Origin of the sequence: Vibrio wakamikoensis, from assembly GCF_050337275.1 — a bacterium.
GTDB lineage: Bacteria > Pseudomonadota > Gammaproteobacteria > Enterobacterales > Vibrionaceae > Vibrio > Vibrio chaetopteri.
Window position 1 is genome coordinate 1 of record NZ_JAKJST010000031.1, and the last position, 57,671, is coordinate 57,671.

The window sequence follows — 57,671 nt, forward strand, 5'->3', positions numbered from 1 at the left end:
ACATCGCTGTAGCTGAAGCTGAGCGTTTGGTTGTTGTCTTCATCGGTGGTGAGGGTCGACGCCACTGTGATACTCGGCTCATCGTTCACGCTTGAGACCGTCACGGTGATGGTTTTATCCACCGTGTAGCCGCTGCCATCGGTCAAGGTAATGGTGAAGCTATCGCTGCCGTTGTAGTTGGCCGTTGGCGTGTAGACGATATCCGTGCCGTTGATGACTATCGCACCATGACTCGGCGCTGACTTCTCGGTTGCGGTCACCGTATCGCCATCGACATCGCTGTAGCTGAAGCTGAGCGTTTGGTTGTTGTCTTCATCGGTGGTGAGGGTCGACGCCACCGTGATGCTCGGCTCATCGTTCACGCTGGAGACCGTCACAGTGATGGTTTTATCCACCGTATAGCCGCTGCCATCGGTCAAGGTAATGGTGAAGCTGTCATTACCGTTGTAGTTGGCGGTTGGCGTGTAGACGATGTCCGTGCCGTTGATGGCTATCTCGCCATGACTTGGTGCGGATTTCTCCGCTGCTGTCACCGTATCGCCATCCACATCGCTGTAGCTGAAGCTGAGCGTTTGGTTGTGGTCTTCATCGGTGGTGAGGGTCGACGCCACCGTGATACTTGGTTCATCGTTCACGCTTGAGACCGTTACGGTGATGGTTTTATCCACCGTATAGCCGCTGCCATCGGTCAAGGTAATGGTGAAGCTGTCATTACCGTTGTAGTTGGCCGTCGGCGTGTAGACGATGTCCGTGCCGTTGATGACTATCGCACCATGGCTTGGTGCGGATTTCTCCGTTGCGGTGACCGTATCGCCATCCACATCGCTGTAGCTGAAGCTGAGCGTTTGGTTGTTGTCTTCATCGGTAGATAAAGTAGACGCAATAGTAATAGTCGGGGCATCATTCACTCCCTCGACACTGACAGTAGAAGCTATAGATAGGTTAGTACTTAGATTTTCAGTTCCGGTTTCTGATATTTCGGTAATAGTGACAATGCGATTCGTCGTACTAGGTGCGTTATCTGTGTTTTCATAACTGATGCTGTCAACAAGCGTCTGCAGTTCGCTAACACTTAGAGAGCCTCCGGTTAAACTTACTGTCGCCGTAGTCCCCGCCAAAGACACCGAATAGTTAAGACTATGTCCGCTCGTAGTGCCACTTTCACCATTCTCCAGTACGACAGATGTACCATCAATAGTAAGCTTTTCGCTAACACCATCAGTCACATTAGTCACGGTCAGGGTCAGTCCATAAATTTGTTGACTAGCCTCAATAGTATCGGCCTCAGCAGTACTGAACAAAGTAACCGAGCTATTTCCTTCTGTAAATGTTGGATTCTGACTGGTTGCCGTCAAAGTCGGCGAATCATTAACCGCACTGATAGTCACATTGACTGTAATGCTGTCACTGCCTCCGGCACCGTCCGAGACTTGAACTGTAAAGCTGTCACTACCTGTTTCATTGTAAGAAGGTGTATAGGTTAAACCGGAAGGCGTAATCGCGTTTGTTCCAGAGTTCTCTGTAGCATTAAAGCCACTGACGCTGCCTTTGGTTGGAGCAGCTACAACCGACCATGTTAGAGTTTGACCAGCACTGGTATCACTCACAGAAAGCAAATTATTAATAGCGGTCGAGCTTGCATCTTCGGATATAACTAAACTATTTGTCTCGCCACCATTAAAACTTGGAGCAACATTGTCCGTAGCTACGGCTGTCCCATTAATCGAACTTTCCACAGACGAGCCAAACGCAGCACCATCGTTAGGCGTCACCTCAAAACTGATATATTTGTCCAGTTCACTGGTTGTTAGTGTATACGTGCTGCTTGTTGCACCACTAATCGCTGTTTTATTTGCCCCAGAGACATTGTCACTCGCATACCACTTGAAAGTAGTGCCACTTTCAGCATCGGACTCAATATCCGAATAACTATAACTTCCCGTTAGTAACTCACCAACTTTCAAAATACCGCTAAACGCCACATTACTTGCTATTGGTGCATCATTCTCAGGAGTTATAGTGACATTTACCGTAATAGAAGCCGTTCCACCAACGCCATCACTCACCTGAATCGTGAAACTGTCACTCCCTGATACATTTGCTGTCGGAGTATAAGTTAAATTGGTTGGTGTAATATTGGTCGAACCTGAACTCGCTGTCGTCGTGAAGCCGCTCAAGCTTCCTTTTGACGGTGCTGACGTTACAGACCAAGTGAGCGTTTGCCCGTTACTCGTATCACTCACATCAAGTAGGTCGTTAATTGCAACTAAACTATCATCCTCTGTGATAACGAGAGATACGCTTGTACCATCATTGAAACTAGGTGATACGTTATCGGTCACCACTGCCGTGTTATTAATGGAGCTTTCGACCGCAATCCCCGCTGTTTGGGCATCACTTGGGGTCACCTCAAAGCTGATGTACTTACCTAACTCATCCGCCGTTAATGTATAAGTACTTGACGTCGCCCCTGTTATCGCAGCCTTATTTGCGCCAGAAGTATTTTCACTGGTATACCACTTATAAGTAGTGCCACTTTCTGTATCAGACTCAGCGTCAGCATAGTCATAGCTACCAGTAAGTAACTGTCCGACTTGCAGTGTCCCACTAAAGCTAACATTACTCGCCGTTGGTGCAGTATTGGTCGTAACGTCTAAATAAACCGTTGAGATCGTCGAATCATCAGTACCATCATTTGCTTTCAAGGTAAAAGAGGCGGCATTATCACCGCTAACGTTGGCAGGGCTGGTGTACTGAATATTACTGGCTGTATCTAAATAGGTATTTAAGTTTGCTGATGTCCCGCTCAACGTGATCGTTCCCGCTGAGCTTCCATTTGGGCTCGCAGTCACCCCGCCAGCAGAACTCGCGGTGAAAGTACCCGTCGAAGCTGCCAACGTTAGAGTAATCGTATCCCCATCTCCGTCTGCCACAGTGGCCGCACTTAGATCAACATTTGAAGCTAAACTTTGCCTAACCGAAATATCGGTAGGCGTATTGGATAATGTCGGCGCAGAATTACTTGATGGGAGCACGTGATCTGCTGTAGAAATTTTAACCAGGTTGTTAAACAAAACATTGTTGCAGCCACTGTAGTCTATTTTAAATGAGCTTAAGTTTAAGTTCGATATCTCAGAGACATCGACAGACTTAGTCTCATTCGCTGGTAAAGAAACTGGGCTTGTCGAACTCGCCCCTCCCGCATAATACCCCGTTACAGAAACACTGCTACAAAGGTTTTGCGCACCATAAGATTGAAACTCCAGTCCAGTTAATCGAAATGTATCAAGGTAAGTGGAATTCGCCGTGACGGTGAGCGAGCCGGAAGTTTGCCCGTCAGCATCCAAGTATATCAAACCCGTATATGCATACACATCAGCAGAACCACTCAGTTGTAGCTTATTATCACTAGAGGTATGCGTCGATTTCGAAGATACGCAAGCAGCGTTACAAAAGCTCGCACTAGTGTACTCCTCACTAGACAACACAGCAGTGAAACGGCTAAGCGATTTAGCATCAAATAGCTGCGTCACCGCCAAATCACCAGTACGAACCTCCAGTTCCCAATCTCCCCCGTCTGAACGATGACCAGTGAGATCATTCGAGGCGGCAACATCAACATTAGCCCTCTTTGATAGCAGCTCGAGAAACTCTTCACCCTCAGAAGTTTTAGCGACATCACAGCCGTACAACATGACATCGGCACCATCAACTAAAGCACTGTCCATCACCGCCAGAACATGGAGATTATTTTCTAGCGCAGCTCTATCTACCTTGCTATTTCCGAGTAATAGCGTCCCGTCTTCACCGTGAGACACGATATGCAATGCTTCTAGATTATGGTATTGCTGCAAGGTTGCCGTTAGTTGAGCGAGTCCATCTTCGTCTGACACAAACTCTACGATGTCTACGCCAGGTTTGAGTTGTTGGTAGAAAAGATGTTTATCTGGCACGTTGGCATCAATAATGACGAGTTCGCGAATAGCTAAGCCGCTACTCAGCACCAAATGTTCATCAGCATGGTTAACCGATATCTCTCTGTCCGTTTCAGGGGGCAACTGTAACGGAGAGAATTGCGATGCCAGCAGCTCAAGAGAGTCCGATGGAATGTCTTGCTGTTGTGCCCACAGGGTTTTGCTGCTCATCAAACGCTTACCCTGCGCATCGTCTTCATGAGGTAACAATTCATTTATTGAGCGAAGATTTGACTTAGGAAGGAGGTGGCTTTCATGCGATATTCGCGACGAACTATCTGTTTGCTGCCAGGTCGAAACCTTTGACATGAGATAGTTTGCTTGCCGACCACGATTGCCACTATTCATGTAACCATAAATGAATCGACTTTGATAACTGCCGCTTGCTTGTGCATTTCCTGTGAACGCCCCCAATGGAACACACAAGGCTGCCAACGTTCGCATTGCACTATTCATTGTGCTTCACTCCAATTCCGTATGTTTTAATCCGCTAACTTACGCGGCGCTATAATACTTGCCTCAGTACCGGTATTGTCATTCCAAAAGGCCATATCGCTATACTGCTGAAATAGATCCGGTGGTAAAATGCTGCGTCTTGGTGTGAACTGGACTTTCTTCTTAACAGTATGGAGCCCTGATACCCCCAAATGGGCGTCAAACTCGCCAGCTTGATACTCCACGTCGTCAAAATCGTGTCTAAAAGTTGGTAGACCAAGAAAGTCGTAGACGAGCTGCATACTGCGTTGAGGATGCTGAGTCAGTAAATCGTAATCCAAGAGCAGCAGCCGATGGGAATGCTCGCTATAATAAGCCTCTTTTAACGCCGTCCATGCACTGCCCATGGCACCACTGACATTCGCAATCGCGTCACATCGCGTATAAACAGTTTGACGCGATTGTGCTGAATACATCCGGCTGTATTCAAAGGGGTTCTTTCGGTAAATCACTTCAAAGCTGTCCATGATCCAAGCTGGATTGCGAACACAGCAAATCACTTTAAAATCGCCAAACATCTCCACTAACTGGTGAAGGCGAGCCGTCCAATGGCGATTGGTATCAAAAATGACCTGTTTGTCACTTTGCTCTTCGTAGTAGCTGTCGAACAGCGCTCGACAAATTGATTGTCTTTTCGTGTCGTCGAAGAAACTTGCGAACTCGGTCCCCGTTCCCATTTGCTCCAAACTACCTTGGATCAAGTTAGCAACAGGGCTGCTCATAGCAGCATGAAACTGATGATTTTGACGCAATATGCCTGCCAGTAGCGTCGAACCTGAACGAGGCAAACCAGATATAAAATGTACGGTGCTCATAAAACTCTTCACCCTCAATTACGTGACGGGTACGTACCATCTGAACAAATCAAATAATTCACAGCAAGTGAGGGTTGATACATGGAGAATGAATTCGACTGCCCTGTGGCTGAGTTCGTCACTGTTCCCCCCGTGATACCGCCACTACCGCCACTCACTTCAATTCCTCCTAACTTAACGACATCACCTGGGTTTGATGAGTAAATGAGCTCTGGTTGATCCTTGCCTCCTGATGGAGGTTTCGCTTGGGCTAAATAAGCACCAGTTGAAGGCGTTTCTGAAGTACCAACCGCCGTTGTCGCTTCTATTGTCACGGAAATAGGCGTACTTGCTCCACCACCAATCGGATTAAATGTCGCTGTGTGTGTATGTTGAGGCATATGAGCCTGTGTTAGAGTTTGAACTGCAGAACCACCCTGTATACCAATGCGAGGAAAAAACGAGGTCGACGGAGAGCCCCCCCAGCCAACAGGCGCTGTACCGCGCAGATCGGGGAGCTGAAAACTGACCCTGCCATCTCCACCAAAGGTGGTACCCAATAATGAAAAGAGCGCTTGATCATTCGAGATGGAAACGTGTCCACCTTGAGCTGAATAAAATTGTCGTGGAATAAAGTTAAAGCCAGCGGCTTGGATCATTCCGATATACTGATTGTCCATAGACGAATCCTTGAGTTGGTGCGATCAGTTTCTAGAGGGGAACAATCCTTCTATGCAGAGAATAAAATTCACAGCTAAAGAAGGTTGGTACATAGAAAAAGGGAGAGAACCACCAGCAGTGTCATTGGTCACGGTACCACCAGTAATACCGCCCCCACTACCTGTGACCGTTACGCCCCCTAGTGGTACTATGCTGCCTGACGACGGATCTGAGGTATAGATCATCTCTGGCTGATCCTTACCTCCGGATGGAGGTTTAGCCTGTGCTAAATATGCACCTACCATAGGTGTGGCTGAGTTACCTTCTGCGGTCGTTGCATGTAGTTCAACATTTAATGCTGAACCACCCGGAGAGCTTATTGGTGAAAACGTTGCATTATGAGTGTGTGTCGGAAGCTCTAGGATAGATAAAACTCTCTCTGGAACACCATCTCTCTCACCTATCGAGTAGTAAGGGAGCCCAGGGCCTTGCCCCATCCCAATTGGAGTGCGTCCACGAAGATCTGGAACCCTAAAAGAAGTGCGACCATCACCACCAAAAAAGGTACCAATTAAAGCAAACAAGGCATTAAACTCACTGATAGCGAGCAACTGACCTTGTGCTACAGCAAAACCTCTAGGGGCAAATTGAAAACCTACACTTTGTATTGCGCCAAGGTATTGACCATCCATTTATCATTTCCCTTTGTAATGTGATGGAACACGAATAAGCATTCCAATGCTTATTTGGAATCGTCGGGCAAAATTTACGCCGCTGTATACGCCGTCATCACAAGCAACAACGCTTAAACGCACAGCTTCTCCGTTCAAAGCCATCACCAACCCGTCTTGTAGCCCAATGGCGAGGATTGTTCCCGCCTTACAACCATGTACTAATGTATCTGATTCATTTGCCTCTATTAGTTGGAAACATACTTTCTCAGCGAACAGTTCCACTGGAAATGCCGTCCCAGCGCTCGCTCGGCATAATGCAGCTAACTCGTCAGAACGAATCAGGTTTAAATCAATATCGGAATTGCGCTTTGTGGGCTTTGGTGCCCATATTCGGCTCTGTGCTTCGACAGTGGCTTTACTTTGATTGCCATTCACTGATTGGGGCACATTGGTAAGACTTGAGCTGTTTGCTTGCGGCACTCCAAGCTCAGCTTTACCCGTTGTTTCCAGACGCTGTGCCAAAGCTAAAACGATTTGACTCGATACTTGAGACATTTGATTGCTAAGTCCCAGCCCTGTAATGCAGGGGGCAATGGAGATGGGTTGCTGCACAACAATATTACCGCTGTCTAACTCGCTAGTGACACAGTGCAATGTAACGGCAGCTTCACGTTCTTGATTGCGAATTTGCCAATACACAGGAGCAGCCCCCTTGTAATATGGCAAGGCAGAGCCATGGATGTTGTAGACACCCAAATCGAAATAAGCCAATAAATCACTCGGTATAAGATATGGAAAGGTTGCTAGAACAGCTGCCCGAGCTTGCCAGCGATCAAACTCCCGAGATAATTCAGGCAATTTAGCTGCACAGCAAAAATGGTAAGGAACCTTGTTGTGTTGCAATAACGCCGCCAACTGCTGCACCTGTAGAGCCTGCTCATCAACCTCCGCTGGATCAGGCAAAATGACACCACCTAAATACCCCGCTTGCAAAAGCAGTTCAATAGAAGGCAAAGCAAATGAGCTAGAAGCAAAGATGACTAACTTAGTCGTTTGCATCATGCGCCTCCTCTTGAGGTACTACTAAGAACCCGGGCATACCATTAACTCGGTAATAAAAACGCACGCTATCCCCCGAGCTCAGTAGCACATCACCCTCTTGTTCTTCAGCCGGCACAAAATTTATGCACGCATGTAAATCTGGCAGAGGGTGTGTGATACCTGATTGATATTGTGTGAGATGTTCATCAGAAAAGGTGGTTAACTCCGCCATGACTAACAACGTCTGCTTAGTCGCATTTTCCGCAAGCTCTGGTATGTTAAGCCGATTGCACGCAGCCACTTTAGTGTTGTTATCTAACTCCCGCCACTGCATACGTTTCAAAAAATCTAAGTTGATGTTTGCAACTTCACCAACATCTGTCCGCTTTGTACGAACATGAATCTGTCTTTCCAATTGCTCATCCGCTGAAAGATCTCTATCCCATTGCTCGCAAAATTCCAGCTGTGGTATCGCCAATAAAGCGCGAATTGAGATCGACTCAGGAATCATAACGGAGTCTTGAGACATTATATCGGCAAAGTGCTTTGCTATTGGTAAGTGCGCTTCTCGGGTAAAACCGTGCTGCATCGCCTCCAACACTAAAATATCGATGTCACCCTCTGGTTGATAATCAAGTGCATCTAAAAGTCTAATTTCCTTAATAAAGTCTTCGACCTCCAACTCTTCAACAGCCGCATTCAACATTTTCACCGCACCAGGCTGAATATCAATAAGAGTAACCTTCAACTGCTCACTGGTTACGCTGCTCTGCTGACGAAAATAACTAAGAAGTGGCAAAACCAAAGGGGCTAGTGGGCCACAGGCTGGATAAACAAGATGTATTGGTGAGGGCGTGCTCATTAAGGAGAGTCGTTCAGAGATCGCTTGCTCAATACCTCGAGTAAACGCCGCAACACGATATGTATCTTTTATAGTGGTCAAACAGTGCTCTGGAGACATCACCAACCCCGTCGCCGATATATACTGTCGCGTCCTGAGATCGATACTTACATCGAGGTTTTCAAAGATGACCTGAAAGCGTTGGTAGAGCTCATCCAGTTTTTGAGCGATCTTACTGGCTGGTTCAGATTTAAGCATAGAATCAACCGCTTCATGAGCTATTCTAGCGGTCGTCTGAGGCACCTGAGATAGACATTGGCCTGCCAATTGTTCGCGAATTTGCTGATCAAGCTTTCCTTGAACTTGCTTGTAGTCGAATTGATCCCATGTCGTTGAGGAGACCGCTTGGATTGGTTTCTTCAGTGCTTTCTTCATCTCTGGTTGCTGAGCTAAACGCCCATGTTCTTTTCGTGACTCCAAGTCGTTTTTCCTTACGTTGTTATCCATTTCTATCGCAATCCATTTCTAAAGCGATGAATACTCAGGCGCTCCCTCATCACATTGAACACCTCTTACTTGTGCTTGTGAGATCTGACGCCTTAGCCAATCATTAACCTCACAATCGATAACCAAATGAATCCTTTCCACTGAGCCAAAGTTCTCAACTTGATGAATCTCATTCGCGTTAACGTACCAAAGCTGCCCCGCCTCCATAGGGACTTGATGACCGTCAACCAAGAACTTCACCTGCTCAGCGCCTTTAATGGGAAGATGCAGCCTCGCTGCGCCATATTCATGGCATAGCCCTGCATCTCTATGTGGCAAAATGATTGATTTCGAGTGCAAGCGCATAAGCCGAACTGACTGCAACGGCGTGTCTATCCACTTCAACACCGATGCAATGAGCGGAAGATTTTCAAGCCTCGGTAGATCGACCCATACATCTGCTTGCTCAATGGCAAAGCACTGTAAAACCTTATGTGAGTCAACATGTTGAGCGGCAACCCTAAGCGGCATAACATCCCAACATCCATGGTAAGCATTTTGATTGACATGTGCTGACCAGCCCTCTGCGGGTAGTTTTTCACACTCTCTTTTAAGCTCAGTGTTATCGACGCCAAAAGGCAAACGCGCAAACAAATCCATCTGAGTACAATTCTCATCCTTGATTTCCAACTGAGTACAGAGTAAAAAGCACACCTAGTCGAAGGCATTAGTGCACATGGACACTATTAAACCTTATGCATTAGAGTTATAGTCTCTGATTGGCAGGAGTCAACTTTTGTTTTTTGTGTTTTTCATCGTGAAATGTGGTGAATGAGGTGGGTTCACTACTTCTAATCGACCTTAGAAGCTCTGATTTTATGGTATGAAGTCCCTTTACTAGCTAAACTTTAGTATTAATTTATGAATTGTATACATCTAAAGTCCAGTAACATGCCGACAAGAGAAGCAGATTAAGAGCCACTTGCGCCAATTGTGACAGATATCACACTGAATAAATGGAGCCATCCGTAAACTTGTTTTGGCGCTTGGTCTTAGTTCAAGCTCTAGAAGTGAGAAAAGATGAATTCGACTCTTTGGTATAAAGTAACCAAGCCTCAAACTCGTCAAATGATGGCTGATATTCACAAACATAGCTCAGCGCTAGGTGATAACTAACATCAAATTTCTCTAGTAGCGCGATATCCGTCAGTATCTCGCGCTCAACAAACGCCTCTCCATGACGGCCGTCACGTATCAATCTCGCTCTATGCCAAAAGCGCTTAATACCCTGTACAGCTATCGCCCCTAGTTCTGTTTTTTCTGGTAAAACAGACGACATGGACTCAACCGGAAACGTAAACTCAAATTTTGGCAACGCCGTCATTCTGTAACAAAATTTTATACTCCCACCAGGTTCAAGTTTTAAGCCCGCATAGTCGATCGATAAATTCAGACTGCACTGACCGAACGTTAACCAGTGTGCTCGGTAAATCTGTATGTCGGTGCGAAAAGAGAGATGTTGGTAGTCAATACTTGAGAATGAACGCGGCAAGACAATCTCGCCAGTGAAACCATCCTGATGCCCTTTGGCCAGACTCCTCACCAGCTCTCTATTCAACTCGAAAAACTGACCTAACGGGATATCAGGCAAATTGGCGCTTTCATATGGCACTAAGACAGCAGAAAGGGACACTTTTTCGGGGATCAATACTCCATCATCCGCTAAAAACTGTTGTAAATGTGCAAAAATCGCCACCTGCGGCTCCCTTCCAAGTAATGCGGTCATGGTTTCTGATATTACAATATCAAACTGCACTGAACTCTTTGGTGACCACGTTGTCGCATCTGCACACTCAATTGAGGTTATCTGATGACCAATTCCAAGGTGTTCAACAATACGTTGAATTGACTCCGTGTTGTCTTTATGAATATCAATCAAGCTTACTCGAATAGGTGCATTCGGCATCAAAGCTAGAAGGGGCAACAACAAACAGCCATATGGACCGGTGCCCGCGTAAACAACATTCACAGTGTGTTTCTGAGACAACTTTTCAAGCAAGCACTGGTAAATACCTTTAATAAACATTTGTGTGCGCAGAGTTTCCTCCAAACATTTTGCCGCTTGTATTGGATTAATTGCGACCCCACTATCTAGCTCAACATTATCCCAGTCATTGATGTTTTCATCTGAGGAAATACCTCCTACCTTGGCATACAACTGTGATAATTCACGTGTAATTTCGTGGTCACGTCCAATATTACAGTCTCTATTAAGTAGTAACTTGGTGTTGGCAATGATTCCGGCCTTTGGTGTTAGTTGGCCTAAAGGTTTTGGTGTTGTCACGCACTGTCCCATCCATATTAGATTGAATGGGATACATATAGTTGCACATGGAAATTTTGCCAGATAATGCGCCGACCCTGTGAACTTGTTCTCGATTTTCCTTTGTTCACAACTCCAAAACTAACAATTCTCGTTAGAGCTAATACAATCAACGAATTATCTACATTTTTTGCAAGCAACCATGTATGAGGCACCATAACCACTTGACTCAATCTCAGAACATTAATGATTCATTAGATAAAATAGTTAATTTCTTCAATGAGATAGGGATTTCTTGGTCATTCGGCAATGTCAACTCAAGCACATTCCTTCCTGGTATCGAAGTCAAACACGGCGCACTTGTTATCGATAGACAGAAACTAAAGCACCCAGGGGATTTACTCCATGAAGCAGGCCACATCGCCGTGACAACTCGCTTAAAACGTTTAAAATTCTGTGGAGATGCAAAATCTATCGGACACAAAGGTGGAGAAGAAATGGCCGCTATAGCCTGGTCATGGGCTGCATTAAACTACATTGGCTTATCACCCGAAGTTGTGTTCCATCAACAAGGCTATAAAGGCGCTTCAGAGTCACTCATCGATGCCTTTGAGAACCAAGGGGGATTTGGTCACCCGCTGCTATCTTACTGGCTAATGTGTGAGCCTCAAGGCACCCTCGGCGGTTACCCCAAAATGAGTCGCTGGCTACGTGAAAATTAGTGCCTAGCCTCACCAGCAAGCTTTCCATAGAGCGCTGACTAATACTTACCCAGTTCTACCGGTTAAAGTCAGAGTGAATCTGGAGGTTGAGACATCCTAGGTGAATCGCCAGCAAAGGCACCTATTATGGCTGTCTCTTGTCTTTTAAACGTGCTCTAACATGTTAGAGACCTTTCTCGACTATCAGATAAGTATGTAACTCTGGATGCTGATCAAACTCTAAATGACGAATGATACAGCCAAGCTCCATAAACAGTTTTAAGAACCCATTTGTCCCAAAAGAAGAGTAGTAAACCTCGGGGCCCATAAAATGATCGGTATGCTCGCCAGCCTCGTTAGTACCACCGAATGAAAAGATAAACACGCCACCAGCATTCAGACTATCTACGATTTTGGTCAACACTGGAACTTGTTGCTCCAAAGGGATATGCCAGATGCTATCCCAAGCGGTAATAAAATCGTACTTGGAAGGCAGCTTACCTTCGCATATGTCTTGGTAATGAAAAGTCGCATCCGGATGACGTTCTTTGGCAAGCGCGATCATCTTGGTCGAGATATCTAGACCTTCTGGTACGAATCCATTTTCCTCAAGTAAATCGATAAATCGCCCGGTACAACCACAGCCAATATCCAATGCACTACCTTTTGCCTTAGCAAAATCAAGAGCGCGCTTGTGGGCTGAAATACCATTCTCGCGATTGAAGCCCTCGCTTTGCCACATATGAGTGATCGTATCGTAAGCCTGTCCTATCTGACGTGGTTTCATTCCTAACTATCCTTCTTTTTCGTTCGAGGTCGTTCTTCAAAATAGTTGACCGACCCATTCAAATTACTCCTATTCATTGCTGGCTATCGCCCGCCTAAACTAAACCTCAATGACACAGAGTAAGCAGCTCGAAAGTCGAAAACATAAAGAATTAGAAGCAAGGGAGACTCACTATGATCACTGTCAGACATTCACAAGACCGAGGTCGAGCCGATTTTGGCTGGCTAGATAGCAAGCATAGCTTTTCATTTGGCAGCTACTATGACCCTGAGTATATGGGTTTCTCTGCCTTACGTGTGATTAACGATGATGTTGTGCAAGCCAGCGCAGGTTTCGACACACATGGTCACCGTGATATGGAAATCATCAGTTATGTGCTTGAGGGAACCATTGAGCACAAAGATAGCGAAGGTAACGTGCAAACGCTACCGGCAGGAGAGTTCCAATTGATGTCGGCGGGAAGCGGCATCTATCATAGTGAATACAACGGCTCAAACTCAGAGACATTACGCTTTTTACAAATATGGATACAGCCAAATGAGTTTGGTAAAAAGCCGGGTTATCAGCAGAAAGATTTCGGACAAGAGAGTGGATTAACTCCAATTGCCACACCAAATGGCCGTGCAGGAAGCTTGCACATAAAACAAAACGCTGAGCTTCATCAGCTCATTTTGGAACCTAACTCTTCGCTCAAGTATGAGATAAAGCCTGGCCGTAAGCTTTATATACACCAAGTAAAAGGGAAGCTTCAGGTCAGCGGAACACGACTTGGCGAGGGCGATGGCGCAAGCATTGAGTCGCAAGACTTCGTTGAATTTAAAAACGAACACCAAACGCCGGCTACTGCTTTGGTATTCGACCTACCGTACTTCACAAATAAAGCACTACATGATTGATAAGCTTGCCATCATAACGACTGTAGCACTCTTATCACACGCTCAAAGCCCGCTTCCATTTCACGCATCATCATGCGTACATTATTAAAAGCATCGAAGCCGATAATAGCTTCCACTTCTTTGGGGTGATAGCTTGCTATCAGAACCCCAAGTATAACGACTAGGTAAGCGATAAGTTTACTCAATTGATATCCTTAACTTTTTATGGGCATCCTGCCCTTTCGCTAACATAATTAGCAGTCTAAAAGTTAAGTAGAAAAAGTCCAATTTATCTGAGTTCCGACTCAATAAGAGAGTAAAGACCGTCAACCAGTATCGCTTTGGTTAACTGGTCAGGACATTGAAAAGATGAAGTAGCAAACAACCCAATTAGGCGGGCTGCTTGCTTTTGGTTAAAGCTCAGTCGTTCGTGTTGGTAAAAACACTTCTCCCAGCATACATCGCACGCTGCCACCGCCAATACTTTCTATGGTAGAAACATCAAATGGCAGTAATTTCCCATGTGTTGCAAGTTGTTGCTTTTGAGCGAGAGTAAAGGCATCAAATGCCGATTTCGACATCGCGATCACTTTGCCGCCATTCACCGTCGCCAGCTGTAAAATGTTGCCACAAAAGTGATTCACCTGATCTAAGCTGATATCAATCACTTGCTTACTATTTGCGAGTGACTTGATAACAAAACGACGCTCATATTCGGGGATCACTTCTGAGCAAATAACCGCAAAGTGCTCGCCAATCGCCATCATGACGTTGGTATGGTAGATCGGGTGACCCGATGGCAAAGCGGTCTGGAATGAGACCACGCGGTGATAACCAATTCGCTTGGCATAATCTTCCAACGCTTCGCGCTCACACCGCTGCGATAGTGCTGCATAAATGGTCTTATTGATGTGATCTTTGACCATTACACCAGTACTTTCCAAAAATGCCCCTTGCTCCACGTAGCTCAACAAATTGTCAGTGGCAACCACATGACGCCCTGCGGCATTGAGGCTATCAATCAAGGCTTGTGGGCGTACTTCTCTCTGGCGGTTTTTACATGCCATCGGAAAGGTGTAAAACGCCCCATCATGGGTGGTACTAAACCAGTTATTGGGAAATACGGCGTCTGGCGTTTCTTCACCATCTAGCGGGTAGTCAAACTCGATAACCTGCACACCGGATTTACGCAGGCCAGCAACCATAGCCTTAAACTCCGCCATCGCTTTGGCTTTGACAGCTCTGGCGTCAAGAGCAACTTGGTGCTGAAATTCATTATCGGCCGCAGTCTCTGCATTAAAACCGAACTCTTTTGGCGGTACCATCACCACACAATTGGCATTTTGAATCGAACGGCCGACACGAGCAGAAATCGTCGTCTCGACAGATGCAGTCATTCCATGATTCATAAGCATCCCACTTCACTAGTTATCGCTTGAAAGTCATCGTTGTTAGCAACGTATTGTTGTTTTGTTTGTTATCTTGCTTAGGTTCTTAAATTGTAAATAGTGTGTTAAATATTAATTTACTGAATGCAGGATTTAATCACAGATTAAACCGTAAAATTGACTGATTGATGACAGTAATTCAGGAAGTTTTACTGCACAAAAACTACGCAGCAATGAAAAAATTGCACCATTTTGTGGATTATTATTCCGACAGTTCAATAAAATCACGGGGTTATGTATGGCAGCAGTTGTGAGTATTGGTTAAAAGCTATACACTTACTAAGTCTGATTCATCAGATCTCTTGCACACGTTCTATCCCGCGAAACGGAACATTCGCCATGTAAAATCAAAATCATAACTCTGACTCACAAGTATCTTCTGCACAGTTGCACATCAACTCGTCAACCGCTACTTGTGAATATCTACTCTTATCTTTGGATAGGAGGATTTTTTGACTCTTTGAAATACGACCAAATATGCAGTCAATTGATTACAAAGAGTCTTTCCAACGTTGTTAGGTGAACCATGTACAAACGCTTTGAAAAATTTACAGAAGCTTTTCCAAAGCAAGATCCGGAGAAGCCGCCAGAGGGCATACTCGCTTTCTGCCGCTACTACACTCGCGGCTTTGAAAAGCCGATCATTTTAATGTCACTATTTTCGACCATCATCGCTATCGCAGAGGTGATGCTGTTCGGATTTATGGGACAGATCGTCGACTGGCTAACGGCCAGCGATCCCCAAACCTTTTTATCCGAAAACGGCCACACCCTGTTTTGGGTAGGTTTTTGTGTTCTAGTGGTGTTGCCAACCATATTGCTGATAGCTTCACTGCTCGTACACCAAACACTGCTTGGCAACTACCCAATGGCCATCCGCTGGCAGGCACACCGCTATTTACTCAAGCAGAGTCTCTCTTTCTATCAAGATGATTTTGCTGGGCGTATCGCGACCAAGGTGATGCAAACGTCTTTAGCGGTGCGTGAAACGGTGATGAAAACAGCAGACGTGTTCGTATACGTCTTAGTGTACTTCACCTCAATTTTGGTGATGCTAGCTGCTGCTGATTGGCGTTTGATGATGCCAATGCTGGTTTGGTTATGTGCTTATATTGGCATTCAGATTTACTTCGTACCAAAACTGAAGAAAGTCGCGACAGAACAAGCGGACGCACGCTCTACGATGACCGGGCGCATTGTGGATAGCTACACCAATATCTCTACCGTAAAGCTGTTCTCTCACACCGATCGTGAAACCGAGTATGCAGAGAAAGGCATGAAGGGATTCTTGGATACGGTTTATCGCCAAATGCGCCTTGTGACAGGTTTTGATGTCGCGGTTGAATTTACCAACTACGTGTTACTGTTTACCGTCACTTCTATCTCTATCTACTTGTGGATGGATGGCGCGATTACTGTCGGCGCTATCGCGATTGCCATTGGTCTTGCATTGCGTATCAACGGTATGTCGATGTGGATCATGTGGGAAGTCGGTGCCCTGTTTGAAAACATGGGTACCGTTGTTGATGGTATGAAGACTCTTTCTAAGCCTATTGATATCAAAGATGAAAAAGATGCCAAGCCAATTGTCGTTGAAAAAGGCAGCATTGATTTTGATGACGTGAGCTTCCACTATGGTGAAAACAAAGGGGTCATCAGTAACTTGAATCTCAACATCAAACCGGGCGAGAAAGTTGGTCTGGTCGGACGTTCAGGTGCAGGTAAATCAACACTAGTGAATCTACTGCTGCGTTTTCACGATGTTGAGGGCGGTAACATTCGAATTGATGGTCAATCCATCTCGAAAGTCACTCAAGACTCGCTACGCAGTAAAATCGGTATGGTGACACAGGATACCTCTCTGCTGCATCGCTCAATTCGTGACAACATCCTCTATGGTAAGCCAGATGCCACCGAAGAAGAGTTACTTGCTGCAACCAAGCAGGCGCATGCTCATGAGTTTATCGAAACCTTGACCGACCCGTTCGGTAATAAGGGTTACGATGCGCAAGTCGGCGAGCGCGGTGTCAAGCTCTCCGGTGGACAGCGTCAACGTATTGCCATCTCACGAGTGCTGTTGAAAAACGCCCCTATCCTGATCCTTGATGAAGCAACATCAGCGCTGGATTCAGAAGTAGAGGCCGCGATTCAAGAGAGCTTAAATGAGCTGATGGAAGGTAAAACGGTTATCGCCATCGCGCACCGACTATCAACCATAGCGGCTATGGATCGCCTGATTGTTCTCGATAAAGGTGAAGTCATCGAGCAAGGCAGCCACAAAGAGTTGGTTGCTCACGGCGGAGTCTATGCTCAGCTCTGGGCGCACCAAACGGGCGGCTTTATTGGTGCCGAAGATACCGATAAAGATAGCGTAGCCTAAAGCACAAAGCGGAGCAGAAATGCTCCGCTTTTTGTTTCATTTCAGTCACATATTGATCTCACTCGCAACAATGTGACCCTGTGTACAATTTTACACACCCATTCAAGTTTACAAGCTTTTCCGTATCTAGATCAGTATTTCGAACTGCATACGGACGAATAATAACTCTGTCGCTATAAAAAGGAGTTGTTATGTTTTATGTTCACATGCTACTGCTTCTGGCAGTCATTTTTGTAGGTATTCGCTACGGCGGTATCGCCTTCGGTTTGTTAGGCGGTCTCGGCGTTTCTATTCTTAGTTTCTTCTTTGGTATTGCTCCCGGAACGCCGCCCATTGGCGTTATGCTCATTATTCTTGCGGTGGTTGCGGCATCAGCAACACTTGAAGCAACAGGCGGTCTAAAACTACTCGTCCAATACGCTGAAAAGTTGCTTCGTAAGCACCCATCTAAAGTGGTCTTCCTAGGACCATTGTGTACCTATTCACTCACTGTGATGGTCGGCACGGGACACTCGGTGTATCCACTGCTTCCTGTTATTTATGACGTCAGTATTAAGCGTGGTATTCGCCCTGAGCGTCCTATGGCTATTGCGACAGTCGCATCTCAAATGGGTATCACAGCTAGCCCTATCGCTGCCGCTGCCGCTGTAGTCATGGCCACGGCAGCGACCAACCACCTAGACATCTCTTTGGGTCAAGTGTTAATGGTCACTATTCCAGCGACATTAACGGGCGTATTGATTGCTGCGACTTGGAGCTTAAAGCGTGGTAAAGATTTGAATGACGATCCAGAGTTTCTGGAGCGTATGAAAGACCCACAATTCAAAGCGCAACTTATCGACACAAGTGAAGCGAGCACAGGTGATGCTGGCATCAAAGAGAGTCAAACTGCAAAACGCGGCCTAACCGTATTCTTACTCGGTATTTTGACTGTCATTTGCGTTGCTATGTTTGGTAAAGATCTGGGCCTACTGCCTGATGGCGTGAAAACGTCGACCGCTTTGCAGTTCTTGATGCTCTCTGTCGGTGCTATCATCTTACTGACCACCAATGTTGACCCTAAAAAAATCGTCAACACCAACGTGTTCATCGCTGGTATGAGTGCGGTCATCATCATCTTTGGTATTGCTTGGATGAGTGACACCATCATTGCTTACAACAAGCCTTACATTATCAGCTTAGTTGAAGACGTAGTGAAATCGCACCCTTGGACCTTCGCGATCGCGATGTACGTTTCATCTGTGTTCCTTAAGAGCCAAGCAGCGGTGCTGACCATTATGCTCCCTCTAGGTTTTGCACTAGGCATTCCCGCAGAAGTCCTAATTGGTGTACTTCCAGCTTGTTACGCTTACTACTTCTTTCCATTCTACCCATCAGATCTGGCAGCGATTACCTTTGACCGCTCTGGTACCACTAAGATTGGTAAATATATCCTTAACCACAGCTTCCTGATCCCTGGCTTCATTGGCGTGATCACGGCGACAGCTATTGGTTATGCGATATCTACGGGTGTGCTACCTATCTGGTTGTGGGCGATTGCCGTTGCTGGACTGGCGTTTGCGGTAAACAGCTATATGAATCGTATGAGCAGTGAAGCGCTTAAATTAGCGTAGAGACTCAAACAAACAGCACAAAAGGAGTGGAGCCAAACAAACGGCTCCACTTTTTGTTCCTTCGGCGCTTGCTCCTAGTTTTATAAGGTTCCCTCTTAACGGCTTCGGTGTACAACGGGCTTTACCTTTTTAACACTTCATTTACACCCCATTGTTCTACCCCCCCTCTTCACAGAGTCTTTAATTTGCTTTTTATTTCAATACCTTAATTAACAAAAACCCCCACCCCCGATCACACCAAACAATTTGTAGCAAATTTGTTACACAGCCAATTCGCCAACTGTGTTTTTGTCTAACGCACTGACCCTATTCCCTTTTCCCTCAACTTTGCTCAAATTTAAGTCAACACCCTACAACAAGGTCTTCCAACGAAGGAGACCGTTTGACTATCAAAAGGAAATGACCATGACTATCAACTTCAACCCTCTTGGAACCGATGGCTTTGAATTCGTTGAATACACAGCAGCGACTGACGACGGTATTAACGATCTGAAACGCCTATTCGACTCATTAGGGTTCGCTGAGATTGCTAAGCACCGCTCAAAAGAAGCTTGGTTATATCGTCAAGGAGACATCAACTTTATCGTCAACGCGCAGCCACACAGCCAAGCAGAAGAGTTCGCGCGCATTCACGGTCCATCTGTGTGTGGTATGGCGTTTCGCGTAGAGGATGCGGCCAAAGCGATGGCACATGCGTTAGAAAATGGTGGCGAGCAGTATGTCACCGAGATAGGACCTATGGAATTAAGCATTCCCGCTATTTACGGCATTGGTGAGAGCCTACTTTACTTTGTCGACCGCTACGGAAGCGGCAGTATTTATGATGTGGATTTTAAGTTCTACCCAGATGCGCAAAAACGCCTGGCCGAGCAAGATGTGGGTCTCTACGAGCTTGATCACCTGACTCACAACGTTAAGCAGGGCAACATGGATGTCTGGTCCGGTTTTTACGAACGTATCGGTAACTTCCGAGAAATCCGCTACTTCGATATTGAAGGTAAGCTCACTGGGCTGGTTAGCCGTGCGATGACGGCACCTTGCGGCAAAATCCGCATCCCTATCAACGAATCTTCTGACGATAAATCGCAGATCGAAGAGTTCATTCGTGAGTATAACGGCGAAGGTATCCAGCACATCGCACTGACCACGGACGATATCTATCAGACGGTGCAAACACTACGCGATCGCGGCATGGAGTTTATGCCAACACCAGACACCTACTATGAAAAAGTCGATTCTCGAGTCAAAGGCCATGGTGAGGACGTAAGCCGTCTGCAAGAACTGCGGATTCTTGTCGATGGCGCACCGATGAAAGATGGCATCTTACTTCAAATCTTCACCCAAACCGTTATTGGTCCAGTGTTCTTTGAAATCATTCAACGCAAAGGCAACGAAGGCTTCGGCGAAGGTAACTTTAAAGCGCTGTTTGAATCGATTGAAGAAGATCAAATCCGTCGCGGCGTCTTAAACGAGGTAACCGATAATGCGTAAATGGCCAACGTTCCCTCATCGTGAGGGGACTTATTCGAAGCAGGCTCATGCCGACTTTCCAGACGAGGCGATTTATGAGCGTGAAGCAGGTCGAGAAGGCTTCTTTGGTCCTGCCAGTCACTTTCACCACCAGCATGCGCCAACCGGGTGGTCTGAATGGGAGGGTGAACTCAAGCCTCGTGCGTTTAACCTCAATCATGTTGAATCTGATCACCAAGCGTCACCTTGGTCTGCCCCAAGCATACTGGAGAACCGCGAATGTAAAGTGCGAGTCTGGAAGCTCGCGGAAAAAATGCCGGGTCTTGCTCGCAATGGAGATGGTGATGAACTGCTGTTTATTCACCAAGGCAGCGCTGACCTCTATTGTGACTATGGCCATCTTGAAGTTGAAGAAGGCGATTATGTGCTGATCCCTCGTTCAACCAACTGGCGGCTAGAACCCAAGGCGCCGATGTTCATCTTAATGATTGAAAACACTGGCTCAGCTTACGCGCTTCCAGAAAAAGGCATCGTAGGCCAACACGCGGTGTTTGACCCTGCTGTGCTTGAACCACCAGCGATTAATGAGCGTTTTAAAGCACAATACAGTGAGGAGCAAACCACGGTCTCACTCAAGCGTGGCAATAAGATAAACACCATTACTTATCCGTTTAACCCACTGGATGCGATTGGCTGGCACGGCGACTTATCGGTACTCAAGCTTAACTGGCGGGACATCAGACCATTGATGAGTCATCGCTATCACCTACCACCGTCAGCGCATACCACGTTCGTCGGCAATGGGTTTGTGGTCTGTACCTTTGTACCAAGACCTATTGAGAGCGATCCCGGTGCACTGAAAGTTCCGTTCTACCACAACAATGATGACTACGATGAAGTGCTGTTTTACCACGCAGGGGACTTCTTCAGTCGAGATAACATCGAAGCGGGCATGATGACGTTCCACCCCGCCGGCTTCACACACGGCCCTCACCCAAAAGCATTCAAAGCCGGGCTGGAAGCCAAGAAAACCTTTACTGACGAGGTCGCGGTAATGATAGATACGCGCAATGCGCTTGAGCACAGTGTCGAAGCCGAGGCGGTGGAAAACCGTGAATACGTCTACAGCTGGAAAGCAGGGAATTGATATGAAACTAGCAACAATTAACAATAACACCCGCGATGGCCAGTTGGTTATCGTCAGTCGCGATCTCAGCCAATGCATTGCCGTGCCTGAAATTGCCCCAACGCTACAAGCGGCTCTCGATAATTGGCAAAAACTTGAGCCTCTTCTCAACGAAGTTTACCTTGGCCTTAACCAAGGCATTTTGCTGCAAGCGATGCCGTTTGAGCAGTCGCAATGCGAGTCTCCTCTCCCACGCGCTTACCAATGGGCCGATGGCTCGGCTTATGTCAATCACGTAGAACTGGTTCGCAAAGCGCGCGGCGCAGAAATACCAGAGAGCTTTTGGACCGACCCACTGATGTATCAAGGCGGCTCAGACACCTTTTTGGCACCGCACGCACCTATTGTGATGGCAAGCGAACAGTGGGGCATCGACTTTGAGGGCGAAGTAGCGGTCATTACCGATGACGTTCCGATGGGAGCAAGTTCTGAACAAGCACACAGCGCCATTCGACTGCTGATGCTCGTTAATGACGTCTCATTGCGTGAACTCATTCCAGGAGAGCTTGCTAAAGGATTCGGGTTCTTTCAATCCAAACCTTCATCGGCCTTTTCACCTGTTGCTGTCACGCCCAATGAACTTGGCAAATCATGGCATGACAGTAAGGTTCACCTGCCGCTTATTTCGCACTACAACCGCGAACCATTCGGGCACCCGAATGCGGGTGTTGATATGACCTTCGACTTTGGTGAACTCGTTGCCCATGCTGCGAAAACCAGACCGCTGTCGGCAGGTTGCATCGTCGGCTCAGGCACAGTCTCGAACAAGCAAGGCACCGAATACGGCACATCCATTGAAGAAGGTGGCGTCGGATATTCATGCATTGCAGAGAGACGGATGATTGAAACCATTCGCGATGGTCAGCCAACTACATCGTTCATGCGCTTTGGCGATAGCATCAAAATAGAAATGCTGGACGAAAGCGGCCAATCCATATTTGGCGCGATTGAGCAAACGGTCGAGAAGTATTGAGGGTCATGATTTGATTCTATATGACTACTGGCGGTCATCGGCTGCTTATCGGGTACGAATAGCCCTAAACCTAAAAGGTATTCCGTATCAGTCGGTGCCTGTTAACCTCATCAAAGAAGGTGGACAGCAGCATTCCGCTGACTACGCTGCACTCAATCCCAATGAACTAGTGCCAGTTTTGGTCGATGGTGAAGTAACACTCAATCAATCGCTGACTATCATCGATTATCTCGATGAGCACTACGCTGGGCCACAATTGACACCCAGCGAGGGTAAGCAACGTTACCTTGTCAAAGCGCTAGCGCAAGACATTGCCATCGACATACATCCAATCAACAACCTCAGGGTAATACAGCAATTAAATCATCGATTTGATATCGATGAGCGGAATAAGGTGCACTGGATGCAGCATTGGATCAATACCGGCTTTGCTGCGCTTGAGCAAAAGCTGGCACCGATTCGTGGCATCTATTGTGTTGGGTATGAAGTGAGTCTTGTTGATGTCTGCTTAGTGCCTCAGGTATACAACGCACTGCGCTTTGGGGTCGATATGTCGGCCTACCCGAACATAGATGAAATAGCGGGCAGGCTTAATGAACTCGACGCCTTTCAGAGAGCAGCACCCGACAATCAAAACGACGCCACATAACTGAATAGACCAGTTAAATAGAAAAGCTAAATAGAAAAAGGCCCGTCGACTGGCCTTTACTGTTCGCTAACTTGAACTTGTGAATCATCCGCGCTTTGATAAGCGGTTGGCGGCCACGGACGATGCTGCTCCGAATCTATCCACTCTTGCACCCACATTGGAATATCACTTGTCATTGGCTTCTCACCCGCGGCATCAATCACTTGCTCTGGAGGCACCACGCCGTTTTTAGAGGTGACCCCTGCACGAATCAGAACCGAAGAACAGGGGTGTCCTTTCACCCACATAGACTGCTCTAGATAGAACCATTTATCGTCGGTGGCAACACACTGGGTTTTCATGGTGATCTTGTCGAACATACGCACGCGCTTGCGATAGCGAACCGAACTTCCTGCGACCACTAAACCCCAACGGTTTTGTTTGAGAGTACGCATCAATCCACACTTGACCGATAACGCCGTACGTCCCAAATCATAAAGAGTAAGAATGCGACCGTTGTTCATTTCCATGAACATATCGATGTCCCATGGATGACAACGAAATTCGATTTCATCTTGTTGGGTATAACTGATGGCTGGCTTCTTATTAGATTGAAAAATGGTCTTGGCCAGTCTTAAAAAAGGGTACATGTTATTACTCATCTTTGAATGCTGATCTGTAACCATAGACCGGAGATTGAATTTTTACTCTAATTGAAATGAATTTTGTGATGTAAGATTAACATTGATATCGGAGAATAGAGCTTTCACTAGAATTGGAATCCAACAAAATGTCAGTATTACCGTTTGCAGTACGACTCCAGCGTGGAACAGATCTAAAGCTGGCTATTAGAGACGTCGTCGATCAACTAGAACTGAATGCAGGTACCATTGCCTCTTGTGTCGGTTGTTTAACCAAAGCGACCCTTAGACTTGCTGGAGCGGAGGAAACTATCACTTTAGAGGGTTCTTTCGAGATTGTATCAGTGATGGGGACACTCACGGCTTCACATCAACATGTACACCTCTCAGTCGCTACTCGCACTGGTGAGGTGCTCGGTGGCCATCTTTTAGAAGGGTGTATTGTCGACACGACAGTAGAACTAATTATCCACAACTACACCGATAACGTATTTACTCGTGAGTACGACCCCACCACAGGTTTCAGTGAACTTGTGATTCCTCAAAATCGCTAATCATGCTGGCATTGCTCGGCGAGCCACTGTGCAAATTTAATTAACTCAGGTTGTCTTGCACGACTTTCTTTATACACTAAGTAGAAACTATCTCCAGTTTCCAAACCATGTGTGGGGATAACCATAAGATCTTGTTTATCTTTTTCCGTCATCATGTAGTCATTAGCGAAGGTGATCCCTTGGTCATACTTCGCCGCCTCTACCGCAAGTAAAATATGACTAAAGTGCTGTATGTCTAGATTGTTTGGTAATTCAAAGCCCCCCACTTCACACCATTTCACCCAGTCTTTTCCTCTTTCACGAAAGACTGAGTCTGTTGAAAGGATGGGGTATTCCCATAAAGCATCAGGCAAAGGTGCACCTTGGATCGCTTTCCAAATACGATGACTACAGACAGGGTAAAGCGTTTCACTGTACAAAAAATTAGCGACAAATTGGCTTTTAGGAGCCTCTAATGTAATAAAGCAATCCCCTACGCTATCCGACAGCTTAGGATCTTCGGTGACCATATTGAGCGTTAATTCTATCTCGGGATGGCGCCGTTTAAAGTCTGAAAGCCTTGGGATCAACCACTTAACCGCAAGTGTGCTATAGAGAGCTAAACGAATCGAGCCTTGCTCTCCCTCCCGAACCTTTTGGCTCGCTTTAGCGATGGCTGCAATGGCAGGACTGATCTCTTCAAGGTATCGCTCACCTGTCTCAGTTAAAGACAGTTTTCGTCCTCGCCGTAGAAATAGACTCTCACCCAAGTACTCTTCGAGAACACGGATTTGATGACTTATGGCACTTTGAGTCACATTGAGCTCCTGTGCTGCCTCAGAGAAACTTAAGTTTCTGGCAACGGATTCAAAGCAGTGTACTGATCGCAAAGGAGGAAGTTTCATTATCTAAATATCTCATAGTAAGAAAATATTTATCATTTCACTTCATCCTATGTCATCACCTATGCTCTGGTAAAGTTCATCAGGGGTAAATCATGAAACCAATGTCTGTCGGAGTAGCAATGTTGCTGCTAGTTTTTGGAAACCAAATTGCGATCCTGTCCGATGCCCTCATTAAAAGCGTTGGTAACGAGGTTGCGGTGTTTCAGTTTGTGTTTTTTAGACAGCTATCTGCGGTATTGATTTTACTACCCTTTTTCCTTTGGTCACGACCACATAACGTGTACGAGGGCATAAAATGGCACGCTGTCCGCGCTCATGTCTGGCTTTTCGGGGCGATTTTTATGGTCTACGCTATCTCAGCAATGCCGCTGGCGACCGCAAACGCTATTTTTTACGCAGCTCCACTAATGATGTTGCCTCTAGCGTCGTTATTTTTTGGCGAGAAGCTCTCTTCACAAACCATTGCCGCTGCAATAATGGGATTCATTGGTGTAATCGTGATCATTCGTCCCGACCAAATCGACATTGCCGCCTTGGCCGCTTTAGTTGTAGCGTTATCCATAGCCGTTAATAACCTTTTGATTCGCAAATTGCCTAAGCAGCAATCCGTAGTCCAAACTTTGTTGGTCACTAATTTAGTAGGGATCCCAGCTTCTTTGTGTTTAGTTGCTATAGAAGGGCAACCGTGGGACTGGAGCGCTTTCCCTACTGCCGCCTTATCTAGCATGTTTATATTGATCTACGCAGCCACGTGTGTTTTGACCTACCGTGCAGTCGATAGCAACAAAATCGCCAGCGCAGAATACAGTGGCTTGATTGGTGCGGTAGCAGTGGGTTTAGTGTGGTTTGGTGAAATGCCAGATATCTATATGGCTATAGGCACTTTGATGATTGTAGTGCCCATAATCTGGCTAACCAAACACGAACGGAAACAGCGCAAACTGGATTGTAAATCACCGACAACCTAAGCTTTTTGTTGTCGCTGATTCTAAAAACAAAGGCTTCCAAAACTGGAAGCCTTTATTATATTTCTCAGGGAAAGAGTTATTGAGGATTCAGTCCAAGTGTTTGCAACACTAACTTAAAGTTGTCCTGTCGCTCCTTAACAGCGTGAACTTTACCACTCACCGGACACGTACTATCTGGACAGCCACGATTAACAATACCTGACACCGCATCGATAAACTCAGTGCCTTGCATTCCACCATCTACATATTTCTTAAGCTCAGTATGATAGTTCCAAGCCGCGTATGGACCACCTTCGTCATTGTAGGTTTGAACCGAAGAAACCCAATAGAACAGACCCGCAATCCATTTGATTTCGCGATTCTCCTCAGAGCTACAGATCAAGCCTGGATTTGAACAGAAATCCAAATCAGCATATAGAGGGTTGGCCGGAGGTGCTTCCACCACCACACCATTCACAGTAGTGCCTACGGTATCTGGGTCAACATGCGAACGTCCCATAAAGTGGTTTAGAGTACCGAAGTTTTGGCGACCAGTCGTTTGAATAACACCACGTCCCCACCAACCACAGCCTTCAACCGTTCCAGTCGTATCACTTCCATCCCAAATGAACTTACCCGCCTTTTGACCTTCGTACACTTTACAGTCGGCACGCTCCCATACTTGTTGTGAACTGTCGACAGTCGATGGGACTTCCATACAGTGACCATCGTTGGTCCAGCGGCCAACATTCCCATTCACGAGGAGTCCTTTCTCTGCAAGCACTGAGTCTGGCGCTGCAAAAATCGGAGCCGGTGCGCCGTACCATTTAGCATTGGTCAAAGCGCTCACTTCCATTTTCGGATCGCGCGGACACGAATATGGATGATCAATACCTGTCACTGGATCCATGCCATAATCTGCGTACTTCTGCCCCAACTGACCACAACTTGCTGTCATTGGGTAGTTAACCGCCGCGCCGTATCTTACTTCTGACCAGTTGTTCTCGTCACAGGCATTATAGCGAATGGTCTCTTGCATGCTTTGTGATAGGAAAGCAGCAATCGCTACTTTTGCATACTTAGCATTGGTCGCATCGTCTACGGTCTCATCCAATAGCCAGAACGTATTTCCAGCAACACCCACGTTGTGCATAGAGTTAAGGCCAGCTAAGAAATCTGCCCATTTATACACAGTCGACGGTGCCCAGTTGCCTTGCGAGACTTCATACAGGAATGCTTGATTATTCATTGCATTTTCCGCACTCGCCAGCTCGCCGTTAAGTGCAGCGATACGCGTAAGAGGACCGTTAGTGATGCTCTCTCCTACGTAGTAGAGTGGTAACTTAGCGGTTTGGTACTGCTCAATCTTATTGGTGAGCTCTACAGTTTCACTATCAAACAAAATCGCAAATACATTGCTGTGAGCAGCTTTACGCAACTGACCTTGCTTAGACAAATCCCCCATGAAGTAGCTGACCGTTTGCGACGTTGGCATCGAGGTTAACAGTGCAGGGGTACGAATGTGATCGGAGATTTGCTTCACATATTCTAGGGCGTAGTACCACTGCTCATCAGATAATGCCGCCGTATTCGCCGATTTAGTAAAGGCGATGAAATCTGCTCTGGTTGTCGAACCTGCGTCATAAAGTGCAAAACTTGAGAGCAGATCTGCAGAAGATGAAGAGGCAGCATTCCAAACAGCTCGCTTACCGGAATGAGGATTGAAAGCAAAGTCACCAATAGTTAATGTCCAGCCAAAGGTCGCCTGAGGCGCTAAAGTGGAAATAATAAGGTTATGAGCCTGCGCCCAGCCATTAACATCATCAGTCAGTGCATTAATGGCACTCGCTTCAATCGCACTTGCGGTTGAAGCCACTGCGGCCGTTAACGCTTGTTTGACCGCCACTGTACCAAGCGCTTGCCCTTTATCGGCAGTCGCTATATCAAGGACATCAGATGTGAGTACAATCGAACTGCTACCCGCCGCTTCAGCGGTTTGAATGAGTGCGACAAAGATATTGGTCAACTTAGTAACGTCAGCCAGATCTTGGCTACTATTCGTTGCAAAGTATTGGCTAGCAGGCGCATCAAGTGTGGCAGGACTTGCCACCACCAAATGACTTGGCCATCCCGCGACTTCTAACCTTACCGGATCAAGAGGGTTTGGCAGAGCAAGCTTCGCGCTGGGCTCAGAAGAAGCTCCACCACAATCCAGATGCGTTGCCCAGCTGCTATCGCTGCCTGGAATGGAAGACGTCCACCAGTTAGCCTTATACGCTACATTCTCGTTAACCATGATGTCGCCAGCCGTAGCGTGGTTGCTTTGCGTCCAATCTGGATAAACATTAAAGTCGGCACAAGCACCGCTCGATGGAGTCGTGCCTGGATCCGGTGTCGGTTCAGGCGTTGGATCCGGTGTTGGTTCTGGAGAAGGATCAGGGGTTGGTTCTGGTGAAGGCTCCGGTGACGGATTAGCACCACTGACTACTTTCCATGGAGAATCCCATTCATTTGCATAAATGTCCGTCGGGCTTTGACCTGCCCCAACCCACCATTTAGCTTCGTAGGTGGTACCATCCACCGTTACTTGACTACCACCAGAGTACGACTGAGTGGCATCATAAGGTTCCGCAGCAAACACATGGCTGCTAAACACTAGGCACGCTATAGAGAGCGCGACCTTGTTCATCCTAAACATATTTATACCTTTCTAAAGAGAATATCTTTCTGTTTCACGAGCTAAAAATGAGCGAATAGAAACCATTTCGTTATTTAATAGCTAAAAATATGCTAGCAGCCCAAAGGAAGGTTATCAGGCAATAGGTCAATAATAATGATCAGATGCGGGAGATTTCACAAAATAAATGCAAACTTATAATGAATTAATTATTAGTTGGAAATAAGTTCAATTATTGAACAAAGCTCGCTTGAATCCTGTTTTGTCACTCATCTCTCTTTAACTCCACGAGATGCAACAACTCAGAACCCTTTTCAAAAACCCCAAATTCTTATTCAACACTTTGCAATAAAGCTGTCACACTTTGTCACTATCTTGCATCGCGACACTCAAACGAAACCACCTTCATTCGGTCAGTTAATCAAACGCTATGCAACAACACAAACACCCGATGGACGCCACTATCGTGCGTCTGATGCAATCACAAGGCTTGATAAAAAGTGAGGCGCGCTCAAGGCTTAAACGCGAAGTCTATCAGCTCGACCCAAGCCAAATTCAGAAGGTAAAACGCTACGCTGAACATTTTGGTATCAATGCACAAGAAAAGTTAATTGAAGAGATACTAGAACTAAGGCGAGAAGCATTGATTTCTCGCCTATCAAAATGAAATCAATTGGCGCTTGGAGTCAACGATACTGAAGGTGGCATTTATCACCTGAACAAACGACCTTGTAGATTTCTGCGCCGCCATCATGCTCAGCAACTTCAAAATAGATCGTACTCTTGTTGCGACCATATTTGTAGGCGAGAGACAACTTCGCGTCATCAATAGTGAGCCCTTCTTTCTCCAAGTGTTTTTGCATTGAAGCCTTAGCAGATTCGAGCGTGTCATTACTCACGTTAGGGTCTAAGCCTGCATATGCACTAAAGGCAGTTATAGCCAAGCACCCCATTATAAATCGTCTCATTCCATACCCCCTCAGTTGTGATCCTATACTTCCAATAGATTAGAAAACGCGATAGCAATGTCTAGTTGGTTTGCTGCAAAAACCCTACCTCTAAGCTCACCTAAGCTATATTTTGAAGATTTCTTTAGCAAACAACACAAGAAATCCGTTGAACTATTGACCTTCCCCTAGGGGTAACCTTTATCTTTAGTGAGTCTTGTTAAAAAGGTTCTGTATGCACGCCATTATCGCCAACAAATCGTGGATCACATTCGTGAGCTTGCTTGCACTCGTTATTTCAACGTTTGTAACTAGCGCGCCTGCGATGGCTATGCATAATGGTATGACCGATGCATCGATGTCTTGTGGTATGACCCAGACAGCGTCCCATCACGCTCATCACAGCACGAGTCCAACACCGGACATTGCAGATAACAGCCAGTGCGCCAGTGCAGAGCCCGACTCCCACACCACCTGTTGCACCACAATGTGTGGCACTACCTTAGGCTTTGCCCCCTTTGTCTTGCTTTCAAGCGAAGGCCACGCTCGCTTCTCCAAGCGCTCTGTAGACCCATTCACGCAACCGATCCATAGAATCGAACACCTCGAGCGCCCGCCCTCGGCGTAATCATTCCAACACACGCTAATGCCCAACCCTAGTTGGGGACGTTTTATCGCGCCTGTTATACAGGCACGTAGTTTGGAAATGATCGTGAAAATAATCAAACATCCGATTGCACTGGCTGTAAGTGCAATCATTCTACTCGCACCCACTGCACAAGCGACAAGCAGCGCGGGAGCAACACAGCAGTCTCAAGCGAGCGCACAGGCGTTATCGCTCGATACATTAATCAACTTGGCGATTGCCAACGATGCCAATCGAACCCAGTATCACGCCCAATCTCAGGCGATGCGAGATACCGGTATTGCCAGCTCAACGCTGAAAGACCCCGTATTAAAAGTCGGGGTCGGCGGTTTACCGACAGACAGTTTTCGGTTCGACCAAGATCCGATGACGAATATTTCGGTCGGTATGATGCAGCAGTTTGGCCGCGGCGATACGCTTGGTCTGCAAAATAAGAAAGCCCAGCAGCAAGCCGATGGTATTGAGCTTCAAGTAAAAGTCCGTGAGCTCGACATTGCTAATAGCATTACTCAGCTATGGCTTGAGCTTGGCTTTCAGCAGCACTCAGAGCGCGTACTGAAAGAAAAGCGTTCCCTGATGGTAGAAATGGAGCGATTCATTCAAACCAACTACGCCATTGGCAACAGCGAGTCACAAGACTTAATCCGTAGTCAGCTACAAGTCAGTCAGCTCGATGACAAGTTGCACGCCAATAGGCAAATGCAAAGTCGGTTGCTGTCTCAGCTCTCCGAATGGCTGGGTTCAGGTTGGCTAAACCAAAGCTCAGATCTTAACGCCAATATCGCAACTGATTGGGGACGTCTTGAGCAGCAATTGACTAGCCAAAGTGGCTCTGGCTATTTCAACTTACTTAACCAGCACCCAATGGCGAAAATGGCCGACATTCAAATTGCTGCCAATGAGACTCAGGTCTCCATTGCCGAAGAGGCCTACAAGCCGCAATTTGGTGTTGAAGCCATGTATGCCCATCGCCAAGCCCCCAACATGCGTGGCGCCCCTGCGCCCGATCTCCTTAGTGCCTACGTAACCATGGACATTCCCTTATTCACCGGCAATCGACAAGACAAGAACCATGCAGCCGCCCAGCACCAAGTGGTCGCGTCAAAGTCGAGCAAAGATGCGTTGTTGGCTCAGATGAATGCCAAGGTTAACGCGCTGATGATGGACAGACACAACCTCATTGAACGCTTCGAGCGCTACCAGCAGAGTCTTCTGCCCCAAGCCAAAGCGCGCACTAGAGCTGTAGAGCGAGGTTACGAGAACAACACCGCACAATTTAGCGATGTGATCACCGCCTCCAGTGATGAGCTAGCCATTGAGATTGAAGCACTGAGGTTGGAGACAGACCTCAACATTGTCAGTAGCAACTTGGCGTATTTCCTTGGTGGATTCGAATACCACGCAGAAACGCCAGTTATTTCTCAGCCGTCATCAACAAAACAACCATAGATTCAAGGGAAACAATAATGAAAACACGAAATGTCGCCCTATTGGCGCTGGCCGTTGGTGCAGGTCTGGGAATAGTGGGAACGCAGTATTTCGGTGCACACTCAATGAGCTCAATGTCGTCACAAAGCACTATGTCATCACAAAGCAAAGGCAATAGCGATGCGAATGAGCCGCTTTACTGGGTTGCCCCTATGGATCCCAACTATAAACGCGACCAACCGGGTAAGTCTCCAATGGGGATGGATCTCATTCCAGTCTACGCCGATGACCTCAACGGCGCGAATGACAAACCAGGTACCGTTAAAATTGACCCGGCAGTAGAGAACAATCTTGGTGTTAAAACTGCCTCCGTCGAGACACAAAAGCTCTCGCCTCGCATTGCTACCGTCGGTTACATCGCCTTTGATGAAAGCCGTCTATGGCAAACCAACGTACGTGTCGCGGGTTGGGTAGAAAAGCTCTACATCAATGCGGTGGGAGAGCGAATCAATAAAGGTGACGTGTTATTTAAACTCTATTCGCCTGAGCTTGTTAAGGCGCAAGAGGAGCTACTCAATGCCTATCGAACTAAGCGTGGCTCTCTTATCAAAGGGGCGACCGAGCGTCTAATCACCCTTGGAGTCGACAAAGCGCAAATACGTCAAATTGTCCGTCAAGGTAAAGCATCACAAACCATCGATATCAAAGCGTTCGGCAGCGGTGTCGTCGCTACGCTTAATGTACGCGAGGGCGGCTACTTGTCCCCATCTCAGTCGGTGATTAGCGCCGGCCCTATCGACCAAGTATGGGTCGATGCTGAGGTTTTTGAGCGCCAAGCTGAATGGATAAAAAACGGTAGTAGCGCAGTGATGACTTTGGATGCTATCCCCGGTAAGGAGTGGCAAGGGCAAGTCGACTATGTCTATCCGATCCTCGATCCATCCACTCGAACCCTGCGCGTTAGGCTCAAATTCGACAACCCGGATTTTCAACTCAAACCTAACATGTTTGCCAATATCGCTTTACAACCGCAAACCGATGACGCTGTGCTGACGATTCCGCATTCAGCGGTGATTCGCTCGGGTGGCATGAGCCGAGTTGTCCTCTCTGAAGGTGACGGCAAGTACCGCTCTGCTCGCATTCGAGTCGGCCGTGAAGCCAGTGATCGTATTGAGGTACTGGAAGGATTAACCACACAGGACATCGTAGTGACATCAGCACAATTCATGCTCGACTCAGAGTCCAGTCAAAGCGCTGATTTGTCGCGCATCAATGGCGTAGAGCCTCCGGTTGAAACTGTGTGGGCAAAAGGTGAGATCACCAATGTGATGGCGGGTCACGCTATGTTAACCATCAATCATCAACCGGTACCTGAATGGAACTGGCCGGGCATGGTGATGGATTTTAACGTGGAGCCAAACGTGGCGATAGAAGCACTTAAAGCAGGACAACAAATCGAGTTTGAAATGGCCAAAACGCCCGATGGTCAATACAAGGTTACGGCCATCAACCCTAGTGAAAACCCTATGCCCACAGAGATCTGGGTCAATGGCAACATCTCTATGCTAATGGCCGATTTTGGCATGATCACCATAGTGCACAGTGACGTCCCAGAATGGAACTGGCAATCGGGAGAGATGAATTTCTCTACAGATGGCAACGTTGATTTCACTGGTTTTGAAGAAGGTGATAACGCACGCTTTTTGATTCAGAAGCAAGGCAGTGAGTTTATTTTGTCTGAGCTCAAACATGGAGGAGAACAGCCATGATTGGAGCGATTATCCGCTGGTCTATCAACAACCGATTTCTGGTGTTGGTGGCGATCTGCTTCTTAACATTAGCCGGCCTTTACAGCGTCAAAAACACCCCGGTGGACGCCATACCCGATCTCTCCGACGTGCAGGTAATCATTAAAACCAGCTATCCGGGACAGGCTCCTCAAGTTGTCGAAGATCAGGTGACTTACCCACTCACCACTGCCATGCTTGCGGTACCGGGCGCAGAAACCGTGCGCGGTTACTCGTTCTTTGGTGACTCCTATGTCTACATCATCTTTAATGATGATACCGACATGTATTGGGCACGTTCACGGGTACTGGAATATCTCAGCCAAGTAGCACCAAAACTGCCTTCGCAAGCCAAACCAACGCTCGGCCCCGATGCAACGGGAGTCGGCTGGATATACAGCTATGTACTGCAAGATACCACAGGACAACACGACCTTGCGGAGCTGCGAAGCTTACAAGACTGGTTCTTAAAATACGAGCTGCAAACCGTCGATGGCGTCTCTGAAGTAGCCACCGTAGGCGGCATGGTGAAGCAATACCAAGTGCAGATCGATCCCGCTAAGCTGCGCGCCTACGATTTAACACTTCAACAAGTGAATGCAGCGATCAAAAACGGTAACCAGGAAAGCGGAGCTTCGGTGATCGAAGTGGCAGAAGCAGAGCACATGGTTCGTACTACGGGCTATTTGACCAGCATAGAAGACATTCAAGCCCTACCACTTAAAGTCACAAGTAAGGGCACACCTTTGCTCCTTGGCGACATTGCCGACATTAACCTTGGCCCACAAATGCGTCGTGGGATCTCTGAGTTTAATGGTGAAGGTGAAGCGGTAGGCGGCGTGATTGTGATGCGCTTTGGTGAAAACGCCAGTGAAGTTATCGACAACGTCAAAGCCAAGCTTGATGACTTACAGCGTAGCTTGCCGGAAGGCGTCGAAATTGTCGCTACCTACGATCGTTCAACGCTTATCAATGCCGCGGTAGACAACCTTTGGAATAAACTCGCCGAAGAATTCATTGTGGTCGCGATTGTGTGTGCACTATTTTTGTTTCACATCCGCTCCTCAATTGTCATTGCCATTAGCTTGCCGGTGGGGATTCTTTGCGCATTCATCGTCATGCATTGGCAAGGCATCAACGCCAACATCATGTCGCTGGGTGGTATTGCCATCGCTATCGGCGCCATGGTCGATGGGGCGATCGTGATGATAGAGAATGTGCACAAGCATATAGAGAAAACGCCGCTCAACGACCAAAACCGCTGGCAGGTGATCAGTAAAGCGGCAGAGGAAGTTGGCGCGCCGCTATTTTTCTCGCTGCTCATCATTACACTCAGCTTCGTGCCCGTTTTCGCCCTTGAGGGTCAAGAAGGCAAAATGTTCTCGCCGCTGGCTTACACCAAAACCTACGCCATGGCGGCGGCAGCAGGTCTAGCGATCACTTTAGTGCCTGTACTCATGGGTTACTTCATTCGCGGCAAGGTACTCCCAGAGCACAAAAACCCAGTGAACAAGGCTCTGATTGGCCTTTACCGGCCGATGCTTAACTTGAGCCTTCGTTACCCGAAAACCATGATCATCATCGCTTTGGGTTTGCTAGGTTCTGCTTACTACCCGACTTCTAAACTGGGTAGCGAGTTTATTCCACCGCTTGATGAAGGCGACTTGATGTACATGCCGACCACCTATCCCGGCATTTCAATTGGTAAAGCACGCGAACTGTTGCAACAAACCAATAAGCTCATCAAAACCGTACCTGAGGTTGAAACCGTGTGGGGCAAGATTGGCCGCGCAGAAACGGCCACTGATCCTGCGCCTCTCACTATGATTGAGACCACCATTCAGCTTAAGCCGAGAGATGAGTGGCGCGAAGGTGTGACGACCGAGTCACTTCGCAAAGAGTTTGACGATCTGGTTCAGTTCCCGGGTTTAACGAACGCTTGGGTGATGCCAATCAAAACCCGAATCGACATGCTCGCAACCGGTATCAAGACCCCTATTGGGATTAAGATCGCAGGACCTGAACTTAGTGTAATTGAAGAGATTGGTGCCAACCTTGAGCCGATTCTCAATGACATCGCGGGCACCGTTTCGGTCTATGCCGAGCGAGTGGCAGGTGGCCGTTACGTAACCATTGATATTAAACGTCTAGCAGCCGCGCGCTACGGGCTGAATGTCAGTGACGTTCAACAAGTGATCTCTACGGCCGTTGGCGGTATGAATGTGGGCGAAACCGTCGAAGGGCTCGAACGTTACCCAATTAACGTGCGCTACCCACAGGACTATCGTAACTCAGTGGTTAAACTGCAAAACCTGCCCCTAGTCACCCCAGCAGGTGCACGCATCGCACTCGCCGATGTGGCAGATATTCGCTATGAAGATGGCCCTCCGATGATCAAAACCGAGAATGCACGCCCGAACGGCTGGGTACTCGTCGACATTGCCGAGCGCGATTTAGGGTCCTACGTCAGTGAAGCGCAGCAAGTGGTCGCTGAAAAGCTGGTGCTGCCCGCTGGCTACTCACTGGCATGGTCCGGTCAATACGAATATATGGAGCGTGCCAAACAACGTCTTGGTGTCGTGATCCCGATTATGCTCGCCATCATCATGTTATTGCTCTATTTGAGCTTTCGCCGCGTGGGTGAGGTACTCGCCATCATGGGCACCTTGCCACTCGCGATGGTCGGTGGCTTATGGGTCATGCACTATCTTGGCTACAACTTCTCAATCGCAGTTGGCGTCGGCTTCATCGCGCTTGCGGGTGTCGCGGTTGAGATTGGCGTCATCATGTTGGTCTACCTCAATCAAGCATGGCATGGACGAAAGCTCTTGGCAGAGCAAGACCATACACCGCTGACCGCTGACATGCTGACTGAGGCAATCCGAGAAGGAGCAGGCCTTCGCGTACGACCGGTCATGATGACCGTGTTAACAGTCATCATTGGCCTTATCCCCATTATGTATGGCTCCGGCACCGGCTCTGAAGTGATGCAGCGTATCGCAGCACCAATGATAGGAGGTATGGCTTCGGCACTGTTGCTCACACTACTTGTACTGCCTGCCATATACAAACTTTGGAAATCTAAAGAGATCAAACAGTAACTAGCTCGCACCTGCTTGTCGCTTGAAAGTACAGAGACGGCAGGTGCAAACCACAAAAGGACATCAAAATGAAAAAGACACTCATCGCACTAACCATGACATTGATTGCCACACAAAGCTTCGCCGATGGCATGGATCATTCAAAAATGGATCACGGAGCTATGAATCATGACACGATAGATCATAGTAAAATGAATCATGGCATGATGAACATGGAAGGCATGTCAGTCGTCGGCATGCCTGCTGCAGGCGCAAAACCCGACAAGGTGGTACACGTCATTCTAAAAGATGACATGACCATCTCATTCAAACGTGATGTCGAAATCAAACCGAACGATGTCGTTCAGTTTGTGGTAATGAACACAGGCAAAGACGATCATGAGTTTGTCATCGGCTCACCATCCGAGCAAATTGCTCACCGTAAAATGATGGAAAACCCAACAGAGGATCACGATCATCACAGCATGGGCAATGTCCTGTACCTCAAGCCAGGAAAAGCGGGAAAGCTCAACTGGCACTTCCACGGTGAAAAAGAGATTGAATTCGCCTGTAACATTCCAGGCCACGCAGAAGATGGTATGACTAAGACGATCGTTCTCAAATAGTCAGCCAGACTCAACCCATTATCAAAAGAGCACGAATTCGTGCTCTTTTCAGTTTCAAACTATGATAGATATGACAATATAATGTGATCGATACCAACGGCGACATCCGTACCACTCATGGCAACTTACTAAGGACAAAGTAGAACATGGAAACTCTAATCAACGCCGATTTTGACCAGCGCGTAGTGATACGACCAACAGACTACCAGTGGGTCGGCTCTCCTATGCCCGGCGTAAGTCGCATGCGTTTAGACCGCATTGGTGATGAAGTGGGACGTGTGACGTCCATCGTACACTATGAGCCAAACAGCGCGTTTTCAGCGCATACCCATAGCGGCGGTGAAGAGTTTTACGTTTTGGAAGGCACCTTTTCCGATGAGCACGGCGACTACCCAGCGGGCAGCTATGTCCGTAATCCTATTGGCAGCGCACATACGCCGAAAATTGGCTCTGACGGTGCGACTATCTTCGTCAAACTGCACCAGTTTCATGAGCAAGACCAAGCTCAGTTTTGCATCAATACATCAAAGCAGTCATGGTATCAGGGATTGGTTGATGGGCTTACTGTGATGCCGCTACATGAATTTGAAGCGGAGCATGTTGCCTTAGTGAAATGGGCGCCCAATACCCAGTTCAATGCCCACCAGCATTGGGGCGGAGAAGAAATATTGGTACTGGAAGGCACCTTTTATGACGAGCATGGTGAATACCCTAAAGGCACTTGGATCCGTAGTCCTCACCTTAGCAAGCACACCCCCTTCACCAAAGGAGATGGCGCGCTTATTTACGTCAAGACTGGGCATTTATAGTCGAGTTTATTTGATGGCAAACTCATAACTTGTACTGTGCTTATACTGATTGCCAGGTCGAAGAATCGCATCTGACTCTTTCCAGCCGCGATTGGGCGAGTCTGGATAAAACTGAGTTTCCAGCGCAACCCCTTGATAATCTTTGTATAGTCCGCCTAGACGATTAGGTGTATTCGCTAGCCAGTTACCCGTATACAGCTGCACTCCTGGTTTCGTCGTGAAGACGCTCATTTCAACACGACTGTCTGGAGAGACGAGACGCGCCACCGGCTCGTTACCTTGGCTCTCTAAAACGTAACAATGATCATACCCATTTGCTTGTCGTTGCTGCTCATCGGCCAATAGATGGGTCGAAATGGGCTTGGTCATATTGAAATCGAAACTGGTCCCCGCCACAGCCTCTGGTTCTGTAAAAGGAATACCATCCGCTTGTGTCGGCAAATAGTGCGCAGCACGAATCTGCAAGCTATGACCTAAGATATCCTCTTCAGACTCAGCACCCAAAAGATTAAAGTAAGCGTGATTGGTTAGGTTAACCGGCGTTGCCGCGGTTGTTGTCGCACTGTAGTCAATAAGTACTTGGTTTTGTTCACTAAGGCTATAGCGGACACTCACCATTAGCTCGCCGGGAAACCCTTGGTCACCATCGGCTGAAACTAAACTGAGCTCAACACTGTTATCACTCTTCTCAACCAAACTCCAACGGCGCTTATCAAAGCCATCCAAGCCGCCGTGTAAACTGTTGCCTGATTGGTTGGTCACGGCTTGAAACTCGTGGCTATCAATCTTAAACCTTCCACCAGCGATTCGATTGGCAAAGCGGCCGACTGTCGCACCTAAGAAGACCTTTTGACGCGCAAAGTCCTCCATCGTCTCAACGCCCAACAGCACTTCTCGTTTTTCATCGTCGATAGGGAGCTTACAACTGAGCCATGTCGCACCAACATCCATCACCGTTACTTCCATTTCAGAAGCATTCGACAAGGTGTAAAGTGAAGGCGGTTTGCCGTCTGCTGCAAGTCCATTCATTATGGCTGTCATCGCAATCCTCTTATCTCAAAGTCAGTCATTCTCAATGCTCAAGTACTTCAACAACACCTGCACCTGCACTTGCTTGGCACACATAAATCGATGCTTGCAATCCAGTGGCTGCTTGATACTTCGCGGTCACAGCTTGCTCAACGGCATCGGTTAGACTTGGCGGGATTAGTGCGACGATACAGCCCCCGAAGCCGCCGCCTGTCATTCGCACGCCACCTTGGTCGCCAATCACATCTTTGACAATGTCGACTAAGCAATCTATCTCGCTCACGGTGATCTCAAAATCATCGCGCATTGAAGCGTGTGATTCAGCCATAAGCTCGCCCAATCGTTTCATGTCTTGAGCTCGCAATGCCTTCGCAGCCTCAAGGGTTCGGTCATTTTCCGTGATAACGTGGCGTGCTCTCTTCGCGACTACATCGTCTAAGTTTTGTTGGTTTTGATTGAACTCTTCAATACTCACATCACGCAGCGCTTTGACGCCAAAAATCTGAGCGGCTTGTTCGCACTGCAATCGCCGTGTGTTGTACTCACTGTCGACAAGACCGCGCTGCTTGTTGGAATTGATGATGACCACTGCCATTGCTTCAGGCATCGATACCGCTTGCGACTCTAACGTTCGACAATCGAGCAACATGGCATGATTTTGCTCGCCTTTGGCGGAAATCATTTGATCCATAATGCCGCAGTTGCAACCCACAAACTCATTTTCAGCTTGCTGGCCATTGAGCGCGATTTCCGCTTGGCTGATATCGAGATCGTAAAGCGTTTTAAAGGTCTGCCCAATCACCACCTCCAACGCAGCAGAAGAGCTCAGCCCCGCGCCTTGAGGGACATTGCCCGTGACACAAATATCCGCACCTTTAAACGTATAGCCTCGGGCTAGCAAGAATTTCACCACGCCGCGAATGTAGTTTGCCCACATTTTCCCGGGCAAAAACTCTATCGGTTTAGATAGGTCAAATTCATCGGTATCATTGCCATAATCGACCGACACCAAACGAATGAAGCTGTCTTCGCGCTTTGCAGCAGCGACGACCGTTTGGTAGTTAATGGCACAGGGCAACACAAAGCCATCGTTATAATCAGTATGTTCGCCAATTAGGTTCACTCGACCTGGCGCTTGAATAATATGGGTCGGTTGATAGTCCAATACCTGTTTAAACACGCTTTTCACGTTAGTTATTAATTCAGACATAATACGCCCTCAATCCTTGGCTAATCACGGCGGCGTCGCCGCCGTTTAAAATAGGGTGGTTACTGCTCTTTGTAATGCACATCACTCAACGCTCTTAGTCGCTCAGCCGCTTGCTCTGCCGTTAAATCACGCTGCGATTCGGCGAGCATTTCATAACCCACCATAAACTTTCTCACTGTTGCGCTACGCAGCAGTGGAGGATAAAACAAGGCATGCAACTGCCAATGCTCAATATCCTCACTAGCTTCAAAGAACGGTGCGAAGTGCCAACCCATGGAATATGGGAAAGAACACTGGAATAAGTTGTCATAGCGGCTGGTCAGTTTTTTCATGGCAACAGCCAAATCATCTCGCTGCTCGTCGCTGAGTTCGCTCATGCGGCGAACATGCGTTTTTGGTAGCAACATGGTTTCAAACGGCCACGCTGCCCAGTAAGGCACAACGGCAAGCCAATGCTCCGTTTCAACTACAGTTCTTGAACCGTCTTGTCGCTCGGCCTCTACGTAATCGACCAACAGATTTGAGCCATACTGCTCAAAATACTCTCGTAAGTGCTTATCTTTGCGCTCGATTTCGTTTGGCAAAAAGCTGTTCGCCCAAATCTGGCCATGAGGATGCGGCTGTGAGCAGCCCATAGTTTCGCCTTTATTCTCAAACGCTTGCACCCAAATGTATTCTTTGCCGAGCTCTTCAATTTGCTCATTCCAGGTATCGATAACGCCTCTGATTTTACTGACGCTGAGCTCGGGCAAGGTTTTACTGTGATCAGGAGAGAAGCAAATCACTCGGCTTAAACCGCGTACCCCTTGAGTTCTGAATAAGGGGTTGTCGGATTGCGGCGCATCGGGTGAATCCGGCATTAGTGCCGCGAAGTCATTGTTGAACACATAAGTGCCTTGGTAATCCGGGTTCACATCTCCCGAAATGCGAGCGTTAGCTGGACACAAGAAGCAGTTTTCATCAAAGCTCGGCAGCGCTTGCGTAGCAGGCTTTTCGTCTTGACCACTCCAAGGACGCTTAGCGCGATGTGGTGATACTAAGATCCACTGCCCGGTCAATGGGTTGTAACGACGATGTGGATGATCCACTGGGTCAAACTGAATGTCGGTCATAGCTTCTCTCAATAGGTTAATTGCCCGCCGCTGAACATCTTATCAAGCCTTGTCTCGCTCGATCCGTGATCCAATTCGCGACTATGAAAACGTTTACACAAAGTTTTCATCAAAGTAAGTCCTAAAATACAGTGCATTAAGGCCTTGCAGCCTTGATATTAATAGTGATTACCGTGATATTATTGATAACGGTTACAAACCATCAAGTCAGGCATTAAATCTTAGTGCTACCTCATATCGATAGCGTTGCTCGCGAAGTTGATAAGCCTTGTGAACGCTTGGTGTCCAAGAGTCATCACCTCCTACGCCCATGTGGTAACCATCGATGCGCACATACAAGCAGCCATCTTTTTCAAGCTCGTTGGTGTGCTTAGCATCAGCTAAACTATGTTGGCTGAACTCGCTGACAGAAAAATGAAACTTGCCCTTCACTGTCAAACTGCCAACCTTTAACTCACGGCTATCACAGCGCAGACCATTTTCCGATGGGAAAATATAGTCAGTATGCATACTAGACAGTGGCTGTTTATAGCGACCAAAGTGCGCAGATCCAATTCGGTCAGGGTAGTTTTCATGCGGCCCACGTCCAAACCACTCCACTTGGGTGTCATCTTGTGGCTGATGGTATAGCCCGAGCTCCAACCCCACTCTTGGCATTGGTGGTAAGCCTTTGGCGAACGCAACATCCACATCCACTGTCAGTTGACCTTCGCTATCAATGTGGTAACGCCAAGTGCTGGAAATGATTGGCGCCTGATCGTTGCTGTAGAGGGCAACACAGGTGACATTGACACCACCCTCAGCCTCGTCATAGTCGAAGGAATGGCACCCACGAGTTAGGTTCGCCAAGCCTGCAGTTTGCCAGCGGGCAAACCAAGAGTTGGGGTCAAGTTTATTGGCTTCACTGGTGCCGATATCGTTGTCGATAGGCGCTCGACAAAAGTTGTCTTTAATCGGCTGCGTTAGCTTCTCCACGCCGCGAACCTTACAGCTCACAAGATAGCCGGCGGCACTATCAAACTCAAAAGCGATATCATCGCTCACCACCGAGAGACGCTGCTCCGCTTTCACGACTGCTAACTGAGCGATAATTGGCGTTTGAGGCACCAAAAGCATCGGCAAGGTTTGCAATTCTATTTGCTCTATCGCAGTGACATGTCCCGCCTCTGCCCACGGCGTCTCTTCAATCAATCTGGTTTCTAGGTTGAGGTGGTACTCGGAGCCTGGCTGCTTATCGATAACATCACATAAGGTGATCTGCTGTTTCTTCCCAGGCTGAGTTGTCATGACTAACTCACCAGAATTACTCGGCGTACCATCTTGGAGCAGTTGCCAGCAAAGCATTTCATTGTCACTGGCAACAAAAAGATTCTCATTTTCTACTTCAATAGTGAGTGGCTGCTCACTAACCAGCTTAAACTGATAATATTGCTGCGCTTTTTTTACTTCAAATAAAGCGGGATGTACTGTTCTATCAGGGAATATCAAACCGTTGATACAGAACTGGCGATCGTTAATTTCATCACCAAAATCGCCACCGTACGCCCAGTAGTGACGCCCTTTATCATCCACTTTACTCAGGCCTTGATCGACCCAATCCCAAATAAAGCCGCCTTGCAATCTTGGGTGGTCGCGAAACGCTTGCCAATAGTCGACAAAGCTTCCCAAACTGTTGCCCATCGCATGGGCATATTCACATAGGATCAACGGCCGTGATTCATTTGGTAGTGCTATGGCCTTTTTGATTCCGATACGGGGAGTGACTTCTGGCTGGTGTCCAACTACAGGCAAGTCCCAGTTTACGCGTGCGTACATAGGACAAATAATATCCGTCGCCGCCGTCATCGCACCGCCGCCTTCATATTGCACTGGTCTTGACGGATCGCGCTGCTTAACCCATTGATACATCGCATAATGATTGCCGCCAATGCCTGATTCATTACCAAGCGACCACACAATCACAGACGGATGGTTTTTATCTCGTTCGACCAAATTCACCATACGTCGCATATAGGCGTTCAGCCATTCGCTGTCATCAGACAAACGGCACATTGGCACTTGACCATGGGTTTCAATGTTGGCTTCATCGACTAAATACAGCCCAAACTCATCACACAGTTGATACCACATCGGGTGATTGGGGTAATGCGCAGTTCGAACCGCATTGAAGTTGTTTTGCTTGAGGAGTTTGATGTCTTCTATCATCGCCTCACGAGTCATGACATGCCCAAGCTCTGGATGATGCTCGTGACGATTGACGCCACGAATAAGAAGCGGTTTACCGTTGACGCAGATCTGGCCATTTAAGACTTCGACATTGCGAAAACCAACCGAATAGGCTTCGCAGTCAATGAGCTGATTCTGGTCATCAATGAGTGACACCACAACGCGATACAGATGTGGCGCTTCGGCGCTCCAAGCTTTCACATCGGCTACCGACAAGCGATGAATCGCTTTGTTGTCCCACGCACCTTTTTCATCGACAAATTCGACGCCAAATGCCTGAGTTTGAGCTGCTATTTCATTACCTGCTGCATCAAATAGTGCCACGTTCACTTTAAGCGTGTCGCTTGGTGAGGATACCGTTGTCGTCACCGTTAACAGGCCATCTCGATAACCAGATTGTAAACTGGCGACAGTCTCCACATCCGCTATATGCGTTATAGATTTCGTGCGCAAAGTAACATCACGGAAGATGCCACTTAGCCACCACATATCTTGATCTTCAAGATAAGAGCCGTCAGACCATCTCAGCACCATCACAGTTAGTTGGTTGCGACCCGATATCAGATGCTGGCCAAGGTCAAACTCAGCCGGCAGTCGAGAATCTTGTGAATACCCTACCCAATGTCCGTTACACCACAGATGGAATGCACTGTTCACACCATCAAAGGTGATGGTGGTGGAGGTATTTTCTCGTGGTGAATAGTCGAAACTTTTGCGATACACCCCTGTTGGGTTCTGCTCTGGCACATAAGGAGGATTGTCGACAAATGGGTACTTCACATTGGTGTAGATTGGTTTATCAAAACCGTGTAATTGCCAGTTGCTTGGAACAGGAAGAGAGTGCCAGTCTGCATCATCAAAATCTGGTTCAATAAAGGCTTCGGACATAGCCTCTGGCGCGGTCAGCAAGGTAAACTGCCAGTGCCCATTGAGTGAGGTTTGATTGTCTGATGCTTGACCAACTCGAGCTTGCTCAATACTGCTGTAGGCATGCAAAGGCGCGTGAGCGGTGAGGACGTTGCGCTGGACAACATGTTGATTTTCCCACTCTCGTGCCGCCATCACTTGGGCAAAAGTTCTCATCTCTACTTCCTATGGTTCCATTAACAACTTCTTTGAAACAAAAAGAGCGCTCCAATGGTTTGGAAACGCTCATTGGTATCGTTATTTAAACGCTTTACAGATTAGTTCTTAAACGTGCGTTGACGTACTTTTTCAAGACGTTTTAGGATTTGATCCACACGCTCAGGTTTCACCATGAACTCTTGGAACCCTTTCATGCCTTCTTTCGCCATCGCAGGATCAGTATCGCGGTCATAGAACTGCGCCGTACCACTCGCCTCTGCCAACATTTCCACACCGATGTTTAGGAACTCATCATCCGCAGGTTTGGCTTTGCTGTTGGTTGGGATTTGCAGTAGGACATCATTTACCAGTTGCTGGATCTCTGGTTTGGCAACAAACGCTAGGAACTTACGTGCATCTTCTTTGTTCTTCGCTTTGGTTGGGATATGAATGGTATCCATTGGTGCATCTTCTGCGATAGGCACAGCAGGGTCGATGACTGGGAATTGGAAGAAGCCCATCTTGCCATCAAGTTCAGCTGGGAAGTTAGGCGCAATAAAGTTACCAATCAGGTACATAGCCGCTTCACCGTTGTACAAGAACGGCTGCGCTTCCTGCCAAGAGTATGACGCGTGGTTGTCTAGGTAGTAGCCTGGTTCCACTAGCTCAGCCCAGTTTGCAAAGGTCTTCTTCACTCGATCGTCGGTATAAGGCACTTTGCCGTCCATCAGGTCGATGTGGAAATCAAGGCCGTTAGTACGTAGGTTGATGTAGTCGAACCAGCCTGCTGCAGTCCATAGGTATTTGGTACCGATAGCAAAAGGCGCCACTTCATTCTTCTTCAGTGTCGCAGCGGCCGCTTTTAGCTCATCCCACGTTTTTGGTTCAGCGATACCATACTTCTCAAAGATGTCTTTACGGTAGTACACACCCCATTGATAGTAAGTGTAAGGCACACCGTATTGCTTACCATTCACCGTCATTGCTGGCGCTGCCGATTTAAAGTCTTGAGCCATGTTGTTGTCAGCCCAAATGTCACTTACATCTTCCAATAGTCCACGATCAACGAATGTTTTCATTCGGTTACCCGCATACCAGAACACAACATCCGGCGGAGAGGTGACCAGCCAGTTACGAATCGTCGTCTTGTACGCTTCTTTATCATACAAGTTGTACTTCACCGTAATGTCTGGGTTTTCAGCTTCAAATCGTTTCACGATTTCAGCCCACGCTTCTTTTGGTGCAGGGTCTGCTTGATCCGAGTTAATCACTAACTCGCCCGCCCAAGCGGTTGTTGAGAGGGACGCGCCAAGTATGGCGGTAGCAGCGAGGTGTTTCACAATTTTCATAGTAAGATCCTTATTGTCGAGCTTGCGCTCAGGCTCCATTGTTATCGTTATAGCTTGCTGGTCGTCGCCAACCAGCACTGATTGTGCGGCTAAATCGGGATTAACCTTTGGTTGCTCCCAACGTTAGACCAGCAATAAAGTGACGCTGCATGGTAAAGAACAGCACCACTGGAGGAATTGCAGCGACGACGGCACCAGCAGAAATAAACTGCCATGACGCCAACCACTGCCCTTTCAATGCACTCAATCCTGCCGTTACGGGGCGCACTTCATCGCTTTGCACTAAAACCAGCGCCCAAAAGTAATCATTCCAAATAAAGGTAAACACCAACACAGACAGTGCGGCTAGTGCCGGCCTGACAAGCGGCAATACTACGTGCCAGAAGATTTTCATTTCACTCACGCCTTCAACGCGCGCCGCCTCAATCAAGGCATCGGGGATGCCGACAATAAAGTTGCGCATAAACAGGGTACAAAAGCCGGCTTGGAAGGCGACGTGGAAGAAGATAAGCGCCCAATGCGTATCATAAAGACCAAAGGTAATGGTGAGATCGCGCACTGGAATCATCAGGATTTGGAACGGTACAAAGTTACCAGCAATGAACATCGCAAAGATCCAAATATTGGCCTTGAAGTTATACTTCGCGAGCGCAAATCCTGCCAACGTAGACAGCGCGACCGCGCCAGCCACTGCCGGTAACGTAATGATCAAACTGTTCAGCAAATACTGGCCCATCGGCGTTGCCGTAAACACTTGCGTGTAGTTTTCAACAAACTGAATATCACTCGGCCAGCCCCAGTAATTACCTTTGTTGATGTCTTCCATTGAACGGATCGACGTCATCATCACCGCGATTAGCGGCAGCAGCCACATCACAATCGAAATCGGCAGCGCCGCTCGATAGCTGATATTGGTAAAGCGTCCAGATTTTTCTATCGGTTGTGGGAACATTATTTTTCACTCCTTAGCATTCGCCACAAGAAGTAAGCGATGTAGATATCCATAATCAAAAACAGAACAACCGACACCGAGGCGCCATAACCCATGCGGTAGTTGAAAATTGATTCTTCGTACATTTGATAAGCGAGCACGGATGAGCTCCCCCACGGGCCACCCGCTGTCATGGTCGCCACTAGGTCAAACGAGCGAAGTGCGCCGATAACCGTAACCACGATAGCAATAAACGTCGCTGGACGAAGCTGAGGCAACACCACATACCAAAGCATGCGCAGTTTCTTGGCACCATCAAGGCGAGCGGCTTCCAACTGCTCTGGATCCAAATTATTCAAACCAGTGAGATATAAGATCATGCAATAGGAAATCTGCGGCCACAGACCGGCGGCAATGATCCCGTAGGTCACGTAATCTTCGTTGGACAAAATCGCAATGGCTTCAATATCGAAAAAGCCAAGTACGATGTTAAATAGACCAAAAGAAGGGTCATAGAACCACGCAAAGACGAGACCCACCACCACTTGAGAGATGACAAAAGGAAAGAAAAACAGTGATTTAACTACGCGAATCCCTCTTACTTGTTGATTGAGAAAGAGCGCAATAGCCAATCCAATAGGTGGTGCCAACATAAAGAACACCAACCACAAAAAGTTATTTTTAAGTGAGGTATAGAAGGCTTCTGAGTCAAAAAGCTCTCGATAGTTGTCGAGACCCACCCAAGTTTTTTCACCCAATCCATCCCATTCATAAAAGCTCAGCCAGATACTGTCCAAAATTGGATAGATGACGTAAACAGAAAAAATTAGGATCGCTGGCGCCAAAAATATCCATGGCGCGACTTGGGTATTAATACGACTTTTGCGTCGCTGTGACGGTAGCTGATTTTGTGGGTATACCGTTTTCACAGATTGTTCCATTTCAAGGTGACTCCCTACCCCACCGCAACATACTGTTAACAGTCATTAATTTCTGAAAATATCAACAATAAGTACTGTTTTAGATGGGTTTTAGTGAAAATACACTCGAATATTAGCCAACATGGTGAAATGTTGTACTGCTCAAAATTAAAACTGTAAACGTTTCCACAGTTTTCACTCAAAGTCGTTAACAATTTATGATCACGATCAACTATTCTCGGTTTGACAGCTAACAAATTGTCAATTAGCGCGTATGGTCATGGTATTCAAAAAAACTGGCATTCACGCATATTCATGCTGCCACTTGTCTGCATAACGAGGAGTTCTTATGGCTGACATCCGCTTAAACCAAGTCATCAAACGCTATGGCAAGGTACAAACCATTCACGGCGTCGATCTCGACATTAACGATGGCGAATTTGTGGTGTTTGTTGGTCCATCGGGCTGCGGCAAGTCGACATTGCTGCGCCTAGTCGCCGGTTTAGAAGAGATCAGTGACGGTGAGATCTTTATCAATGATGAAAAGGTAAACGATGTCGATCCTGCTGAACGCGGGGTGGCTATGGTGTTTCAGTCCTACGCTCTCTACCCACACATGACAGTTGAAGAGAACATGGGCTTTGGCCTTAAAATGAATAACCACCCTAAAGAGTACGTCCATAAACAGGTGCAAAATGCCGCCAAGACACTGCAACTTGAGCAGCTTCTGAAGCGCAAACCCAAAGAACTCTCTGGTGGTCAAAGGCAGCGAGTCGCGATTGGTCGTGCGATAGTACGTAATCCAAAGGTCTTTTTGTTCGATGAGCCACTTTCCAACCTCGATGCCGAGCTTCGCGTCGATATGCGTTTGCAGATCGCTAAGCTGCACCAAGACCTTGCCAACACCATGATTTACGTCACTCACGACCAAGTGGAAGCGATGACACTGGCCGATAAGATTGTGGTACTTCGTGATGGCCGAGTTGAGCAAGTGGGTAGTCCACTGGAGCTGTATCACTCACCACAAAATGAGTTTGTGGCAGGGTTTATTGGATCGCCAAAAATGAACTTCATTCCTGCTCATGTTGAGCAAGTGAACGAGCAAGATATTACTGTTAAAACCGCTAAAGGCGAGCAGTTCACATTGCCAAGAACCGCAGAGCAAGCTCCAAAAACCGGTGACGCACTTACCCTAGGCGTTAGACCAGAGCACCTTACGCTTAATCACGACAATCCAGTTAGATTCGAATTCCAAAGTGAAGTCGTCGAAAGGCTAGGCAACAGTACGTATTTGTTCGGCCAAGCTTCTGGCGTCGATGGTTTCAAAGTTCACCTTCCGGGCGATCAGGCTGTAAACAAATTTGAGCAAGTCGCCATTAGCTGCAGCTATGACGATGTGCATCTGTTTGATGTCGACGGTCAACGAGTGAATTTATAGCAAACAATGCGAGTGAGCTTTGAAAATAAAACCCGATTCAAATACTCACAACATACTGTTAAACATACAAATTGAACTCTTATATGAAACGAGTTCTAATACTCGCAATCGTAATAGTTCCAATGCAAAAGGTGCCCCATGGCAACCATAAAAGATGTCGCTAAAGAAGCAGGAGTCTCTGTCGCCACAGTGTCTCGTGTTATTAATAAATCGCCCAAAGCCAGCCAGTCTTCCATCGACTCAGTGTCTGCGGCGATGAAAAAGTTGGGCTATCGCCCCAATGCGGCAGCAAGAGCGCTGGTCAGCCAAAGTACCAATACCATCGGCGTCGTGGTTTCTGATGTGTCGGATCCGTTTTTTGGCACCTTAATCAAATCAGTGGATCAAGTCGCCAGAGAAGCGGGCAAGCACATCCTTATTGGCAATGGCTATCACAATGCAGATGACGAGCGCCACGCCTTAGAGCTGCTCATCAATAGCCGCTGCGAGGCAATTATTCTGCACGCAAAAGGGCTCAGTGATGAAGAGCTCATCAACTACGCCAAAGAAGTGAAAGGGCTGGTGATCATTAACCGCTTTATTCCACAAATCGAATCACGTTGTATTTCGCTCGACAACGAGCGCGGCGCTTATCTTGCTACGTTGCATTTAATTAAGTCCGGTCATCGCAACATTGCCTGCATTGCTTCTTCCCAAGACATTGAAGATACCCATCAGCGCATTAAGGGCTATCGAACTGCTCTGGAAGATCACGGTATTCTGCTTTCCAAAAACTACATTGAAGCAGGTGCACCAAGCAGCGATGGCGGCGAACTCGCCATGACCAATTTACTGTCTAAATCGTTAGATATTACTGCGGTGGTCACCTACAACGATTATATGGCCGCTGGAGCAATTCAAGCGCTTGAAAATAATGCCATTTCGGTACCTAAAGACATCTCTGTTATCGGTTTCGATGACGGCCTAATCGCCCGCTTTGTGCACCCACATCTCACAACCGTGCGCTACCCAATCGCAATGATGGCCGAACGTGCCGCTCGATTAGCATTACTGCTGTCTCGCGGTGAGGCCATCGAAGATGACCCGATTGTGTTCACGCCAACACTTGTCCAACGTAAATCTGTATTCGCGCGCTAGCCAAAGCGCGCCCTGCATAAATAGGTGGTTGAATGATTTCGATTAATGACCAAGGGTTAGAGTTTCACCTTCAAACCAAACGTTCTAGCTACCTGATTAAGGTCACGAGCACCGGCCACCTTGTTCATCTTCACTATGGAGATAGGCTCACCCATCGACCTCAGTTCAATGCCCTTGAGCATCTTTATCATGACAAGATGGGCTCCTCGACAGACTATGCAGACATACCTGGGCAAACTCTAAACACCTTCAGGCTCGAAGTACCTACCTTTGGCAAAGGGGATTATCGAAGCCCACTTTTGCATGTTGAATATACCGATGGCTCACGTGTCACCGATTTACTCTACCAATCACACCAACTTCTAGACAGCAAACCTTCGCTTGAAGGCTTACCGTCTGCCAGTGCAGAGCGAGATAGTCACCACCTAGTGATTACCTTAGCCGATCCCGTGACCAAACTTGAAGTGGATGTGCACTACTCAGTCTTTAGCCAATCCGACGTCATCACTCGCCATTTAGTGGTGCGAAATCATGCCAGTCGACCAGTACAACTTCTTCGCGCACTCAGTAGCTGCGTCGATTTTGCTGACGAAAGCTGGGATCTGATTCACCTGCAAGGCAAATGGATCAAAGAGGCACAAATCGCGCGCCAAAGCCTTGAAAAGGGCACTGTTCAGATAGACTCCAAAAAGGGGGTGAGCAGCGCCAATCACAACCCGTTCATTGCCCTAGCGAGAAAAGAGACCAATGAACATCTTGGTGCCTGCTACGGGTTTGGGCTCATGTACAGCGGTAACCATTTGTCGGTGGCTGAAGTCTCCCCGTACAACCAAACGCGGGTCATGACCGGCATTAATGACTTTGATTTCCGTTGGGAGCTGGAATCAGGCGAGCGTTTTACCACACCGGAGATTGCGCTCACCTACTCTGCGAGCGGCTTGAACCGCATGAGCCAGCAACTGCATCAGTTCATCAACCAGCATGTTATTTCAGAGCAGTGGCGCAATGTAGAACGTCCTATCCAAGTGAACAACTGGGAAGCAACCTACTTCGATTTCGACTACGACAAACTGGATGCCATCGCACAAAAAGCCAAGTCTATTGGTGTCGAGCTATTTGTGCTCGATGATGGCTGGTTTGGCAAACGTAATGATGACACCACCAGCCTTGGCGACTATTTTGACAACCCAAAACTTGTCGGTGGTATCGCACGCATCAGTGAGACCGTGAAAGATTATGGACTCAAATTTGGTATTTGGGTCGAGCCAGAAATGGTCTCGCCTGACAGCGAGCTATTTCGCGCCCACCCTGAATGGGCGATTACTCATCCCGAGCGCACACCATCATTAGGTCGAAATCAGCTCGTACTCGATATGGCCAACCCTGAAGTGATTGACTATTTGTTTGAGAAGCTCAGTGACGTGTTCTCCCGCGCCCGAGTCGATTACGTGAAATGGGATCACAACCGAAACTTCAGTGATAGCTACGCTCATTCCTTGTCAGCAAAGGAACAAGCTTCATTTAATCACCGCTACGTTCTGGGACTGTATGACTTACTCACGCGACTAACCAAGACCTTCCCGAACATTCTATTTGAGTCTTGCTCTAGCGGCGGCAATCGCTTTGATCTCGGCATGCTCAGCTACATGCCGCAAACCTGGACGAGTGATAACACCGATGCCATTGAGCGCTTGAACATCCAGCACGGTACCTCTCTTTGCTATCCGTTGTCGGCCATGAGCGCCCATGTAGCCGCGAAACCATCGCACCAAGTTCTGCGACGCACACCGCTTGAAACGCGCTTTAATGTCGCTGCCTTTGGAAACTTCGGCTACCAACTCGACATCACTCAACTTACCGAGCAAGAAACCCAAGCGGTGGTGGAGCAAATCGCATTCTATAAGCAGCACCGACAACTGCTTCAATTTGGCCGCTTTTACCGTCTGTCTTCCCCATTTGAAGGCAACATTACCACCTGGTTGGTGGTCAATGATGACGGCAACGAAGCCCTACTCGGCTACTACCAAAAACTGCAGCAAAGCAGTGGCGAGCTAGAAACCATCAAACTGCCTGCGCTGAACCCAGAGCTGGCATTTATCGTCCGCTCTAGAGCGCAGTATCGCGAAGAGATTGAAACCACAGATACACGTGTTAACAGCGAGCTGTATCAGCTCTATGGTGACCAACTAGCCAGTGTTGGCCTACCGCTAAACAATCAGTTTATGGGAGTAGAAATTACCGAGCATACTCGGTATATCGGTGATTTTGGGTCTCGGATTTATCATATTATGGCCGAGGGTTATTAAGCCTGGGATGCTGAACGCCAACTTCAATAGTGATCAACGCTGAATATCGGGGCAACATCTGTGTTGCCTACTCAGCGCCCCTCTGTCACCTTCTTTACCAACATTAAATATAGACCTTGCCAAATGTCAGGTTCACCAAGATGTAACTTGATGAAAGTCAGCCCGTCGCTCCCCGCAACAACTCGATAAATAACTGATCCTAACTATACTTTTGGTTGCTCACTCACAAGGAATATGTCTAATGAAAAACACATTTATTCTTCATTCTGAGTACCCACCCTCTGGTGATCAACCTGAAGCCATTGCGAGATTGATTGAAGGCGTCAATAGCGGCAAAACCCACCAAACCCTCAAAGGTGTCACTGGGTCTGGCAAGACCTTTACCATGGCGAATATCATTCATCGCCTGCAGCGCCCTACGCTAATTTTGGCTCACAACAAAACACTGGCCGCTCAGCTGTATAGCGAGATGCAACGATTCTTTCCAGAGAATGCCGTTGAGTATTTTGTTTCTTATTACGATTATTTTCAGCCAGAGGTCTACATCCCTGGCAGCGACCGTTTTATCCGTAAAGATTCAGCCATAAATGAACAACTAGAACGATTACGTTTATCCACTACGAAATCTCTGATTGAAAGGCGTGATGTAGTGGTTGTCGCGTCGGTGTCATCTGTTTATGGATTAGGGGATCCGCAGGCGTATCGTGATTTACAAATCCCTTTAGCGGTTGGAGCTCAGTTAAATCTAGATGACCTGTTGAACCGTCTAGCGCGCTTACAGTACACACCTACTCAGCCAAAACTTTCACGCGCGGGCTATAGGGTGCAAAACAATACCATCGATATCTTTCCCGCAGACTCTGAGAAAGATGGCATTCGTGTAGATCTAAACAAAGGGACGATTCATCGTCTGAGCTGGATAGATCCAGCGACAGGAGACGTGCTAGCACCTTGTAGCGAATACAAAGTGTCACCAAAAACCCTCTACGCCTCTTCTGCAGAGAAGGTACGTGAAGCTAGCGAGCAAATTAGACTTGAAATGGAGAGCAGAGTTGCAGAACTCAGTGCAGAAAATAGAGTGACCGAAGCCGCTAGGTTGTATGAGCGCTGCATGCACGATATTGAAATGATGCGGCAATTAGGCTACTGCGGAGGGATTGAAAACTACGCCTGCTATCTGAATGATAGAGATCCCGCTTTGCCACCAACCACTCTCATGGATTATTTACCTAAAGACGGTCTCGTCTTTATTGATGAATCCCACGTGATGGTGCCTCAGATTAGCGCGATGTCAAAATCAGACCGCAGCCGCAAAGACACCTTAATTGACTATGGATTCCGTTTACCCTCAGCACTCAATAATCGCCCGCTAACCTTTAGCGAGTTTGAAAAAGTAAAACCTCAAACCATCTTCGTGTCAGCGACACCAGGGAAGTATGAAGTTAAACGTTCAAATGAAGTCGTTATCGAGCAAATTATCCGCCCAACAGGGTTATTAGACCCTGAAGTTGAAGTTCGCCCTTCGGCAAGCTGCATGGAGGATTTGTTAAAAGAGATACGTATTCGCTCAGCACAAAACGAACGGACGCTTGTGACAACATTAACCAAGCGCAGCGCCGAAACACTGAATGATTTCTTTAATGAGCAAGGTATTCGGGCTCGCTATCTGCATTCTGACGTTAAAACTTCCGATAGAGTGGAGATCATTAATGCTCTCAGAGCCGGTGAATTTGATGTGTTAATCGGTATCAACCTACTACGTGAGGGATTAGATATTCCAGAGGCTTCGTTGGTTGCTATTTTGGATGCTGACCATGCAGGCTTCTTACGTTCTGTAGAAGCTCTAATTCAAATCATTGGCCGAGCTGCACGCAACGTCAATGGCAAAGCCATTCTTTACGCAGACAAGGTCACTCCAGCAATGAAGCAAGCAATAGATGAATCATTGCAGCGACGTACGCGGCAACAGGCCTACAATCAAACCAACAACGTGATTCCTATGAGTTCGCGTAGAAAGATTGCGTCAGCGGTAGAAACCGCGAGACAAAAAGCCCATCACCATGTGGGGTTTTGTGATGATCTTAAGAGCTTGTGTCAGCAAATCACTCAAAGGGAAAAAGCTCTGTTCGAAGCCGTAGACACTAATGATGACCAAAAAATTCAACAAATTCGCGCGGAGCTAGACAGCCTTTATCGGCAGTTCATCTTTATGTAGTGGTGGTGTCACTGACAAGACGTTCACGCAATTTAAAGAGATGTCGTCTTTTTGAATTCTTGATCGTCTTACTAAGGGTCGAAGAAAACTGTCGGTCACTTTGAGCAACAAAGAGGTTAAACTGAGTAGCTCTAATCACTGGCTAACAAACACTCTTACTAACACAGTTAAGCTGAACACTATGAGGTATATGAGACAAATGAAACTTGAGCCAATCTGGTTAGCCTATCAATCCAGCCTAAAGGCGTTTCTACATAGTAAAATCGCTAACCCGGCGGATGTTGAAGATCTACTTCAAGAGATTTTGATTAAAACTCACAATGGCTTTCAAGCGGTGACCGACGAGAGCAAAATCAAACCCTGGCTGTTCCAGATTGCCAACAATACCATTATCGACTTTTACCGAAAAAACAGTAAAAGGCAGGAAGTGACATCGGATGATTTGTGGCACCAGGAACAAGATGAAGCGCAGCTTATCAGCGAGCTCTCCCACTGTCTGCTGCCATTTATCAAGCAGCTACCAGAGCAAGATGCCGAGCTACTCATCGCAATAGAAATCGACGCAGTGTCGCAAAAAGATTACGCAATGAACAAAGGCATCAATTACTCCACGCTCAAGTCGCGAGTGAAGCAAAGCCGTAAAAAACTATTGGATGTATTTCATAGCTGCTGTGACTTTTCCGTTGATTTTCAGGGGAATCTTATGGAATACGCGCCTAAGTCCGGCAGTTGTCATCGCTGCTGATCGTCATAGGTTAACCCTTTGGCGCGGCTAACTTTGCTCTATCCAAACTAACCAGGCTTCAAGGCCTGTTAACACGACCGGGTAGCTCACGCACACCTCAGCTTCATCGCCACCGGAATAGATGCCTTGCAGATAAAACCCTTCCTGCGCACACCAAAACTCATAGCCATTACCACCACCGTCGTAGCTGTCACGCTCACCAGAGAGGTAATCACGAATACCCTGACGGATCTCTTTACCAATTAGCGCTGAGTATTGGATATCGGAAGCAAAAAAGTCCTTCAAGGTGCAATGAGATGGGTTGGCCTCATCAAAATCAGGCCATTGAAACGCTTCGTGTTTTGTCATGATTCTCTATACACCTTTAAAGGTTCAACGCTTACCCGACTTCCATCTTTGCCACTAAGGTTGGTAAATAGGAAAGCCCGTGTTTATCTTACTATTGTCATCGTAAAGCAGCGCACTGGCAACTTGGAACGGCTTGCCATCGTTGCCGTTGCAATAGCCATCGGTCACATCGGTAGCGGGGGCACTCATGCCACACTGTGCCCAACTTGGGTTACTGCAATTGCCGGTTGACGTGGTATTGGAGTACACAATGCTGGCGGTAATTTGGTCTGCACTGCAATGCTCTGGAAACATAGAGCTAAACGACTTAGTGTACACCTTGCCGTTAAACTCTAGCTTAATCTGCCTTAGAGTAAACACGCCTGCTGTGTTGGGTGCATCAGTAGGTTGTGCCGACTGAAAGTTACTCGGTTTCACGCCCTTGGGAAAGGCATGAAATCCTTTCGCGCGGTCGTTTTTCGACGGTTCTCCGCAAAATACATGGTGCAAATTCACTTGTTTGCCATCAATGGTTGGGCTCCATTCATCCAATGTGTTGCAATTGATAGCAAAGGCTTGGCTGGACAGGGCTGAGCCACACAATACATAAAGTGACAAAGCCCATTTTGAAGTCATTTTCATGTTAATAGTTCCTGTTCTAGCCTGACGATATGTTGTACTAATCAGTTTGGACTCTAGACACGCTTGAAGGAACACGCGAGTAAAGCACGGCTAAAGTAGGGTAAGTTGTGACTCAAAGATAATCTTGATGTAAATGACAAATTTCAAAATTTCAGCTTCCTTCAAACACACAGACCCATTTACGTCTCGCTAAGTCATTTAACAAGCAGCAAAAATTTGGACTACCGCACAGATGCCGATATGGAATATGTTAGGATGCGGTTACCAATTCTTCTATGGGTTAACATCACCTTGAACAGCAAATTAAAAATTCTCCTTGTTGCGGCAGCGCTAGGCGCTGGCTTTTATTTGCCATCGGCGTTTAAACAAGCGCCAAACACAGAGATAGATTTGACTGACTATTGCATGCTATCTGACGAAGTTTGCGAGCAGCAAGGCGTGAAAGTTAAGCTCGATACGCGCCGTGTCACGCCGCTGACGCCGATTAAGGTCGATGTATTTTGGCCAAATGCCAATACGGAGTTTTTAACCGTTTCTCTGGAAGGCAAGGAGATGGACATGGGCGTCGCCAAGTATCAGCTTGAGATGATCAAACCCGACGTCTATCAAGGTGAAATTATCTTACCAGTTTGTGCCGAGCAACG

General features: G+C 47.3%; 47 protein-coding genes (1 of these 47 running past the window's edge). 22 read left to right on the plus strand and 25 right to left on the minus strand.

All coding sequences use genetic code 11. From position 1 onward, the window contains the following. The 8 genes from L4C42_RS18235 to L4C42_RS18270 all read right to left on the minus strand — a co-directional run. A partial coding sequence (locus L4C42_RS18235) for a tandem-95 repeat protein (protein WP_429761568.1) occupies positions 1 to 4,430 on the minus strand: 4,430 nt, incomplete at its 3' end. A gap of 26 nt (positions 4,431 to 4,456) precedes the next feature. Beyond that, complete coding sequence (locus tag L4C42_RS18240; RefSeq protein ID WP_353498788.1) at positions 4,457 to 5,284, minus strand: sulfotransferase; 828 nt, start codon at positions 5,282 to 5,284, stop codon at positions 4,457 to 4,459. A 14-nt stretch (positions 5,285 to 5,298) separates the two neighbouring features. After that, on the minus strand, positions 5,299 to 5,943 hold the full coding sequence (locus L4C42_RS18245) for a phage tail protein (protein WP_429761570.1): 645 nt from the start codon (positions 5,941 to 5,943) through the stop codon (positions 5,299 to 5,301). Between the two features lie 24 nt (positions 5,944 to 5,967). Then, entirely contained in the window at positions 5,968 to 6,615 is a 648-nt protein-coding gene (locus L4C42_RS18250) for a phage tail protein (protein ID WP_353498786.1), read from the minus strand. Positions 6,616 to 6,618: 3 nt separating this feature from the next. After that, on the minus strand, positions 6,619 to 7,659 hold the full coding sequence (locus L4C42_RS18255; protein ID WP_429761572.1) for a formyltransferase family protein: 1,041 nt from the start codon (positions 7,657 to 7,659) through the stop codon (positions 6,619 to 6,621). Then, positions 7,643 to 8,959, minus strand: coding sequence for an SAM-dependent methyltransferase (locus L4C42_RS18260; RefSeq protein WP_429761574.1), 1,317 nt, complete (start codon positions 8,957 to 8,959; stop codon positions 7,643 to 7,645). Before L4C42_RS18260 ends, L4C42_RS18255 begins: the two co-directional genes overlap by 17 nt. 45 nt (positions 8,960 to 9,004) lie before the next feature. Further along, the gene (locus tag L4C42_RS18265; protein ID WP_353498783.1) at positions 9,005 to 9,625 is read right to left on the minus strand and encodes an aspartyl/asparaginyl beta-hydroxylase domain-containing protein; all 621 of its coding nucleotides are present in this window, start codon (positions 9,623 to 9,625) and stop codon (positions 9,005 to 9,007) included. 397 nt (positions 9,626 to 10,022) lie between these two features. Then, positions 10,023 to 11,309, minus strand: coding sequence for an SAM-dependent methyltransferase (locus L4C42_RS18270; protein WP_429761576.1), 1,287 nt, complete (start codon positions 11,307 to 11,309; stop codon positions 10,023 to 10,025). A 185-nt stretch (positions 11,310 to 11,494) separates the two neighbouring features. On the opposite strand from L4C42_RS18270, the gene L4C42_RS18275 reads away from it, so the two are divergent. Next, complete coding sequence (locus tag L4C42_RS18275) at positions 11,495 to 12,010, plus strand: hypothetical protein (protein WP_353498781.1); 516 nt, start codon at positions 11,495 to 11,497, stop codon at positions 12,008 to 12,010. 163 nt (positions 12,011 to 12,173) lie between these two features. On the opposite strand, the gene L4C42_RS18280 is transcribed toward L4C42_RS18275, so the two are convergent. Continuing rightward, positions 12,174 to 12,776 carry a class I SAM-dependent methyltransferase gene (locus L4C42_RS18280; RefSeq protein WP_429761578.1) on the minus strand — a complete coding sequence of 201 codons (603 nt, stop codon included), beginning with the start codon at positions 12,774 to 12,776 and terminating at the stop codon, positions 12,174 to 12,176. Between the two features lie 173 nt (positions 12,777 to 12,949). Here L4C42_RS18280 and L4C42_RS18285 point away from each other — a divergent pair, with 173 nt between their 5' ends. Beyond that, entirely contained in the window at positions 12,950 to 13,672 is a 723-nt protein-coding gene (locus tag L4C42_RS18285; protein WP_418642642.1) for a pirin family protein, read from the plus strand. 11 nt (positions 13,673 to 13,683) lie between these two features. Here L4C42_RS18285 and L4C42_RS18290 read toward each other — a convergent pair whose 3' ends face one another. Both L4C42_RS18290 and L4C42_RS18295 read right to left on the minus strand, forming a co-directional pair. Next, complete coding sequence (locus L4C42_RS18290; protein WP_353498778.1) at positions 13,684 to 13,857, minus strand: hypothetical protein; 174 nt, start codon at positions 13,855 to 13,857, stop codon at positions 13,684 to 13,686. A 207-nt stretch (positions 13,858 to 14,064) separates the two neighbouring features. Continuing rightward, on the minus strand, positions 14,065 to 15,048 hold the full coding sequence (locus L4C42_RS18295) for an arginine deiminase-related protein (protein WP_418642644.1): 984 nt from the start codon (positions 15,046 to 15,048) through the stop codon (positions 14,065 to 14,067). A gap of 577 nt (positions 15,049 to 15,625) precedes the next feature. Here L4C42_RS18295 and L4C42_RS18300 point away from each other — a divergent pair. The 6 genes from L4C42_RS18300 to maiA all read left to right on the plus strand — a co-directional run bounded on the left by L4C42_RS18300 (position 15,626) and on the right by maiA (position 23,370). Then, on the plus strand, positions 15,626 to 17,479 hold the full coding sequence (locus L4C42_RS18300) for an ABC transporter ATP-binding protein (RefSeq protein WP_353498776.1): 1,854 nt from the start codon (positions 15,626 to 15,628) through the stop codon (positions 17,477 to 17,479). A 191-nt stretch (positions 17,480 to 17,670) separates the two neighbouring features. Continuing rightward, positions 17,671 to 19,092, plus strand: coding sequence for an anaerobic C4-dicarboxylate transporter (locus tag L4C42_RS18305; RefSeq protein WP_353498775.1), 1,422 nt, complete (start codon positions 17,671 to 17,673; stop codon positions 19,090 to 19,092). Positions 19,093 to 19,497: 405 nt separating this feature from the next. After that, positions 19,498 to 20,583, plus strand: coding sequence for a 4-hydroxyphenylpyruvate dioxygenase (hppD, locus tag L4C42_RS18310; protein WP_353498774.1), 1,086 nt, complete (start codon positions 19,498 to 19,500; stop codon positions 20,581 to 20,583). Next, on the plus strand, positions 20,576 to 21,709 hold the full coding sequence (locus L4C42_RS18315) for a homogentisate 1,2-dioxygenase (RefSeq protein ID WP_353498773.1): 1,134 nt from the start codon (positions 20,576 to 20,578) through the stop codon (positions 21,707 to 21,709). Before hppD ends, L4C42_RS18315 begins: the two co-directional genes overlap by 8 nt. 1 nt (position 21,710) lies before the next feature. Beyond that, positions 21,711 to 22,721: a fumarylacetoacetate hydrolase family protein gene (locus L4C42_RS18320; RefSeq protein WP_353498772.1), complete on the plus strand. Its 1,011-nt coding sequence runs from the start codon at positions 21,711 to 21,713 to the stop codon at positions 22,719 to 22,721. A 10-nt stretch (positions 22,722 to 22,731) separates the two neighbouring features. Further along, on the plus strand, positions 22,732 to 23,370 hold the full coding sequence (gene maiA / locus L4C42_RS18325) for a maleylacetoacetate isomerase (RefSeq protein ID WP_353498771.1): 639 nt from the start codon (positions 22,732 to 22,734) through the stop codon (positions 23,368 to 23,370). Between the two features lie 56 nt (positions 23,371 to 23,426). Here maiA and L4C42_RS18330 read toward each other — a convergent pair whose 3' ends face one another. Beyond that, the gene (locus L4C42_RS18330; RefSeq protein ID WP_367357782.1) at positions 23,427 to 23,999 is read right to left on the minus strand and encodes an acyl-CoA thioesterase; all 573 of its coding nucleotides are present in this window, start codon (positions 23,997 to 23,999) and stop codon (positions 23,427 to 23,429) included. Positions 24,000 to 24,139: 140 nt separating this feature from the next. Here L4C42_RS18330 and L4C42_RS18335 point away from each other — a divergent pair, with 140 nt between their 5' ends. Next, positions 24,140 to 24,544 carry a PPC domain-containing DNA-binding protein gene (locus tag L4C42_RS18335; RefSeq protein ID WP_353498769.1) on the plus strand — a complete coding sequence of 135 codons (405 nt, stop codon included), beginning with the start codon at positions 24,140 to 24,142 and terminating at the stop codon, positions 24,542 to 24,544. Here L4C42_RS18335 and L4C42_RS18340 read toward each other — a convergent pair. Further along, complete coding sequence (locus tag L4C42_RS18340) at positions 24,541 to 25,428, minus strand: LysR substrate-binding domain-containing protein (protein ID WP_353498768.1); 888 nt, start codon at positions 25,426 to 25,428, stop codon at positions 24,541 to 24,543. The genes L4C42_RS18335 and L4C42_RS18340 overlap by 4 nt on opposite strands. Before the next feature lie 92 nt (positions 25,429 to 25,520). On the opposite strand from L4C42_RS18340, the gene L4C42_RS18345 reads away from it, so the two are divergent. Continuing rightward, positions 25,521 to 26,396, plus strand: a complete 876-nt coding sequence (locus L4C42_RS18345) for a DMT family transporter (RefSeq protein WP_353498767.1) — start codon at positions 25,521 to 25,523, stop codon at positions 26,394 to 26,396. A gap of 76 nt (positions 26,397 to 26,472) precedes the next feature. Here L4C42_RS18345 and L4C42_RS18350 read toward each other — a convergent pair whose 3' ends face one another. Then, complete coding sequence (locus tag L4C42_RS18350) at positions 26,473 to 29,073, minus strand: cellulose-binding domain-containing protein (RefSeq protein WP_429761584.1); 2,601 nt, start codon at positions 29,071 to 29,073, stop codon at positions 26,473 to 26,475. Between the two features lie 409 nt (positions 29,074 to 29,482). On the opposite strand from L4C42_RS18350, the gene L4C42_RS18355 reads away from it, so the two are divergent. Beyond that, the gene (locus tag L4C42_RS18355) at positions 29,483 to 29,719 is read left to right on the plus strand and encodes a hypothetical protein (protein WP_353498765.1); all 237 of its coding nucleotides are present in this window, start codon (positions 29,483 to 29,485) and stop codon (positions 29,717 to 29,719) included. Between the two features lie 19 nt (positions 29,720 to 29,738). Here L4C42_RS18355 and L4C42_RS18360 read toward each other — a convergent pair whose 3' ends face one another. Together L4C42_RS18360 and L4C42_RS18365 are read right to left on the minus strand one after the other, a co-directional pair. Beyond that, the gene (locus L4C42_RS18360) at positions 29,739 to 30,020 is read right to left on the minus strand and encodes a hypothetical protein (RefSeq protein WP_353498764.1); all 282 of its coding nucleotides are present in this window, start codon (positions 30,018 to 30,020) and stop codon (positions 29,739 to 29,741) included. A 378-nt stretch (positions 30,021 to 30,398) separates the two neighbouring features. Then, complete coding sequence (locus L4C42_RS18365; protein WP_353498763.1) at positions 30,399 to 30,578, minus strand: hypothetical protein; 180 nt, start codon at positions 30,576 to 30,578, stop codon at positions 30,399 to 30,401. Positions 30,579 to 30,753: 175 nt separating this feature from the next. Between L4C42_RS18365 and L4C42_RS18370 the strand changes: the two genes are divergently transcribed. The 5 genes from L4C42_RS18370 (at position 30,754) to L4C42_RS18390 (ending at position 38,375) form a co-directional block, all read left to right on the plus strand. After that, a complete protein-coding gene (locus L4C42_RS18370) occupies positions 30,754 to 32,094 on the plus strand; it encodes a TolC family protein (protein ID WP_418643018.1) in 1,341 nt (446 codons plus the stop codon). 17 nt (positions 32,095 to 32,111) lie between these two features. After that, positions 32,112 to 33,842 (plus strand): efflux RND transporter periplasmic adaptor subunit, encoded by a 1,731-nt coding sequence (locus L4C42_RS18375; protein WP_353498762.1) that lies wholly within the window; start codon positions 32,112 to 32,114, stop codon positions 33,840 to 33,842. Next, positions 33,839 to 36,961 carry an efflux RND transporter permease subunit gene (locus L4C42_RS18380; RefSeq protein ID WP_353498761.1) on the plus strand — a complete coding sequence of 1,041 codons (3,123 nt, stop codon included), beginning with the start codon at positions 33,839 to 33,841 and terminating at the stop codon, positions 36,959 to 36,961. The genes L4C42_RS18375 and L4C42_RS18380 overlap by 4 nt, the downstream gene beginning before the upstream one ends. Before the next feature lie 68 nt (positions 36,962 to 37,029). Further along, positions 37,030 to 37,566 carry a copper-resistant cuproprotein CopI gene (gene copI / locus L4C42_RS18385; protein WP_353498760.1) on the plus strand — a complete coding sequence of 179 codons (537 nt, stop codon included), beginning with the start codon at positions 37,030 to 37,032 and terminating at the stop codon, positions 37,564 to 37,566. 146 nt (positions 37,567 to 37,712) lie between these two features. Continuing rightward, the gene (locus L4C42_RS18390) at positions 37,713 to 38,375 is read left to right on the plus strand and encodes a cupin domain-containing protein (RefSeq protein WP_353498759.1); all 663 of its coding nucleotides are present in this window, start codon (positions 37,713 to 37,715) and stop codon (positions 38,373 to 38,375) included. A 6-nt stretch (positions 38,376 to 38,381) separates the two neighbouring features. Here L4C42_RS18390 and galM read toward each other — a convergent pair whose 3' ends face one another. From galM to L4C42_RS18425, 7 genes are all read right to left on the minus strand, one after another. Continuing rightward, positions 38,382 to 39,416: a galactose-1-epimerase gene (gene galM / locus L4C42_RS18395; protein ID WP_353498758.1), complete on the minus strand. Its 1,035-nt coding sequence runs from the start codon at positions 39,414 to 39,416 to the stop codon at positions 38,382 to 38,384. Positions 39,417 to 39,447: 31 nt separating this feature from the next. Next, positions 39,448 to 40,614 (minus strand): galactokinase, encoded by a 1,167-nt coding sequence (galK, locus tag L4C42_RS18400; protein ID WP_353498757.1) that lies wholly within the window; start codon positions 40,612 to 40,614, stop codon positions 39,448 to 39,450. 59 nt (positions 40,615 to 40,673) lie between these two features. Further along, entirely contained in the window at positions 40,674 to 41,726 is a 1,053-nt protein-coding gene (locus L4C42_RS18405) for a UDP-glucose--hexose-1-phosphate uridylyltransferase (RefSeq protein WP_429761587.1), read from the minus strand. A 207-nt stretch (positions 41,727 to 41,933) separates the two neighbouring features. Continuing rightward, entirely contained in the window at positions 41,934 to 45,035 is a 3,102-nt protein-coding gene (locus L4C42_RS18410) for a beta-galactosidase (RefSeq protein ID WP_429761588.1), read from the minus strand. A 101-nt stretch (positions 45,036 to 45,136) separates the two neighbouring features. Next, a complete protein-coding gene (locus L4C42_RS18415) occupies positions 45,137 to 46,366 on the minus strand; it encodes an ABC transporter substrate-binding protein (protein ID WP_353498754.1) in 1,230 nt (409 codons plus the stop codon). Between the two features lie 100 nt (positions 46,367 to 46,466). After that, positions 46,467 to 47,318 carry a carbohydrate ABC transporter permease gene (locus L4C42_RS18420; RefSeq protein ID WP_418642658.1) on the minus strand — a complete coding sequence of 284 codons (852 nt, stop codon included), beginning with the start codon at positions 47,316 to 47,318 and terminating at the stop codon, positions 46,467 to 46,469. Continuing rightward, on the minus strand, positions 47,318 to 48,238 hold the full coding sequence (locus L4C42_RS18425; protein ID WP_353498752.1) for a carbohydrate ABC transporter permease: 921 nt from the start codon (positions 48,236 to 48,238) through the stop codon (positions 47,318 to 47,320). The genes L4C42_RS18420 and L4C42_RS18425 overlap by 1 nt, the downstream gene beginning before the upstream one ends. Before the next feature lie 328 nt (positions 48,239 to 48,566). On the opposite strand from L4C42_RS18425, the gene L4C42_RS18430 reads away from it, so the two are divergent. The 5 genes from L4C42_RS18430 to sigZ all read left to right on the plus strand — a co-directional run bounded on the left by L4C42_RS18430 (position 48,567) and on the right by sigZ (position 56,058). Next, positions 48,567 to 49,655: an ABC transporter ATP-binding protein gene (locus L4C42_RS18430; protein WP_353498751.1), complete on the plus strand. Its 1,089-nt coding sequence runs from the start codon at positions 48,567 to 48,569 to the stop codon at positions 49,653 to 49,655. Between the two features lie 138 nt (positions 49,656 to 49,793). Further along, positions 49,794 to 50,792, plus strand: coding sequence for a substrate-binding domain-containing protein (locus tag L4C42_RS18435; protein ID WP_353498750.1), 999 nt, complete (start codon positions 49,794 to 49,796; stop codon positions 50,790 to 50,792). 32 nt (positions 50,793 to 50,824) lie between these two features. Further along, entirely contained in the window at positions 50,825 to 53,098 is a 2,274-nt protein-coding gene (locus L4C42_RS18440; RefSeq protein ID WP_353498749.1) for an alpha-galactosidase, read from the plus strand. A gap of 241 nt (positions 53,099 to 53,339) precedes the next feature. Next, positions 53,340 to 55,313, plus strand: a complete 1,974-nt coding sequence (gene uvrB / locus L4C42_RS18445) for an excinuclease ABC subunit UvrB (RefSeq protein ID WP_418642659.1) — start codon at positions 53,340 to 53,342, stop codon at positions 55,311 to 55,313. A 199-nt stretch (positions 55,314 to 55,512) separates the two neighbouring features. Beyond that, positions 55,513 to 56,058, plus strand: coding sequence for an RNA polymerase sigma factor SigZ (gene sigZ, locus L4C42_RS18450; RefSeq protein ID WP_353500173.1), 546 nt, complete (start codon positions 55,513 to 55,515; stop codon positions 56,056 to 56,058). A gap of 27 nt (positions 56,059 to 56,085) precedes the next feature. On the opposite strand, the gene L4C42_RS18455 is transcribed toward sigZ, so the two are convergent. Beyond that, on the minus strand, positions 56,086 to 56,406 hold the full coding sequence (locus tag L4C42_RS18455; RefSeq protein ID WP_429761589.1) for a hypothetical protein: 321 nt from the start codon (positions 56,404 to 56,406) through the stop codon (positions 56,086 to 56,088). Positions 56,407 to 56,460: 54 nt separating this feature from the next. Then, a complete protein-coding gene (locus tag L4C42_RS18460) occupies positions 56,461 to 57,027 on the minus strand; it encodes an EndoU domain-containing protein (protein ID WP_353500136.1) in 567 nt (188 codons plus the stop codon). Positions 57,028 to 57,282: 255 nt separating this feature from the next. On the opposite strand from L4C42_RS18460, the gene L4C42_RS18465 reads away from it, so the two are divergent. Beyond that, positions 57,283 to 57,671: the 5' portion of a hypothetical protein gene (locus tag L4C42_RS18465; RefSeq protein WP_418642660.1), read on the plus strand. 73 nt of this gene lie beyond the right edge of the window; only the first 389 of its 462 coding nucleotides appear in the window; the start codon lies at positions 57,283 to 57,285; its stop codon lies beyond the right edge, outside the window.

What these genes read in the sequence shown, in the direction of transcription:
- L4C42_RS18240 (WP_353498788.1), bottom strand. Translation starts at nt 5,284, where the DNA reads ATGAGCACCGTACATTTTATATCTGGTTTGCCTCGTTCAGGTTCGACG.
- L4C42_RS18245 (WP_429761570.1), bottom strand. Translation starts at nt 5,943, where the DNA reads ATGGACAATCAGTATATCGGAATGATCCAAGCCGCTGGCTTTAACTTT.
- L4C42_RS18250 (WP_353498786.1), bottom strand. Translation starts at nt 6,615, where the DNA reads ATGGATGGTCAATACCTTGGCGCAATACAAAGTGTAGGTTTTCAATTT.
- L4C42_RS18255 (WP_429761572.1), bottom strand. Translation starts at nt 7,659, where the DNA reads ATGATGCAAACGACTAAGTTAGTCATCTTTGCTTCTAGCTCATTTGCT.
- L4C42_RS18265 (WP_353498783.1), bottom strand. Translation starts at nt 9,625, where the DNA reads ATGGATTTGTTTGCGCGTTTGCCTTTTGGCGTCGATAACACTGAGCTT.
- L4C42_RS18275 (WP_353498781.1), top strand. Translation starts at nt 11,495, where the DNA reads ATGAGGCACCATAACCACTTGACTCAATCTCAGAACATTAATGATTCA.
- L4C42_RS18280 (WP_429761578.1), bottom strand. Translation starts at nt 12,776, where the DNA reads ATGAAACCACGTCAGATAGGACAGGCTTACGATACGATCACTCATATG.
- L4C42_RS18285 (WP_418642642.1), top strand. Translation starts at nt 12,950, where the DNA reads ATGATCACTGTCAGACATTCACAAGACCGAGGTCGAGCCGATTTTGGC.
- L4C42_RS18295 (WP_418642644.1), bottom strand. Translation starts at nt 15,048, where the DNA reads ATGACTGCATCTGTCGAGACGACGATTTCTGCTCGTGTCGGCCGTTCG.
- L4C42_RS18300 (WP_353498776.1), top strand. Translation starts at nt 15,626, where the DNA reads ATGTACAAACGCTTTGAAAAATTTACAGAAGCTTTTCCAAAGCAAGAT.
- L4C42_RS18305 (WP_353498775.1), top strand. Translation starts at nt 17,671, where the DNA reads ATGTTTTATGTTCACATGCTACTGCTTCTGGCAGTCATTTTTGTAGGT.
- hppD (WP_353498774.1), top strand. Translation starts at nt 19,498, where the DNA reads ATGACTATCAACTTCAACCCTCTTGGAACCGATGGCTTTGAATTCGTT.
- L4C42_RS18315 (WP_353498773.1), top strand. Translation starts at nt 20,576, where the DNA reads ATGCGTAAATGGCCAACGTTCCCTCATCGTGAGGGGACTTATTCGAAG.
- L4C42_RS18320 (WP_353498772.1), top strand. Translation starts at nt 21,711, where the DNA reads ATGAAACTAGCAACAATTAACAATAACACCCGCGATGGCCAGTTGGTT.
- L4C42_RS18330 (WP_367357782.1), bottom strand. Translation starts at nt 23,999, where the DNA reads ATGTACCCTTTTTTAAGACTGGCCAAGACCATTTTTCAATCTAATAAG.
- L4C42_RS18335 (WP_353498769.1), top strand. Translation starts at nt 24,140, where the DNA reads ATGTCAGTATTACCGTTTGCAGTACGACTCCAGCGTGGAACAGATCTA.
- L4C42_RS18340 (WP_353498768.1), bottom strand. Translation starts at nt 25,428, where the DNA reads ATGAAACTTCCTCCTTTGCGATCAGTACACTGCTTTGAATCCGTTGCC.
- L4C42_RS18345 (WP_353498767.1), top strand. Translation starts at nt 25,521, where the DNA reads ATGAAACCAATGTCTGTCGGAGTAGCAATGTTGCTGCTAGTTTTTGGA.
- L4C42_RS18350 (WP_429761584.1), bottom strand. Translation starts at nt 29,073, where the DNA reads ATGTTTAGGATGAACAAGGTCGCGCTCTCTATAGCGTGCCTAGTGTTT.
- L4C42_RS18355 (WP_353498765.1), top strand. Translation starts at nt 29,483, where the DNA reads ATGCAACAACACAAACACCCGATGGACGCCACTATCGTGCGTCTGATG.
- L4C42_RS18360 (WP_353498764.1), bottom strand. Translation starts at nt 30,020, where the DNA reads ATGAGACGATTTATAATGGGGTGCTTGGCTATAACTGCCTTTAGTGCA.
- L4C42_RS18375 (WP_353498762.1), top strand. Translation starts at nt 32,112, where the DNA reads ATGAAAACACGAAATGTCGCCCTATTGGCGCTGGCCGTTGGTGCAGGT.
- L4C42_RS18380 (WP_353498761.1), top strand. Translation starts at nt 33,839, where the DNA reads ATGATTGGAGCGATTATCCGCTGGTCTATCAACAACCGATTTCTGGTG.
- copI (WP_353498760.1), top strand. Translation starts at nt 37,030, where the DNA reads ATGAAAAAGACACTCATCGCACTAACCATGACATTGATTGCCACACAA.
- L4C42_RS18390 (WP_353498759.1), top strand. Translation starts at nt 37,713, where the DNA reads ATGGAAACTCTAATCAACGCCGATTTTGACCAGCGCGTAGTGATACGA.
- galM (WP_353498758.1), bottom strand. Translation starts at nt 39,416, where the DNA reads ATGACAGCCATAATGAATGGACTTGCAGCAGACGGCAAACCGCCTTCA.
- galK (WP_353498757.1), bottom strand. Translation starts at nt 40,614, where the DNA reads ATGTCTGAATTAATAACTAACGTGAAAAGCGTGTTTAAACAGGTATTG.
- L4C42_RS18405 (WP_429761587.1), bottom strand. Translation starts at nt 41,726, where the DNA reads ATGACCGACATTCAGTTTGACCCAGTGGATCATCCACATCGTCGTTAC.
- L4C42_RS18410 (WP_429761588.1), bottom strand. Translation starts at nt 45,035, where the DNA reads ATGAGAACTTTTGCCCAAGTGATGGCGGCACGAGAGTGGGAAAATCAA.
- L4C42_RS18415 (WP_353498754.1), bottom strand. Translation starts at nt 46,366, where the DNA reads ATGAAAATTGTGAAACACCTCGCTGCTACCGCCATACTTGGCGCGTCC.
- L4C42_RS18420 (WP_418642658.1), bottom strand. Translation starts at nt 47,318, where the DNA reads ATGTTCCCACAACCGATAGAAAAATCTGGACGCTTTACCAATATCAGC.
- L4C42_RS18425 (WP_353498752.1), bottom strand. Translation starts at nt 48,238, where the DNA reads ATGGAACAATCTGTGAAAACGGTATACCCACAAAATCAGCTACCGTCA.
- L4C42_RS18430 (WP_353498751.1), top strand. Translation starts at nt 48,567, where the DNA reads ATGGCTGACATCCGCTTAAACCAAGTCATCAAACGCTATGGCAAGGTA.
- L4C42_RS18435 (WP_353498750.1), top strand. Translation starts at nt 49,794, where the DNA reads ATGGCAACCATAAAAGATGTCGCTAAAGAAGCAGGAGTCTCTGTCGCC.
- L4C42_RS18440 (WP_353498749.1), top strand. Translation starts at nt 50,825, where the DNA reads ATGATTTCGATTAATGACCAAGGGTTAGAGTTTCACCTTCAAACCAAA.
- uvrB (WP_418642659.1), top strand. Translation starts at nt 53,340, where the DNA reads ATGAAAAACACATTTATTCTTCATTCTGAGTACCCACCCTCTGGTGAT.
- sigZ (WP_353500173.1), top strand. Translation starts at nt 55,513, where the DNA reads ATGAAACTTGAGCCAATCTGGTTAGCCTATCAATCCAGCCTAAAGGCG.
- L4C42_RS18455 (WP_429761589.1), bottom strand. Translation starts at nt 56,406, where the DNA reads ATGACAAAACACGAAGCGTTTCAATGGCCTGATTTTGATGAGGCCAAC.
- L4C42_RS18460 (WP_353500136.1), bottom strand. Translation starts at nt 57,027, where the DNA reads ATGAAAATGACTTCAAAATGGGCTTTGTCACTTTATGTATTGTGTGGC.